This window comes from Streptococcus sp. 27098_8_113 (assembly GCF_041432545.1).
Classification (GTDB): domain Bacteria; phylum Bacillota; class Bacilli; order Lactobacillales; family Streptococcaceae; genus Streptococcus.
Genome location: NZ_JAPVZU010000001.1, coordinates 1 through 57,164 on the forward strand (window position 1 = coordinate 1; position 57,164 = coordinate 57,164).

The following is a 57,164-nucleotide window of genomic DNA, read 5'->3' on the forward strand; positions in this document are numbered from 1 at the left end:
CTTTTGTCCCAGCCTCTTTTTGAAAGCAGAAAGAGGAAAAAATGTATCAAACAATTTTATTTGACCTAGACGGTACCTTGACCAATTCAGAACTAGGGATTACCAACTCAGTGGCCTATGCCTTAGGAAAATATGGGATTCAAGTACCAGACAAGAAAGCCTTAAGAGTCTTCATCGGTCCTCCCTTGCAGGATTCTTTTGAGCGCTTTTATGGATTTTCTAAGGAAGAATGTTTAAAGGCCATTGACTACTATCATGAGTACTTTTCTGAAAAAGGCCTTTATGAAAATGAGGTCTATCTAGGCGTTCCTGACTTGCTGGCTTCTCTCAAGCAGGCTGGCAAACAGTTGATTGTAGCTACGTCAAAACCTGAAGAATTTTCCATTCAGATTCTCAAGCATTTTGGTTTGTATGACTATTTTGACTTTGTCGCTGGTGCGACCATGGATAGAAAACGTAGTAAAAAAAGCGATGTTATACAGTATGCCTTAGAGCAAAATCAGATCACAGATTTGGCGCATACCATCATGATTGGAGACAGGGAGCACGATGTGCTTGGGGCTCAAGCGCAAAAGCTTGATTCTATCGGTGTCCTTTATGGCTTTGGTAGCAAGGAAGAATTGGAAGAAGCTGGCGCCACCTATATTGTCCAAGAGGTTGGAGAAATTGCTAAAATTATCAATACTCAAAAAGCTTAAGCTTTATTTAAGATAGGCCAGCTATACTAGAAGCATAAACAAAGACCTCCTAACTTTGTTTAAACCTCCTAAACTTTTTCATAATAATCTCCCATAAGAGTCGCCCAATCGGCGGCTTTTTTGTGAGTCCTAAGCTGCCTATGGTATAATGAACAAAGAAACTAAAAGGAAGAGGGAAGAGATGGACTACACGATAGAGGAAAAAGAAATGTTTATGAGGGAGGCTCTGAAGGAGGCAGAGATTGCCCTCGCCAATGATGAAATACCGATTGGTTGTGTCTTGGTCAAGGATGGTCAGATTATCGGACGCGGGCATAATGCGCGTGAGGAGCTGCAGCGGGCGGTCATGCATGCGGAAATCATGGCGATTGAAGAGGCCAATCAGCGTGAAAATAGCTGGCGCCTGCTGGATACGACGCTTTTTGTCACCATTGAGCCCTGTGTCATGTGTAGCGGGGCTATCGGTCTGGCTCGGATTCCAAAGGTGATCTATGGAGCGAAAAACCAGAAATTCGGGGCTGGGGGCAGTCTCTACGATATCCTGACGGATGAGCGCTTGAATCACCGCGTAGAGGTTGAAAGCGGCCTTTTAGAAGAAGAATGTGCGGCGATTATGCAGAACTTTTTCAGAAATCGCAGGAAAAAGTAGAGAAAATTAGCCAAAAAAGAAAGTTTGTGTTATACTAATTAGTGGAGCAACAGTTCTGCGTGAAGCGGGTCAGGGGAGGAATCCAGCAGCCCTAAGCGATTTGAACTGTGTGCTCTTTTTCTATGCCTCTTAACAAATCAACTCCGAAGGAGGAAGATGAGTTTAGAGACATTGACGCAGTTTGAGCAAAGTGAGAACTAGGTTCCGATATTTAAGAATCAAGCCTGTGTAAGGCGCAGATGAATATTGGAGCAGTGAATCTAGTTTGAACGGACCTGAAATGAATTCAGCTGACATCCAATCTTAAGAAGCATATTGGTTTTCTTGTCAATCAAAACTGTTCTTCTCAATAGGCCTAAGATTTGTTGACTTGCGCAAACGATTGCTCTCAGTTATGCCCTAGGGTTAGCTTATTTAGAAAAATAGTATAGAATAAAAATGTAAACGTTTTAAAATAGTAAAAGTACTTGCTTATTTTTTCTTAAAGCGTTATCATAAAAGAAAAGAACAATTGGAGGATAAACATGACACATATTAAATTTGACTATTCAAAGGTACTGGATAAGTTTGTAGCACCACATGAATTAGATTATATGCAGCCTCAAGTGACTGCAGCAGATAATGCTCTACGAAACGGAACAGGTCCTGGAGCAGAAATGACAGGCTGGTTGAATTTGCCTGAAGAATATGATAAAGATGAATTTGCTCGTATTCAAAAGGTGGCTGCTAAAATCCAATCTGATAGTGAAGTGTTAATCGTCATCGGTATTGGAGGATCTTATTTAGGGGCACGTGCAGCGATTGATTTCTTGAATAATTCTTTTGTAAATCTACAAAGCAAGGAAGAACGTAAGGCACCTCAAATCCTCTATGCTGGTAATTCTATCTCTTCAAGCTATTTGGCTGATTTGATAGATTATGTATCAGACAAAGATTTCTCTGTCAACGTTATTTCTAAGTCAGGAACAACTACAGAGCCTGCTATTGCTTTCCGTGTCTTCAAAGAACTCTTGGTTAAGAAGTATGGTCAGGAAGAAGCAAATAAACGGATTTATGCAACTACAGACCGCGCTAAAGGTGCAGTTAAGGTTGAAGCAGATGCTAATGGCTGGGATACTTTTGTAGTGCCTGATAGTGTTGGTGGTCGTTTTACAGTATTGACAGCAGTGGGACTCTTGCCAATCGCAGCTGCAGGGGCTGATATCAGCAAGTTGATGGAAGGAGCAAATGCTGCTCGCAAGGCTTATGCTTCTGATAAGTTGGCTGAAAATGAAGCATATCAATATGCAGTTGTACGCAATATCTTGTACCGTAAAGGTTATCTGACAGAAGTTCTAGCTAACTACGAACCATCTTTGCAATACTTCTCAGAATGGTGGAAGCAACTGGCTGGTGAGTCAGAAGGTAAAGACCAAAAAGGTATCTACCCAACTTCAGCCAACTTCTCAACAGACCTGCACTCTTTGGGGCAATTTATTCAAGAAGGAACTCGTATCCTCTTTGAAACAGTTATTCGTGTAGATAAGCCTCGCAAAAATGTGTTGATTCCTGAATTAGCAGAAGACTTGGATGGCCTTGGTTATCTGCAAGGAAAAGATGTTGACTTTGTCAATAAGAAAGCAACAGATGGAGTGCTGTTAGCTCACACAGACGGCGGAGTGCCAAATATGTTTGTGACCCTGCCTGAGCAAGATGAGTTCACTTTGGGCTATACTATTTACTTCTTTGAGTTAGCTATTGCTCTTTCTGGCTACCTGAATGGTATCAATCCATTTGATCAGCCTGGAGTTGAGGCTTATAAGAAAAACATGTTTGCTCTTCTTGGGAAACCAGGCTTTGAAGAGCTGGGTGCTGAGTTGAATGCACGCCTTTGATTCTCATATGCTTTGAGTTCATTCAGGATATAAAAAGATCCACAGGTTCATTTCTTGTGGATTTTTTAGTACAAGCCTCTTAATTAGTTTATTATTTTTTTGAACAGTGTAAAAAAGAGTGTCTTAATTCTTTTATGAAAGCGCTGTATAATTGCCTTGTAAATAAAATTTGAGAGGTATCAAAATGAATGATTGGTTAGACATTAAAGGCAAAACAGTTCTTGTGACGGGTGCGTCATCTGGGATTGGTAAGGCAATCGTCGAAGAATTGTTGGAATTAGGAGTCAATGTAGCGAATTTTGATCTTAGCGACAACGATTTACGTCACCCGAATCTATTATTTGTAAAAGTTGATGTAACTTCTCGCTCTGAAGTAGAAGAGGGTGTTGCCAAAATAGTTGAAAGATTTGGCAATATTGATGCGGTAGTCAATAATGCAGGGATTAATGTTCCTAGATTATTAATTGATGCAGAAAATCCTAAAGGTCCTTACGAGTTAGACGATGAAACGTTTGAAAAAGTAACAATGATTAACCAAAAAGGTCTGTATTTGGTTAGTCAGGCAGTAGGCCGGATTCTGGTTCAAAACGGAAAAGGTGTAATTGTGAATATGGCTTCAGAAGCAGGCTTGGAAGGTTCTGAAGGACAAAGTGCCTATGCTGCAACGAAAGCGGCAGTCTATAGTTACACTCGTTCATGGGCGAAAGAGCTTGGTAAACATGGTGTACGTGTGGTTGGAATTGCTCCAGGAATTATGGAAGCTACGGGACTTCGAACTCTTTCTTATGAGGAAGCTCTTGCTTATACTCGTGGAAAGACGGTAGAAGATATTCGAGCTGGTTATGCTTCAACTTCAACGACTCCATTGGGACGGAGTGGGAAACTACGGGAAGTAGCTGATCTTGTAGCGTTCTATATTTCAGACCGTTCTAGCTATATAACAGGTGTCACTACAAATATTGCCGGAGGTAAAACTCGCGGTTAAAACAATGAAGGTGGGGAAGAGAGTTGACCTTAGTAAATCGGTGGTATAATATTTTAGATAAAATGGTCTCGCAGCCAACTTATTCCTTGGTAGATATGCGCTCAGAACTGGATATTAGCTTGCAAACCTTGCAAAAGAGTATCCAACAATTAAATGATGTTTTGGCTCCTAATATCCAGATTATCACACAAGATGATCAGTTAATGTTAGAAGTGTATGACTATACAGAGTTGGAAAGGATTTTATCTGGTAGTTTAAAACAGGAGAGTGACTTCAATTCTTCCAGTAAAAGAATTGCCTATTTGCTAAAACGTTTAATTGAGTCAACCTCCCCTCTTCTTATTGACGACTTGGCTGAGGAAGTAGGTGTTAGTAGAAGTACCCTTAATAAGGATTTGAAACAAGTAAAATCTTTGGCAGAGAGTTACTCTATCACTATTTCAGGAAAGCCCAACCGTGGGCTGGAGGTCTTGGGGAGCGAGCTGAATTTGCGCTTACTCTATATTCACCAAGTGGCTCCTTACTTTGAAGGAAGGACACTCACTGAGGCAACATCTTCTTTTCTGGAGACGCTAGTTCAGGACTATAAAATCCCTAAAGAAACACAGGAACTCCTTCGAAAGACCATTTCAATTATGGTGGAGCGTATTCATACATCTAGAGTGTTGAATTGTCCTATTCCTTACTATAGGAATGATTTAACAGAGACACATTTGGCTGAGAAATTAATCTATCATATTGAGATGACTTATAAGATTTCCCTCAGTCAGTTTGAGATAGACTTTTTGTGTTTTCCGTTTAATGTCCGTTTTATTGACACTTTAAGCAAGCCGTCTTATCAATCTGAACAGCTTTCAAACATTTTTCAAGGGATTGTCAAGAAAGTCAAAGAAACAATGTTGGTTCACTTTGATGATGAAGAGTTATTTGAAGAAATCAAATCTCATCTAGGCCCCTTAATCAATCGACTGATTTTCCATGTGCAAGCTAATGATATATTTCATGGCGAGGTTCAAACTCAATATCCTTTTGCTTTTGAAATGGCAAAAATAGCTGGAGAAGAACTATCTGTAATTTTTGGTTCTGAATTGGAATTATCTGAAATCGGATATCTGGCTTTGTATTTTGAAATGATTTTAAGAAAGCAAAATTCTGCTGTTAAGGGTTCTCGCAAGCAGATAGCTGTAGTTTGCACAACAGGAAGAGGAACTGCTGCGATGATTATTCAGCAACTCAGGCGAGTCCTTGGAAATGATATAGACATTACCCAACATTCTGAAGAGGATTTTAATGTAGAGCTGAACCAGGAATATTTTGCAATTTTTACGACGGTGCCTCTGAAATATAAAAATTCCAAATCTCCAGTCATTCAAGTTAATCATCTTTTTGATGATCAATGGCTGCAGGAAGAATGGCAGAGGGCCAATGCTTTTCATCAAAAAAATCTAGAAACAGTCAGCTTACGCTTTCTTCGGTTGAGCCCCCAAAAAACCTATCAGCAATACTTGCTAAATATGGTTGCAGAGTTAGAGAAACTTCAGATGATTGATGAAGGGTTTAGAAATCGGATAATTGATAGGGAGAAAAAGCAATCAACCATTTTTGGTGGAGGAATTGCCTTCCCCCATACAATTAACCAGGGTTATGCAAAGACTATTTTAATGTTCGGAAAACTAGAAGAGCCTTATCAAAAAGAAGATGAATGGATTGAATTTATCTTTCTAGTCGCCATTCCCTCAGAAATTGAAAGAAAAATGGAAAGTGAATTGCTGGAATTGTATGACGACATTTTTCGAATTGCAGGAGAGCCTTCTCTAAAAGAAGCATTGAGGGCTGTAGAAACAGAGACAGAGTTTCTATCATTTTCTAAGAGTAAAGGAGTATTTTAATGAGTTCGCTAATAATTTTCGCTGTATTTGTCATGGCAGCTTATGTATTTCAAATGTTCCTCGGCTGGCAGCAACTTAAAGACTTCAATAAGACCTATACGATGCTCCGAAAACTGGGGCGCGTAGCGATTGGCAGGGAGTCCGGAAGAATCAAATCCGGTACGATTGTCATGTTCGCGGTTGATGAAAACGGTCGGGTTCTTAAAGCTAGCAAAATGCAAGGAGTCACAATCTTAGCACGTTTTCAAAATATGGACGATTATGTTGGAGAAGACATCCATTATTTTGACAAGTATAATCCTCTTGTGAGAAAAGAAAATAAGTTGATGCAATCAGCCATAGAAGATGCTAGAAAAGTCTATCTTTGGCATGAGGCAGGTATTGAGAAAGAGACAGGTTCATCTGATTCTTTTCTGGGATTCGGCTTTTATGCGAATTACTTACAATTATCTATTAAACAGTTATTTAAAAAAAATAAGAAAGGGAGTTCCTTATGAATCACATTACAAATTTTGCAGAGAGTTTTATGAAACTCTTCCAATTAGGTGGAGAAACCTTTATTAGCTGGATGACAAATATTGTGCCGCTTGTCTTAATGCTATTGATTGCAATGAATACACTTATCGCTTTCTTGGGAGAAGAGAAGGTCAATTCTCTGGCTAAGATTTCTGCCAAAAATCCTATTAGCCGGTATATGATTTTACCTTTCATTTCAGCCTTTATGCTGGGGAATCCGATGGCAATCAGTATGGGACGTTTCTTACCAGAATATTATAAACCTAGTTTTGTAGCAGCTCAGATGCAGTTCTGCCACACTTCAAATGGTGTATTTCCGCATATCAATCCTGGGGAATTGTTTGTATGGATGGGAATTGCAACAGGAATTCAAACTTTAGGTTTAAGTCAAATGGACTTAGCCATTCGTTACATGCTTGTTGGGCTTGTCATGAACTTTGTAGGCGGTTGGGTGACCGATTTTACAACTGCTTATGTAGCAAAACAGCAAGGTGTTACCTTGAGTAAAACATTTGATTGATAGAAAGAGTGAAATTATGTCATATAAGAGTATAAAAGTTGTTAAAGGAAATGGCGGCTTCGGAGGACCTTTGGTCATTACACCTAGTGAGGCTAAGCACAAATTTATCTATATCACTGGCGGCGGAGAAAAGCCAGATATTGTAGATAAAATTGCTGATTTGACCGGTATGGAAGCTGTTAACGGGTTTAAAACTTCTATCCCTGATGAGGAAATTGCTTTAGCAATCGTGGATTGTGGCGGTACTCTTCGCTGCGGTATTTATCCTAAAAAGGGGATCCCTACAATCAATATTGTCGCTACAGGGAAAAGTGGCCCTCTAGCTCAATATATCACTGAGGAAATCTATGTGTCAGCAGTTGGCCTTAATCAAATTTCTGCTGCTAATGAAGATGAAAAAGAGACAACTGTGGTAACAGAAAAGCCAACTTACGATACTACTAAAAAAATTACAGAGCAAAAAGCTGAAACAAGTATTGTAGCACGAATTGGGATGGGCGCTGGGAAGGTCGTTGCGACTTTCAACCAGGCTGCTCGTGAAGCCATCCAAACAATGCTCAACACAATCATTCCTTTCATGGCCTTTGTTTCCTTGCTGATTGGGGTTATTCAAGGTTCCGGTGTTGGAAATTGGCTGGCAAAATTAATGGTTCCCCTAGCAGGGAACATCTGGGGACTCATTTTGATTGGCTTTATCTGTTCCTTGCCATTCCTTTCTCCTTTGTTAGGCCCCGGAGCTGTTATCAGTCAGATTATTGGAACCTTAATTGGAGTTGAAATCGGCAAAGGGAATATTCCGCCCCAAATGGCTCTGCCAGCTATATTTGCTATCAACACTCAAAACGGTTGTGATTTCATTCCTGTAGCACTCGGTCTATCTGAAGCCAAGTCTGAAACAGTTGAGGTTGGTGTCCCTTCTGTGCTTTATTCACGCTTCCTCAATGGTGTTCCGCGGGTGCTAGTAGCTTGGATAGCTAGTATTGGTCTTTATCAGTAGACCTTTGATAGATGCACGTAAACATAGCAACTATTATGTTAAACTTATCTATAAGCATAAGTTTATGACAGATTTGAGAAAGGATGAATAGGAATTAGATGAAGAAAATTTTTGAAGCTAAAGTAATTCAAGTGGGGCCTGAAGCTCAGAATATGATTCAAGATGCCAATATGCTCATTTTGTTTGGAGAAGAAGCTCCGGAAGACTTAGCAGAGTATTGTTTTAAAATCGATAACAAAAATCTTCTAGGTGCAATACTAGAAGGTGGAAAGCTAGTCGTAGATAGTCAGGAATATTCGATTACTGCCGTAGGAAATGTAGTAGAAAAAAATCTAACTGGACTGGGCCATATCACGATTTCTTTTGATGGTTCAAAAGAGGGCAGCCTGCCGGGCACTCTCCATGTTGCAGCAGACCAAGCAGTAGTAATTGAAAAGAGCTCTACCATTCAGATTTTCGAAACTGCTTGACCATAATAAAATTTCAAATCAAGCAATTTAGAAAAATAAAAGTCTAAAACTAGGTACAACCTCCCTTCTAGGAGGTTTTTTGCTATTTTAAAAAATAGATTTTATCATGTTTTGTTAGTTAGCTCGCTATCTAGCTTGTCTTTTACTTACTTATCTATTCAGCTCTATTCAGCAGCAGTTTTCCTTTCCCTGATTATATGTTACAGTCAGAGAAGATGCAGGAGCAATGGGATAGGCTTTTATCCAGAAAGTTGAGCTGGCTGCTATTTGGACGGTTCTAGAAAAGCAGAGGACCAAGATCGGAAAGGAGTTCGGATGAAGTTATTTTTGGCTGAAAAAGTGAAACAAAAATAGTCATATATAGTTGGTTTTGTGGGCACGGAAGAGAGTTCGTGCCTTTTTGCTTGTGTGCTTTCAAGCTAAGCCAGTTCAAAATATGATATACTGGAATAAAGTTATATTAGCATGACAAGTTTCACGCTAGGCTACTGTCTTCAAATAGTTATTTTATAAAAGGTAGCCATCCTGACAGTTTGTGCAGCTATTTGACCGGTATGGTTATAGAAAATAGAATAGCAGTATTCAGCGAGCAAGAATTGTTAACTATTAGACGAATCGTCTTTTCAATGATAGAAGAGCCAATAGAGGAGGAGTTATGGGAAAGAGAAATCTGGAAGCTTTGAGGCAGAAGCATCAATCGAAATTCAAGAAGTCTCAAACGAAAAAGCCAGCAAATAGCCAACCATTCTTTCTATCTAAATGGAAAACCAAGGGAGACCAACATATCAAATCATCTACTGGATTGCAAGAAGCGCAGGGGAGCCCGGAAGAAAATCAAGCTCGTCCTTCCGTTTCGTCTCCATCAAAAGTGGCATTTCCAATAGAGAGCTCAAGCAATGAGCCGTCTGCCGTCTCTTCGATAGAGGACAAAAACGGCTATGGGGCTAAAACAAGTTCTCAAGACCAGCCGGTGTTTTCTGAGCAGTTAGAAGGAGTTCAGCAGGTAAAGGAGCCTCTGTCGCTTCTATCACAGAATTTGTTGGAATTAAAGCAGAGGGAGCTGAAGCGTCTCATTTCTAGTTTAGAATCACTGAAAGCTAAAAAACAAAATCAAGTTTTTCGTGGAAATCAAGTTAGCCAGTCGATGTCAGGCCTTATAACTGAAGCAAAACAGACCAAGCTTTCTCCGCGAATATCTTCTAATGAGCTTGCTAGAGAGATAGATAAAGTAGAGTTTAAGAAGAAAAAACTAGGAATCTTTTCTAAGATATGGATGGTGATACTTTTCGTTTTAGGGATTATAGCCTCAATGTATAGCATAGTAGAGCAGTGGAAAAAGAATGCTGATTTAAAACGCATGGAAGAAGCCGCAGCTATTTCTCGTATGTTAGACTCATATGGAAAGGATCAAGATTTAAAATCTGATAATCGTCCAGAATGGATTGCTAAGAAAGAGGAGTACCAGTTTCATATCACCTATGATGATATCACTTCTTTATTCTCAGACTTCACTTCATCGGTTCCAAATCTGACAAAGGTCGACGAGGTGGTTGCAAAGTTAGGGAAAGCTGAGTCTGGTAGGGAAACGAACCAAGATAATCTAATCAAGACAATAGATTTAAACTATTCACAAGCAGGGACAGAGGCGAAAGTTAAGCTCTCTTTTAAGAGCTATCTTGGTCCTTCTGAAACTCTTAAGTTGGAATCCCTAAAATGTACGCATCTCAGTAGTGCGCAACTGCCTAACCGAAATGCTCAGCTCACTCGTCAAGATCTTTCTGGTATAGAGAAAGGAAAGACCTATCAAGAGATTGTCAGTCAGTTGGGACTTCCAGAGCGCCTCGATTGGCATGGGGGAATCTTGAGCTATACGACTTTATCGATTTCTTATCGTTTGGAGGATGGTCAAGAGGTTAGTTTTTCTTTTGAAAAAGATGACACTCAAAGCTATCGACTGAAAGACAGCTCAGGTTTGGCAAGCGAAGCAGGAGAAGCAAGTGCTCAGTAGTGCTTGCCTAGCAGGAAAATCAGCCGTTTGTAGAAAGGGAATGAGCAATCAAGTTTTTAGTTGATAGGTGAAAAGGTGAAAGATAGAAATTTAGAAGCATTGAGGCGGGAGCATAAATCCAAGTTTAAAGCCAGAAACACTTCGTCGGTCAAGAATCAGCGGGAACGAGGAGTCACCCTCGAACAGACAAAGGAAGAAGAAAGGAAAGAAAAGCAGCGAACAGAGTCAGCAGGCAATCCTAATGGCCAGCTTTTAGCAAAGTCTGTGCTATCTCGTTATGCCTCACTTTTAGTGATTGCCGCAGGTCTAGTGGGACTGATTAGCTTCTTGATGATGTATATGCGACCAACTTTTAAGTCAGAAGGAAATCAATCAGCTATATCGTCTGTTAATACTGTTCCGACAGAATCAGAAAATAAGATTGAGATCCTGACGGAGGGGAATTCAGCTTTTATTGAAAAGAATCGAGAGGTCGATTTTCAATTCGAAGAGATATTCGAGTTGATTAAAACCATGAACCAACCTAATGTGTCTCCAGAGGATATCGTTAAGAAGTATGGAAAAGCCAGTTCTGGGAGTGAGGAGAATAGCGTGAAGGGCAGTAAATTGATGACACTTTCCTACAATTTGGTAGGAAGAAAAGGAGTTGTTGATATGCACCTTAGGAATGCTGGAGGGGGAATGGAGCTTTCTACAGTATCAGCTACTTTCTTCCAGAATGCTGGGGAATCGATTACGAAGACAGTTGATGATTATCGGTCGCTCATTCCTCAAAGTAAGCGAGAAGGGATGGAAATCAAGCAAGCTATTGCAGAACTGGGGACGCCGAAGAGTATTTATGCTCATAAAACGCTCAAAAAGCAAGTTGATTTTTTTAGTATTAGCTATCTAACGAAGGAAAAGATGTCCGTTTCTTTGCATTTTAGCGAAGTGAATGGAACTTACCGCCTCACCAGTATGATGACAAGTACCGTCTGAGAGCCTAGACTGGAGAGCGTGGAATTTTTTCTTAAACAGACAAGGATAGAAAGATGGGAAAAAGAGATAAGGAAGGCCAATTTCATCTGAATAAACTCCAAGAGCCTAAATAGCATACTAGCTGCTAATAAAGTCACAACTGCATAGCCGAATTGTGTTATAATAGAGAAATAAAAGGGATAGGAGAGGGACTTTCCTCTCCCAACAAAGAATAGAAAGAACAAAGAGGTGACACCATGTCTGCTACGAAAATGAATGCTCAAGAAATTATCAAGTTCATCGCTGATGCCAAGAAAAAAACTCCTGTCAAGGTAACTTTTGATGGAGAATTACACGGTTCGATTCCTTGGTCTGTTGTGAAGTTAGGCAATGTTCTTTTTGGAGACTGGGAAGAAATCAAGCCACTCCTAGTGAACTTAGAGGAAAATAAGACCTATGTCGTGGAGCAGGATGCCCGCAACTCAGCGGTTCCGCTTTTGGACAAGCGCGACATCAATGCCCGTATTGAGCCGGGTGCTATTATCCGTGACCAAGTTGAAATTGGTGATAATGCTGTCATCATGATGGGAGCAGTCATCAATATTGGTGCAGAGATTGGCGCTGGAACTATGATTGATATGGGTGCCATTTTAGGTGGCCGAGCTATTGTCGGCAAAAATAGCCACGTCGGTGCTGGTGCGGTTCTGGCGGGAGTTATTGAGCCAGCTAGTGCTGAGCCAGTTCGGGTTGGAGACAATGTGCTGATTGGTGCCAATGCGGTTGTGATCGAAGGTGTACAAATTGGCAGTGGTTCCGTTGTTGCGGCCGGTGCGGTTGTGACCCAGGATGTTCCGGAAAACGTAGTAGTTGCTGGTGTTCCAGCTCGAGTTATCAAGACCATTGACGAAAAGACCCAGCAGAAGACAGCCCTGGAAGATGCTCTGCGTACGCTCTAATTTTGGTTAACAGGATACTGCCGCCCTTGAATTACATCGGGGGCGGTCTGACTCTTTGTTTGCTCTGACAGGATTTTAAAGGAAAGAAACAATGCTTGATTATCTGAACATTCGCCGTGATTTACACCAGATACCAGAAATCGGTCTGGAAGAATACAAGACTCATGCCTACCTGATGCAGGTCATTGATGGACTGACAGCAGGTCTAGACTTTGTGGAAATCCGAACTTGGCGGACGGGTATTTTGGTCTTTATCAAGGGAAGTTCACCCGATAAGACGATTGGTTGGCGGACGGATATCGATGGTCTTCCGATTGTCGAGGAGACAGGTTTGGACTTTGCTAGTACCCATGAAGGTCGGATGCATGCCTGTGGACACGATATGCACATGACGGTCGCTCTAGGCTTGCTGGAACAAGCTGTGAGCGCTCAGCCTACCCACAATCTGCTCTTTCTCTTTCAGCCTGCTGAGGAAAATGAAGCTGGCGGTATGCTCATGTACGAAGACGGTGCTTTTGGCGACTGGCTGCCAGATGAATTTTACGGCCTCCATGTGCGGCCGGACCTCAAGGTCGGCGATATTGCCACTAACAGAGGAACGCTTTTTGCTGGTACCTGTGAAGTCAAGCTGACCTTTAAGGGGAAAGGAGGTCATGCGGCCTTTCCTCATGAAACCAACGATGCTTTGGTGGCGGCTAGCTACTTTATCACCCAGGTGCAAACAATTGTCAGCCGCAATGTCGATCCGATCGAGGGGGCAGTTGTGACCTTTGGCTCGCTCCATGCTGGCACGACCAACAATGTCATCGCAGAAACAGCCTTTTTGCATGGCACCATTCGGACTCTGAGTCAGGAGATGAATCTCTTGACTCAGAAGCGCTTGCGGGAAATAGCAGAGGGCATAGCCCAAAGCTTTGGTCTGGAATTGGACTTGGAACTCAAGCAAGGTGGTTATCTGCCTGTGGAAAATGATCCTGACCTAGCAGACGAATTGATGGACTTCTTCCACAAGGAAGAAGGAGTGCAGCTGATTGATATTGCGCCGGCTATGACAGGCGAGGACTTTGGCTATCTGCTCAGCAAGGTCAAGGGCGTCATGTTCTGGCTGGGAGTGGACAGCCCCTATGCTCTCCATCATCCCAAGATGACACCGGACGAGGCAGCACTGCCCTTTGCTATTGAAAAGATTGGGAAATTCCTAGATTATAAAATCAACGAAAGATAAAAAAGGTGGGGTGAGCCGTATGAAAAAAGAGCTGAGACAAACTGTACTAAAGCAAATGAAGAAACTGTCGGGAAAAGAAAAAGAGCTGGCAGATAGCTGGCTGACCCAGCACTTGCTCAGTTCAGCAGCTTATCAAGAAGCTCAGGTTATTGCTACCTATCTTTCTATGCCGCATGAAGTCTCTATCGCAGCCTTTATCAAGCAGGCTCAGTTGGATGGTAAGCGGGTTTTAGTGCCTAAGACCTATGGCCAGGGTCGGATGATATTTGTGGACTATGATGAAAGTCGCCTGCAAAAAAGCTCTTTTGGTCTGCTGGAGCCAATAAGTGAAGAGGCTGTTGATAAGACAGAAATTGATCTGATTCATGTGCCGGGTGTGGTCTTCAATTCTCAAGGCTTTCGGATTGGTTACGGAGGCGGCTACTATGACCGCTATCTGGCTGATTTTGCAGGAGCATCCATCAGCACTATTTATGCAGTCCAACAGGCAGAATTTACACCAGCCCAACATGATGTTGCGGTAAAGGAGTTACTTATTTATGAAGCAAATCTTTGATAGAGACTATCCTGTGACAAGCATCCTGCTTATCCTGACGAGCCTTGTTTTTGTCTTGATGTTTCTTTCTTACGGTTTTCAATACAGCAGTTCCGAAGCCTTGTATCACTTTGGAGCCGTGCACGGTTATACGATTCAAGCGCTGCCGGAGCAGTTTTGGCGGGTTTTTGCTGCTATTTTTATCCATATTGGTTTGGAGCATTTTGTGGTCAACATGCTGACGCTCTACTTTCTTGGTCGACAGATTGAGGCTATCTTTGGCTCTTGGAAATTCTTGATACTCTACCTGATGTCAGGCGTGATGGGGAATTTATTTGTTGTCTATTTTTCACCCAATAGCTTGGCAGCTGGGGCTTCTACTGCTCTTTTCGGCCTTTTTGCTTCCGTTGTCGTGCTTCGTTATGCTACGCGAAACTACTATCTGCAGCAGCTGGGCCAATCTTATATGAGTCTACTAGCTGTCAATCTGATCATGAGTTTTTTACCGGGGATTAGCCTTGCAGGTCACTTAGGTGGTCTAGTTGGCGGAGCTTTAGGAGCTGTGATCTTACCAGTATCGGGAGAGCGCTACGCTTTTAGCAAGACTCAACGATTTTTAGCACTGGCAGCCTACCTTGGAGTAGCAGCTATTTTGATTTTTCTGACTTTTCAACGACCAATTTTTTAAGAAATGAATTCAAATACCGCCTTAAAAAGCGGTATTCTTTTTATAAATATGATTTTTATAAAGCAAGGAATTTTACTTTAAAGTGGCATAATATGGATAAATCAGGAATAAACTAGTAATATTTTTATCTCTACTTTTTCATCAATGTATGTTTTCTCTGTTTTCTATCTGTAAAAGGTATAAAAAAACATTTTTGTAAGCGCTTGCAAAAAGATCTAAAAAGGACTATACTAGAACTATAAACATCAGGGGTATCCCCCAAAAATAAAAAGGAGTTCATAATGAAGAAGACAATCTTTAAAATTGCCATTTCATTAATGGCAATTATGCTCTTACCTATCCAAGCTGTGCAAGCCTGTTGTGGCTTCATTATTGGTCGGCATTTGACTAAGGATGGATCAACACTTTTTGGTCGTACAGAAGACTATCCTTACTACCCGAATGGTGGCAAGCACAACAAAAATTATGTTGTTGTGGAAGCTAAGAAATATAAGGAAGGCGACCAGATTGTGGATGAGTCCAACGGTTTCACCTATCCACGTGCAGCCAGTGAAATGAAATATACTGCAACCTATGATTCTGCGCGTGGTGATGGTAGTAACGGTGCTTTTGGAGAACATGGCTTTAATGAAGCAGGTGTTTCTATGTCGTCCACAGTCACAGCAATTCCAAATAAAAAGGTTCTTGAGAAAGATCCTCTGAAAGCAGATGGCTTGGCAGAAGCTGCGATGTTAGATGTGGTTTTGCCTCGTGCCAAAACAGCTCGTGAAGCAATCGAATTGCTTGGAAAAGTCATTCAAGAAAAGGGCTCTGCTGAAGGAAATACAGTGGTGGTTGCCGATCAAAAAGAGACTTGGTACATGGAAATCTTGTCTGGTCACCAATACGTAGCCGTGAAAGTGCCTGAAGATAAGTACGCAGTATTTGCTAATACTTATTATCTTGGCCATGTAGATTTGAAGGACAAAGAAAATGTTATTGCTTCTGAAGATGTAGAGAAAGTAGCCAAAGAAGCAGGAAACTACAAGACAGATAAAGATGGTAATTTCCACATTGCTAAATCATATGGACCTGAAAAATACGCAGAAGGCGACCGTTCTCGTACGTATGCAGGAATCACACTGCTTGATCCAAAATCTAAAATTACTTACGAGGATGAGGAGTACGAACTTTTCCGCTCTCCAACAGATCCAAACAAGAAATTCACTCTTGAAGATGCCTTTGCTATGCAACGGAACCGCTTTGAACATTTAAATGGTCGTTTCGTACCGGATGATCAAATTGGCGTTAAGAAACAAGGTGATGATGGGGCAAATGATGCCGTTCGTAAAGATCAGTACAAATACGCTTTAGGTAATGAAAATGTTATTGATGCCCATGTCTACCAAATTGATCCGAAACTGCCAAAATCTTTCGGTGGTAAAGTTTGGCTCGGTTTGGGACCATCACGCAATACACCATATGTGCCTTTCTATGGTAACGTTCAGGATACTTACAAGGCCTTCAAACCACAGACAGCTACTTATGATCCAAACTCATGGTACTGGACAGTATGGCACATTGACCAAATGGCTATCAAGAACCAAGATATCTTTGGCAAGAGTGTTCAAGACCATTGGAAGATGATGGAAAAACAATTTATCGCTGATCAAGAGAAAAAAGATATTGAGAACTATTCACTGAAAGATCAACCAGATGCTGCGAAGGCTGCTGAAGGTAAAGTGACTAAAGATTCTCTTGAAATGTCAGATCGACTTTTCCAACACTTCAAGGACTATGAAAAGATGATGGAAAAACGTTTAGAAGCTGCTGGACGTAAGTCTGATCCTTATCGTGCTTCACAACCAGACGATAAACAAGATCCATCAACACCTGAAAAACCGGATACTCCGAAGCCACCACAAACTACGGATGATGCAAATAAAACTATCATTCCAGCACCAGATTATACTGCTGCTCCTCCGACACATGATATTCCTGCCAATGCAGAAGGCAATCCAAACAATCGCTTTGGATATGCAGCTAAAGCAAATGTGCAAGTTTTTGGACAACCAGCTGTTCGTACTGAAGTGCCTCAAGTACAAAGCCCGACTCCTCAAGTACCAAGTCAGGCTACACAAATAACAGTTGCGAATGCAGAAGGCAATCCAAATAATCGTTTTGGATATACGGCTAATTCTGATAATGGCAAAAATTTCAAGAATGTGGAAACTTTTGTTAATACCAAATGATTTCCCAATCAAAACAACAAGTGAAAAACACCTAGTAAATCTAGGTGTTTTTCTGTATAGTGTTAAAAGCTGATGCATCAGCTAATCTATTGCTTGTGCACTTCTATTATTTTTTCGTTTTCTTATCTAATTTTTTGCCTAAATCAATAATGTATTGCTTCAAATCATCCTTAACCTGAGGGTGTTTGAGGGCATAATCGATAGAAGTTTTCATGAAGCCAAACTTGTCGCCGACATCATAGCGGTCGCCTTTGAATTCACGGGCAAAAACGCGCTGAGTCTTGTTGAGGGTATCGATAGCATCAGTCAGCTGAATTTCATTACCAGCGCCGGGAGTTTGTTTTTCCAAGATCTCAAAAATTTCTGGCGTGAGCAGGTAGCGACCGATAATAGCCAAATCACTTGGTGCATCTTCTGGTGTTGGTTTTTCAACAAATTTTTCAACGCTGTAGCGACCATTGACGCCTTCGCCTTGCGGTGCAATAACGCCATAAGCAGAGACTTCTTCGTGAGGAACCTGCATAACTGCAATGGTAGACGCGTGGGTTGCTGCGTAGTCATCCATGAGTTGCTTGGTGAGTGGCACTGCCTTGTCATTGGTAATGTCCATCAAATCATCACCCAGCATGACCACAAAAGGTTCATTTCCGACAAAGGCTTTAGCTTGTAAAACAGCATCCCCTAGTCCACGTGGATGACTCTGACGGATAAAATGCAAGCCAATACCAGTGGTTTCATCCACCAACTTGAGCAGGTCGTTCTTGCCCTTTTCTTTGAGGTTATATTCTAGCTCAAAGTTGGAGTCAAAGTGGTCCTCGATGGAGCGTTTTGACTTCCCTGTGACAACTAGAATGTCTTTGATTCCAGATTTGAGAGCTTCCTCGACGATAAACTGAATAGTTGGTTTGTCAACGATCGGCAGCATTTCTTTGGCCAGTGCCTTAGTGGCTGGCAAGAAGCGGGTTCCGAGACCGGCTGCAGGGATGACTGCTTTTCTGACTTTTGGCATAAATTTCTCCTTTATAAAAAATACTATGAATTAAGACCACTCATTTTCAGCTTTGAATTCGTTATTCATCATATCATGAATAGCATCTTTGATATCATGGCCGTCATAGATGACCTTGTAAATAGCTTGGGTAATTGGCATGTAGACACCGAGCTCCTGAGCTAGTTCGTAGGCTGCCTTGGTGGTAGAGATTCCTTCGATAACCATGCCCATATTAGCTTCAATATCAGCCAGTTTTTCGCCGCGCCCCAGCGCATCTCCAGCCCGCCAGTTGCGAGAGTGGATAGAGGTTCCTGTGACAATCAAGTCGCCGACACCAGAAAGACCGCTGTAAGTCAGAGGGCTAGCTCCAAGTTTGACACCCAGTCGGGTAATTTCAGCCAGACCGCGTGTGATGATGGCAGCTTTGGCATTGTCACCATAGCCCAGTCCGTGGAGAGCTCCAGCTCCGACTGCAATGATGTTTTTGAGAGCACCTGCTGTTTCTACTCCGACGACATCGGTATTGGTGTAGAGGCGGAAGTAGTGGTTGCTGAAGAGCTCCTGCACATATTTAGCGGTTTCGAGGTCCTTAGATGCTGCGGTAATCAGGGTAATATCGCGGACGATGGTTTCCTCAGCGTGGCTAGGGCCTGAGACAACGACAATCTCGCTGCGCAGCTCTGCAGGGATTTCCTCTTCCAGAATAGTCGAAATCCGTTGGTGGCTGTTAGGTTCCAGTCCCTTGGACGCATGCATGATTTTTACCTTGTGATCCAAGGTTTGCGCAACTTGTTTGGCTACCAGACGGGTCACCTTGGTCGGCACGACAAAAAGTACAGCATCTACGTTTTCTAGAGCATCTTTCAAGTTATGATAAGCCTTGATTTCTTCGCTTAGAACAACATCTTTGAAATAGCGTTTGTTTGTATGCTGGTTATTGATCTCGTCAATCTGCTCTGAAATATTGCCCCAAATCCGGACTTCATGGCCATTATCATTGAGGACTTGCGATAGAGCCGTTCCCCAAGAACCGGGGCCAATCACAGCAATTCGTTGTTTATCCATCTTTTCTCCTTGTACGAGACCCACAAAAGGTCTCACTTGCTTTTAGAGTTATTTATTATATTGTACCATATAATAACTGAAATTTCTTACTTGACATTGTTTTTATGTGTGATATAGTAAGGAAGCTAAACAAAGTTAAAAATCTACGAGGAGGAATTATGTTCAGAAAAGCTTTATCAGCCTATAAATTATTTATCTTTTTATCTCTTCTGATGACATCGCTGATGCTGGCTAGCTCGCTGTTGCAGCCCCTGTATCTCAAAGATGTCTTGAATGCTCTTTTGGCAGGAAATCGGCAAGAAATCTATCGTTTGGGGGCCTGGTTGCTGGGCTTTGGTCTGGTTGGCCTGCTTGCTGGCGGGGCAAATGTGACCCTTGCAGCCTATATTGCGCAAGGTGTATCGTCAGATTTACGGGAAAAAACCTTTCGGAAAATCCAGACTTTCTCTTATGCCAATATTGAACAGTTCAATGCGGGGAATCTAGTCGTCCGCATGACCAACGACATCAACCAAGTACAAAATTTGGTCATGATGATGTTTCAGATTTTATTCCGCCTGCCTATTCTATTTTTAGGTTCCTTTATTTTGGCGGTGGTGACCATTCCCTCCCTGTGGTGGGTCATTGTCCTGATGGTCTTTTTGGTCTTCTTTTTGACAGGAGTGATGATGGGCTTGATGGGTCCACGCTTTGCCAAATTCCAAGTTCTCTTAGAAAAGATCAATTCGATTGCCAAAGAAAATCTGCGTGGCGTCCGTGTCGTCAAATCTTTCGTGCAGGAGAGAGAGCAGTATCAGAAGTTCACGCAAGTTTCAGATGAACTTTTGGAGCAAAATCTTTTTATTGGTTATGCTTTTTCGATCGTTCAACCGATGATGATGATCGTCGGCTACGGGGCTGTCTATCTGACCATGTGGCTCTTGTCTAGCATGATACAGATGGATCCAGGCTTGGTTAGCTCAATTGTCTCTTTCATTTCTTACTTGAATCAAATCATGTTTACTATCATCATGGTTGGCTTTTTGGGCAATACCGTTACGCGTGCAATGGTATCGATTCGGCGGATCAAGGAGGTCTTGGTTACAGAGCCAGCGATGACCTTCAAGAATGAAGCTGAAGAAGATTTAGAAGGTAGTCTGGTCTTTGACCATGTGACCTTTACCTATCCGACAGATACAGAGCCCATGCTCAAAGATATTAGCTTTGAAGTCAAGCCGGGAGAAATGGTTGGTGTTGTCGGAGCGACGGGAGCAGGGAAATCAACTCTGGCTCAGCTCATTCCACGCCTTTTTGATCCTCAGGAAGGTTCTATCAAGATTGGTGGCAAGGACTTGCGCGACATTAATGAAGCTTCGCTGAGAAAAAATGTCTCCATCGTTCTGCAAAAAGCTATTTTATTTAAGGGGACGATTGAGGACAATCTGCGTCAAGGAAAGCAAAATGCTAGTCTGCCAGAGTTAGAACAGGCGGCGCGAATTGCTCAGGCAAGCGAGTTTATCAATCGTATGGAAGACACCTACAACAGCCAAGTCGAAGAACGGGGAAATAATTTCTCTGGCGGACAAAAGCAGAGAATGTCCATCGCGCGTGGTGTCGTCAGCAATCCTAATATTCTTATCCTAGATGACTCGACTTCAGCTCTGGATGCCAAGTCCGAAAAGCTGGTCCAAGAGGCGCTGAACAAGGATTTGAAGGGAACCACAACCATCATCATTGCTCAGAAGATTAGCTCTGTGGTTCATGCGGACAAGATTTTGGTGCTAGATCAAGGGCGCTTGATTGGCCAAGGTAGACACGCAGACTTGGTTGCTACAAATGATGTCTACCGAGAAATTTATGAGACTCAAAAAGGAAAGGAGGACTAAGATGAAGACAGCAAAATTTTTCTGGCAATATTTCAAACAGTATAAACTGGCCTTTTTGGTCGTCATGATTATGATTGTCATCTCGACGGTTTTACAGGTTCTTTTTCCGATTTTTACAGGTCTAGCCATCAGTGAGCTGGTGGAGTTAGGCAGTGCCTTTGCGAGTGGCAAGCTTGCTTCAGGTGATGTTTCAGCCTTTGCCGCTTTCCAAGGAATCATGTGGAATTTAGCGCTGGCTTTCATCTTCCTTTCGCTATCTAGCTTGATCTACATGCTATTGATGAGTCGGATCATTTCCTACTCAACCAATGAAATGCGTAAGGGTCTCTTTGGAAAATTGGCTCGCTTGACCATTTCCTTCTTTGACCGCCATCAAGATGGGGATATCTTGTCGCGTTTTACCAGTGATTTGGATAATATCTTGCAGGCTTTCAACGAGAGTCTAGTCCAAGTGATGAGCAATATCGCTCTCTACATCGGCCTGATTATCATCATGTTTATGCGGCATGCGACCTTGGCTTGGGTGACGATTGCCAGTACGCCAGTAGCCATCATTGTTTTGGTGTCTATCGTCAAGCTGGCTCGCAAGTACACAGACTTGCAGCAAAAAGAAGTCGGTCAGCTCAATGCTTATATGGATGAGACGATTTCCGGCCAGAAGGTAGTCATTGTGCAGGGAATGCAAGAAGAAGTCATCAAAGGCTTTGTCCAGCAAAATGATAAGGTTCGGTCAGCTACTTTCAAAGGACGCGCTTTTGCTGGCTTGCTCTTTCCTGTCATGAACGGAATGAGCCTGATCAATACGGCTATCGTGATTTTTGTAGGTTCAGCCATTATGCTCAATGATCCTAATGTGAAGACCTCGGTAGCCATTGGTCTGATTTCAACCTTTACACAGTTTTCTCAACAATACTATCAGCCTATCATTCAGGTTGCGGCAAGCTGGGGAAGTCTGCAGCTGGCTTTCACTGGTGCGGATCGGATTCAGGAAATGTTTGATGCGCCTGAGGAAGTGCGTCCGCAGAATGCACCAGCCTTTACCGAGCTGAGAGAAGGCGTCGAGATAAAGCATGTGGATTTCTCTTATGTCGAAGGTAAGTCGATTTTGAAGGATGTTTCCATCTCAGCGCCAAAAGACAAGATGATAGCTGTTGTAGGACCGACAGGATCGGGCAAGACGACCATTATGAACCTGATCAATCGTTTTTACGATGTGGATAAGGGCAGTATCGAATTTGACGGGCGCGATATCCGAGACTATGACTTGGATAGCTTGCGCAGTCATGTAGGTATCGTTTTGCAAGATTCTGTCTTGTTCAGCGGAACCATTCGAGACAATATCCGATTTGGAGTACCGGATGCAAGTCAGGAGATGGTTGAAATCGCTGCGCGTGCTACTCATATTCATGAGTATATTGAAAGCTTGCCTGATAAATACGACACAATAGTAGATGATGATCAAAACATCTTTTCAACAGGTCAAAAGCAATTGATTTCGATCGCTCGAACCCTTTTGACGGATCCTCAAGTGCTGATCTTGGATGAGGCCACCTCCAATGTTGATACGGTAACCGAGAGCAAGATCCAGAGTGCAATGGAGGCCATTGTGGCAGGACGGACCAGCTTTGTCATCGCTCACCGCTTAAAGACCATATTGAATGCAGACCAGATTATTGTCTTAAAAGATGGGGAAGTCATTGAAAGAGGCAATCATCATGAATTGCTGCATCTAGGCGGCTTCTATTCTGAGCTTTACCACAATCAATTTGTATTTGAATAAATATATACAGAAGCGGAGGTATTTCATGAAGATGCCTTCGTTTTTGTTTTTGATATTCATTTATCTTGCCCTAAAAATTAGAAGCTAAAAAAGTCTGTCGTTTAGTCTCTGATTTATTAGGATTCAAGAAACGTTTTGCTTTTTCGCTTGATTATAATATAATAAACGTAAGTGAACTGTTAATAAGTATAGGTGACTAGGAGATGGGAATGGGATCAAGTAAGGGGAAAAAGAGGATTCAGACTTGCCAGAAATGTGCTCTCTGGTCTATTTTTGTGCTGGTAATCTGTTGCCTTACTTTTATTTATTCCAAGGCTAGTATGCCCGACAGCAATCAAATGAAAATCGGGGCGACCTATATGACCATGAACAATGATTTTTATCAAACCTTGAATGCTGAATTGGAGAAAAAAACCAATCAACAAGGGAGTCGGCTCTATGTTCGTGATTCGGAATTGGATGAGAAAAAGCAAAGCCAGCAAATTGCTTATTTTATCAAAGAGAAAGTGGATGTCATCGTCATCAATCCAGTAAAGAGTGACAGCCCGGATATCATCAGTGCTCTGAATGAAGCTAAAAAAGCTGGCATCCGCATTATCGTGGTAGATGCGCCAATGAGTAAGCAAGTAGCCGTTGACACGACGATCGTGTCGGATAACTATCAAGCAGGAGTTTTGATCGCTAAAGATATGATGGGGCGGCTTTCCGAGGCAGATATTCTCTTGCTTGAACACCAGAATGCCATCTCAGCTATGGATCGGCTACAGGGCTTTCTGGATACTATCAAGGGACATCCCAGCTATAGAATCGTTTCTCAGCTGGAGACTTTGGGACAGACCGAAGAAAGCATGCCCCAGGTCAAAAATGTCTTGGATAATGGCTTGGAATTTAATGTCGTCATGGCTCTCAATGACCGTGCAGCAATCGGTGCCTTGGCAGCAATCAAAGATCAAGGTGTCGCAGAAAAAATTTATATCTATGGGGTTGACGGCTCTCCAGATATTAAGAATTTTTTAGCCAATACGAATGACATTCAAGGAACGGTGGCCCAGTCGCCTATTCAGATGGGACGAAAGGTGGCAGAAGTGATTGAGCTGCTGCGGGAAAAGAAGTCCTGTGATAGACAGTATTTGATACCAGTCCGCTTGATAAACAAGGACAATATCAGCGAGTATACAGTTACAGGGTGGCAGTAATGAAACCAAACAAAAGCATTTTTTACAGTAAAATAGCTCTGATGGTCATCAATTTTATAGCCATTGTCTATAATGCTTCGATTTACCTTTTCGCAACTAATTATGTCGTAACAAGAGGCTTCAGTCACTCGCTTTTGGAACGCTTAGATGCCATTCCAGGATCTCCCAGTTTCATTTTTCTGATTTCCATTATCTTTTATGCTTGTCTATTGCTGGTGATGTACTATCGGGAAAAGCACCCTAATCAGCTATCCGTTTATGATAAGGTGACCATGATTGAGATTTTACTGATGCTGGTCATCTTTACTGCTTTGCATTCGTCCTACAATGGACTGATTCTTCTCGTTTTTGCAGATATTTTCTATGGATCTAAGGAGTTCAATGCCTCCAAGGATAAAAAATATTGGTTTTCCTTTATTATCTTGAGTTTCAGTATGTTACTATTGTCAAACTATGACCTGCTGTCGCTCTTTGTTAAATTGCCTTCATTGGATACCTATATTCGTTTTTATCCAGAATCTATACGTTTGCTGCTGCTTTTTGGTAAGAACTTTCTTTTCTCCCTCAATATTGTAGTCTTTATGATTTCCTTGCTCTTTTATATCATGTCGGCGATTACAGAGCGGCACCGGATTGAGGAGGAACTCCGCATGGCTTCCCAAGCCAATCGGGAGCTGAATAGCTATCTAGCCTTATCAGAAAAAATTGCTGAAGACCGAGAAAGAAAGCGGATTGCCAGAGAGATTCATGATACACTGGGTCATGCCCTGACGGGGATCTCAGCGGGAATTGATGCCATCAAGGTATTAGTAGATATTGATACCGAGCGGGCCAAGGAGCAGCTCAACAATGTCTCGGTCGTCGTTCGCGACGGGATTCGGGATGTTCGAGGTTCGCTCAATAAAATGCGGCCGGGAACTTTGGAGAATAATAGTTTGAAAGAGGCTTTGCTAAAGATCATCCGAGAGTATGAAGCCATTTCCAACTTGGATATCCATTTTCTTTATGAATGGGATACGATCGATTTAGATATTGCCAAAGAAGATATTGTGTTTCGCATCGTGCAGGAATCAATTACCAATTCTGTGCGTCACGGGCACGCCAAGACCGTTTGGATTGAGTTGTTAGAAAAAGAAAATTATATTATGACCATTCGAGATGATGGTGTAGGTTTTGATGAATTGCATTATGGCTATGGCTTGAAGCAAATGCAGGAACGGTTGGCTATTATCGGTGGGAAGGTTCATTTTGAAAATCGAGATGGCTTTTATACCTACATTGAAATCCCCAAAATAGGAGGTTGGAATGATTAAAGTTTTAATTGCAGACGATCAGGCCTTGATTCGTGAGTCTCTGCAAATCATCCTGTCCGCTCATGCTGACATCGAGGTAGTCGGGACAGTTGGAGATGGCAAGGAAGTTTTGGAAAAGCTTCATCGGGTACGTCCAGATGTAATTTTGATGGATATCCGCATGCCGATCATGGACGGTGTACTCTGTACCAAGGCTGTCAAGGAACAGTATCCGGATGTTAAGATTATCATTCTGACGACCTTTGACGACGATGAATTTATCTTCTCTGCTCTCAAATACGGTGCGTCTGGTTATATTCTCAAAGGGGTTTCGACAGAAGAGCTTCACGAAGCCATTCAGACAGTCTATCGGGGTGGAGCTATGATTAATCCTAATATTGCCACCAAGGTCTTCAAAATCTTTTCACAGATGGCCCAGTCCAACTTTGCTATCACGGTGTCAGAGGAAAATGTAGAGGATATGAGCCGGACGGAGTGGAAGATTATCCAGCAGATTGGCTTTGGGATTTCTAATAAGGAGATTGCAGCCAAGCTTTATCTGTCGGAAGGGACCGTGCGCAACTACTTATCAGGGATTCTATCTAAACTGAATCTGCGCGACCGGACTCAGCTGGCTATCTGGGCCGTGCAGACCGGAGTCACCCAGCGAGACTTTAGCAAGGGAAGTGATAAATGAAGTGGCGACTTAGACATTTGGTTGTTCTTGTTTTGGTTCTTGTTTCAGGCATTTTAAGCTTTGCTCTCTGGTCGTCTAGTCATGAAAAAGTCCTACGCATCGGTGTCTATGCGGGCTCTAGCTGGGATGTTCCAAATAGTCGTGAAAACAAGGCCTTGGACAGCCTGATTAAAAAATTTGAAAAGACACATCCCCATGTCAAGGTCGTCTACGAAAGCGGGATTCCCAAGAAGGATTATGCCGACTGGCTGGCAGAGCAAGTCTTAAAGGGCGAACAGCCGGATCTTTTCATGGTACCGGAAAACGACTTTAGCATGTTGGCCTCGGCTGGTGCCCTCAAATCCTTGGATACCCTCCTAACGGATGATGAACGGACAGCCTTTTATCCCGTCGCTTATAAAGCTGGACAATATCAGGGAGTCAGCTATGCTCTTCCAGTCGAGAGCAATCCTATCATGATGTGTGTCAATAAAGACCTGCTTGAAAAAGAAGGAATTAGCATTCCTGAGTCAGGTTGGACACTGGCGGATTTCTATGAGATTTGCAAGAAAGTAACCAAGGATACCAATGGCGATGGCGTGGTGGACCAGTACGGTATAACAGATTACACTTGGCAACAAGCTCTGGTAGCTTACGGCGGCCATCTGACCGATAAATCCGGTATCAATGTAGACAGCTCAGAGATGCACCAAGCCTTGGCCTTTATGAGCAAGCTAGACATGCTCAGCCAGCACTATAAGGTGACTTCTCATGACTTTGATGAGGGACGGGTGGCCTTCTATCCCATGAGTCTGGCCCAGTATCGGACCTACAAGCCTTATCCTTATCATGTTGCCAAATATTCTAGCTTTTCTTGGACCTGTATCCCGATGCCGACAGCCAATAGCAAGGTGATGGGAACGCAGGTCAAGACTTCCCTCTTTGGCATGTCTTCCAACACTAAGCAAGAAAAGCTGGCTTGGGAATTTATGCTCTTGCTGTCACAAGACAAAGAAAGTCAGCAGACCTTGTTTGAAAAATCGCAGGGGACCTCAGTTTTACCATCTGTGGTGAAAAGTCAACAGGTTAGAGAAATCTTACAAGCTGATGATTTTGGCTTGGATTCCTTGACTTCTGAGAGGCTAGATAGTATGATGGAGCGTTCTATCATAGATATTGGACAAGAAGTTGATCGGCAGACCTTGGAAAGGCTTGATTATTTGATTAAGGAAGCTCTGGGCAATCAAGAAATTGACAGTGCCCTTCCAAGTATTCAAAAAGAAATTGAAAGCAGATAAGTGTCTGCTTTTTTTATTTCTAATTAAGTCAGAAAGAGAGCCGCGGATGACTAGACCAATATGACATTTGTCACATCTAAACTCACATTTGTCATCTTTTCAAAGTGACATTTGACAATAGGGAAGCGATTTCATTTTGTGTACAATAGAATCAAGAAAATAAGGAGGCAGGAAAAATGAAATATCTTGTACTGGTCAGTCATGGGGGGCTAGCTGAAGGCGTACAAAGCTCCTTGAAGATGTTTGCTGGCGATAAAACAGACCAAATTATCGCTGTGGGTCTGAAAGAGGGAAAATCAGTTGATGATTTTGCTTTTGATTTCCGTCAAGCCTTGGCAGGTTTGGAAGCAGATGATTCTGTCTTGGTTTTAGCAGATATTGTGGGAGGAAGTCCTCTGACAACAGCGGCTAGTGTCCTAGCGGAATTGGGCAAATTAGATTCGGCAGTCATTCTTGGAGGGCTGAATCTGACGATGGGGCTCACTGGCCTTGTGATGAAGGACATGCTGGAAGGCAAAGACCTTGCACAGACGATTCTTTCAGAAGCGACGGCAGCCTTGCAGGAGTTTGAAGTCTCATCAGACGATGATGATGAGGACGACGATATTTAAAAAGTTATTCATTTACTAAATTAGATAGGAGATTCAAAATGGTAGTAACATTTGTACGGATTGACGACCGCATGATCCACGGTCAAACTGTCACTCGTTGGGCTAAGGAATATCCTTGCGATGGCTTGATTGCAGTCAATGATGCGGCAGCCAGCAACAAAGTTTTGATTCAAGCCTACAAAGGGGCTTCTGACAAGAAAACTTTCGTTTGGACCAAGGAAGCCTTCAAGGAAAAATCTGGCAAGGTAACCGAGTCTGATAGCCGGTATTTCTTGATTACTAAAAACCCGATTGATATGAAAGAAATCTTGGTGGACCAAGGCTATGTGCCGGGCAATGTCAAAGAAATCATCGTTGGTCCTGCCAATGACCGTCCGGGATCTGTTAAGCTGGGCAACAATCAATCCATCACACAAGAAGAAGCTGAAGCGATTGAAGCGATTGAAAAAGCAGGCTACAAGGTAAAATTCCAGCTGCTTCCAGACGTTTCCATCGGCTACTGGAGTGATTTCAAATCTAAATTTGGTTTTTAAACAGGAGCAGAAGTTAAGCAGTGCAAAGTTTTGGACTTTCGATAGCCTTGCCAGGCAAGGTCTGTTTGAGGGATTTGGAACCGAGCTCCTGCTACTGCTCGATCTTACTTAAAGGAGAAAGATTATGACAATTTCTTGGTTGCAAGCCGCAATCCTCGGTATCTTTGCTAGTTTGTCTTCTATGCCGGGTATGGGTGGCTCAAGTATTGGTAACTATACACTTGGACGTCCGCTTGTCGGAGGACTCGTCTGTGGTTTAATTTTAGGAGATGTGAGCCTCGGGATTATCTGTGGGGTAGCCATGCAGTTGGTGTATATCGCACTGGTAACCCCTGGCGGTACTGTTTCTGCCGATGTCCGTGCAGTTTCTTATATCGGTATTCCTTTGGCAATGGTTGCGATCAAATCACAAGGGATTTCAGATGCTCAGCAGGCTGCTGACTTTGCAAAATCAATGGGTGTGCTGGTTGGTACACTAGGAACCGTTCTCTTCTACGGAACAGCAACGATGAACTTGGTATGGCAACACATGGGCTGGAAAGCAGTCGAACAGGGAGAATACAAAAAATTGTATGCAGTTGACTGGTATCTGCCATGGGTTTCCCACTTCCTCTTCTCTTTCTTGCCAACACTGATTCTTTGCCGTTACGGTGCTGATGCCGTTACAGCTCTGAAAGATGCCCTCCCAATGGATGGTCTACCAATGAAAACCCTCTTCACAGTAGGTTCTCTCCTCCCATGTGTCGGTATTGCGATTCTCTTGAAACAAATCGTTGAAAAGGTGACAGACTTTGTCCCATTCTTCGTTGGCTTTACCTTGGCTGCCTCACTTGGCCTCAACCTTGTGTCTAGTGCAGTTGTATCACTGATCTTTGCCCTGCTCTTCTATGAAGTACAGATGGCGAAAAATGTCAAAGCTAGTGCTGTGGCAGTAGGTGATTTTGACGATGATGACGAGGAGGATATCTAAAATGGCAACTAAAAAAATATCTAAAAAAACACTGACCAAATCATTCCACCACTGGTACTATGGTCACTTGACCTGCTTCTCTCAAGAGCACATGCAGACTTTTGGTTACTTGACTTCTATGCTGCCAATCGTGGAAGAATTGTACGATACGAAAGAAGAGCAAGCGCGTTCTATGCACACTTATACAGCCTTCTTCAACACGGAACCTCAGCTGGGTACTTTGGTCGTTGGGATCACAGCTGGTTTGGAAGAAGCGCGTGCCAATGGTGCAGAAGCAGTAAATGATGAAACCATCAACGGACTTCGGGCTGGCTTGATGGGGCCGGTTGCCGGTATTGGTGACTCTCTGATCGTTGGAACCTTGATTCCAGTTATTTTGGGGATCTCAATGGGGCTTTCAAATGGAGGCTCACCTGTCGGTGCTATCTTCTATATCCTAGTTTGGAATCTGCTGGCTTATTTCGGTATGCGTTTCGCTTACTTTAAAGGCTATGAATTGGGAGACAAGGCCGTTGAATTTCTAGTAGGAGAACAAGGGCAAGCTATCCGTAAATCTGTTGGGATTGTCGGTGGAATGGTTATCGGTGCTGTTGCAGCAACTTGGGTACCTATCAAAACTGCCTTCCAATTGACCAATCCGGGTGAAAAAGAGCCTTACCTTGTCCTGCAAGACAAATTAGACGGTGTTTATCCAGGCCTCTTGACAGCTGTCTTTATCGTATTTTGCTGGTGGCTCATGGCCAAGAAGAACCTTTCTCCAATCAAAGTGATGCTCATTCTAGTTGTTATCGCCTTCCTTGGAGTACTGGCTGGCTTCTTTAACCCAGGTCTCCAATATTAAGAAAAGAGGGAAAATCATGACAGAACAAGAATTGATTCAAGGCTATGAAACAGAAATTCAATACCAGAAGCATATGATTGAAAATCTCGGACGCTGGTTTAGTCTTTTCTTTACCATTGCCAGTATCGGTTTTGTCCTGATCTATCTCTTCCATCGAACCAATCTGCTTCTGTTCATCGTAGGAGTCATCTTAGCTATTTTGGGAATTCTTGTCATGCTGGTCTTTGGCTATGGCATCTACAAGGGTAGACTAAATTTGCAAAAGGTTATTGATGATTTTGAAGAGAAACTGAAGTTAGCTCAATAATATTTCCAATTAATTTCCCCCAAAAACTTTGTCATTCGGCAAAGTTTTTTCTTGACTATTTCTGACCAAGTGATACAATATTAACTATAGATTAGCACTCGATGTCATAGAGTGCTAAAATTCAATCTTTGGAGGAAAAAGATGTTAAAACCATTAGGTGACCGTGTGGTCTTAAAAGTAGAAGAAAAAGAACAGAAAGTTGGTGGCTTTGTCATTGCTGGTGCAGGACAGGACGCGACAAAAGAAGCAAAAGTTATCGCAGTCGGCCAAGGGATCCGTACGTTGAACGGAGAGCTGGTTGCACCAAGTGTCAAGCCAGGTGATAAGGTTTTAGTTGAAAGCCATGCTGGCATTGAAGTCAAAGATCAGGATGAGAAATTCTTGGTTGTTGGAGAAGCAAGCATTCTTGCAATTGTGGAGTAAAAATCTAAGAAAGAGGTTTAAAAATGGCAAAAGATATTAAATTTTCATCAGATGCACGCAGTGCAATGGTTCGTGGTGTGGATATTCTAGCAGATACTGTCAAAGTAACCTTGGGCCCTAAAGGTCGCAATGTCGTTTTGGAAAAATCTTTTGGTTCACCCCTCATCACCAATGACGGTGTGACCATTGCCAAGGAAATCGAACTGGAAGACCATTTCGAAAATATGGGCGCTAAGCTGGTGTCAGAAGTTGCTTCAAAAACCAACGATATCGCTGGAGATGGAACAACGACTGCTACTGTATTGACCCAAGCTATCGTTCGTGAAGGAATCAAAAATGTGACTGCGGGTGCCAACCCAATCGGTATCCGCCGCGGAATTGAAGCAGCAGTTGCGACTGCTGTCAGCGCTCTGAAAGAAACTGCGATTCCAGTTTCTAACAAGGAAGCAATTGCTCAGGTTGCTGCCGTTTCTTCTCGTAGCGAAAAAGTCGGCGAGTACATCTCTGAAGCTATGGAAAAAGTTGGCAACGATGGCGTTATCACTATCGAAGAGTCCAAAGGGATGGAAACAGAGCTGGATGTCGTAGAAGGAATGCAGTTTGACCGTGGCTACCTGTCTCAATACATGGTGACGGATAGTGAAAAAATGGTGGCTGATCTGGACAACCCTTATATCTTGATTACAGATAAGAAAATTTCTAACATTCAAGAGATTCTGCCATTGTTGGAAAGTATTTTGAAAACCAACCGTCCGCTCTTGATTATTGCGGATGATGTAGATGGTGAAGCTCTGCCAACACTGGTTCTTAACAAGATTCGTGGTACCTTTAATGTAGTGGCTGTTAAAGCACCAGGTTTCGGTGACCGTCGTAAGGCTATGCTGGAAGATATTGCCATCTTGACTGGTGGTACAGTGATTACAGAAGATCTTGGTCTGGAGCTCAAAGATGCGACTATTGAAGCGCTCGGACAAGCTTCTAAAGTCACTGTTGACAAGGATAGCACTGTAATTGTGGAAGGCTCTGGCAATCCAGAAGCTATTGCCAATCGTGTGGCCGTTATCAAATCTCAAATCGAAAGCACAACTTCTGAGTTTGATAAAGAAAAACTGCAAGAACGTCTGGCTAAATTGTCCGGTGGTGTGGCGGTGATTAAGGTCGGTGCTGCAACCGAAACCGAACTTAAAGAAATGAAACTCCGCATTGAAGATGCCCTTAATGCGACTCGTGCCGCAGTAGAAGAAGGAATCGTGTCAGGTGGTGGTACAGCCTTTGTTAGCGTATTGGATGCAGTAGCTGCTCTCGAATTAACAGGTGATGAAGCAACAGGTCGTAACATCGTCCTCCGTGCCTTGGAAGAGCCTGTCCGTCAAATCGCTTTGAATGCAGGATTTGAAGGCTCTATCATCATTGACCGCCTGAAAAACTCTGAAGCTGGTACAGGCTTTAATGCTGCGACTGGCGAATGGGTCAACATGATTGAAGCTGGAATCATTGACCCAGTTAAGGTGACGCGCTCAGCCTTGCAAAATGCCGCTTCTGTAGCTAGCTTGATTTTGACAACAGAAGCTGTTGTAGCCAATAAACCAGAACCTGCGCCAGCAGCACCAGCTATGGACCCAAGCATGATGGGCGGCATGATGTAAGATACATCGAAGAAAGTACAACTTTTTTGAAATCAATAAAGTAAAAAAGACTTCAAACTATTGATCAAAAACAATGGTTTGAAGCCTTTTTGTTGTGCGGATAATGAAATGAAAAAGCCTTGGATTCCAAGGCTTTTTAGTCATACTTTCTATGCCCCCTGCATGAATTTGTAAGAACTTTTCATATTGAAAATAAACAAAAATGTTGAAATATAGCTGATTTTAGGGAAATACTTTTAGGTATTTTCAATGTCAGGATTTAAAAATGGGGCAAAAGTGGGGCAAAAACAAATTAACGAAAAAAATATCGAGTTCGTGCATCAAGTAAATGATAAATTGCAAGAATAAGTGCAACATTTACTCGAACTCATCCTCTAGAGCTTCACTAGCAGTTCTGTAAGCTAAACATTTTCGTGGTCGGTGATTGATATCATATAAAGCCTTGGTTCCCAAAGCTTTTTTATGTTATAAACTCATTAAAAGAACCCCCAGTTAGATTTGGAATATTTTTTATTCTGTGTCACATAAAAATAAATAAAATGACTGGCTATAGCTAGAGCAAAAATGGTTGTTATACTCACTACTATTATAGGATTAGAAGCAAAGATTAAAGAAAGAATCAAGGCAGCCAGATAGAGTGTCGCTTGGACACAGTAGTAACTTTTCGAATAGCTAAGATAGTGTTTGTTATAGGGTCCATTTACTAGGACAGCAGCTTGAAAGAGGCCAAATCCGATATAAAAGAAGCTGGTTGCAAAGAGAAGATTAGCTTCAGGATTCAGAAGAAAACTCATCGAAACGGTCATCATAATAAGTCCAATGAAAATAGGATAGTGACTGTAAATTAGAAATAGTCCCTTTTGATTAGATTTTTCATCAATAGCATGGTCGAATTGACCAAAATAAAACAAGAACAGAGAAAGCATAATAATGAAATAAAGAACCGAATAAATCGAGAAATTCTCGATTGTAAAGAAGTTAGCTAGCTCCATAATCATCTCTCCAAACGTAATAATGACAAGAAGGGAGATGCGCTCGATTAAATGGGGGAGATTTACCTGGTAATGCTTATCTTTACTAAGCAAGATAATTGGCATAATAAATGTTAGCAGAATACTAGCAAATAAGACAGAGACTCCAACGTAAATAGGAAGAAGAGCTGCTAGATAGACTCCTAAACTTCCTAGACCTGTTATCCATAGAAAACCTTTGATACTTTCCCGTTCAACATTATCGGTTGATTTTCTAAAAAATTCAACCAGATATTGTAAAAATAAGGTAAAGGTTAATGTACCAACAGCCCAACAAAGATAATGAAAATATTGTTGCCAATCAGGTCCAATCATATTGGCTATAAAGAGTAAAAGTCCCATTTTGATAAACATGATTACCATGTTAAATAAAGAGTTCTTTCCATAGCGATTGGTATAAACGGTTTGAATCATCCATGAATCAGTGAGAACCAAGACAGCCATGAAAAAATCAAGGAAAGAATTCCAAGTCAAAATACCGTTATGAAGATGCTCAATTAAAGTAGTTACTTTTGAAATTGCAAAACAAAAACTAAGTCATAAAAAAGTTCTGAAAATTCTACACGTTTATGTTTAATAAGAGTTGTCATCTTAAGACCTTTCTATTTTAGAAGTACAATTTATTATAACAGAAAATGGTAATAAAAAAAAAGGAGATGCTTAAATAACTTCATGTGACGCGAATTGTCAAAACCTTGGAGCACATTTACCTCATGTACCAACTCACAGGCAGAGTGTTTGATGATTGATAATGAAGAATAAGATTTTACAATAGAAAAGCGAGGATATCCTCGCTTTTTTTATTTAATCTAATAGCTCCTTATTTTCAATTAAGAGCTCTAGTGGAGATTTATCTCTTGCTTCAATAAAACCAGGTTCATATTGGGTATGAAGTGTTCTTTTCTGAGAAGTTGGATCAATATACAACTCTTTTCCATCTTCTGTGTATAGTTGGTTGCCTCTTGTTAGGTAAAGTAAATCCTCTAAGTACTGTCCATCAGTATGTAGGAAATGCTCGATGTATTTGACAGCTTTTAAGATTTCACTTACTTTATCAGAGTATTCATTAGATTCAAGAACACTCTTTTCTAACTCAATCTCTTTACTCGTTCCAAAGAGTTGGGTTGGAGTTGCATTAAAATATTCTGCTATCTTATCCAAATTTGCAAAGGTAGGATAGCTTTTTTGTTTTTCGTAATCAGAGATGGACTGTTTACCGATTCCTAAATCTTCAGCTAGTTGAGTTTGGCTTACCCCTTTTTCTATGCGTAGTCGTGCCAAATTGGGTCCAAAATTTTGAATAATAAAGGTCATGGGAAACTCCTATTTTTATTTTTAACTTATTTTATCACCTAAAAACTTACAAATCAAGTTTTTAGTTGACTTGCCCAAATATTTTTTATAAAATATATTTATAACTTAGAAATAAGTTATAAATGATAAAAAATAGTTCATAAGTTTAGGGACAGTGAGTGAGGAGGAAGTTGAGGACGAGACTATGACTTATGACTATTCGAAGCCTTGGAGCTAGAAATTGTGTGGACAAGGACAAGGGACGAGCCTGACGGGAAGTCAGGCGAAGTCCTGCAGACTGCCGTCCAGACAATTTCTAGCCAAGCAAAAGCTGGCTATTCTAACAGCCAGCAAAAAGGGACACTTAGGGCAACGCCCAAAGAACGACGGAACGAGCAATCGTTGATTTGACGGTGTTTCTGAAACCTAAAAAATCTAAAAGAAGGGGGGACAATTTTGTTGGTTTCTATACAAGATTTAAGAAGTATTCAAGAACGATGTGATGTAGGAGAATTAGTACAGCGGTTAGATGTCAGTATTGATAGATTAACGGTTATCTGGGATACAGACATTGGTTCCCTAAGACAAATTTTTAAAAATCTGAAACAGGCAATAAGTACAAGAGTTGATTCATTTGAAATACATGATAACGTACGAGATGATGTATTTACTTTAGCTAAAGATTTTAATGAGTATGATTCAATCAATATTATATTTTTTCAATTATCCACTTATGGAAATGAACAATTGATTCGAATTGATTTCAATCCTAATACTTTAAAAGAATTTGATGGAATGAAAGTATGGAGGCAATTAATGTACTTTGCTAGATTGAATTCATTGACAGTACGTTTGTCTCGTTTTGATTTGGCATTTGACATTTTCAATAGGCCTGAAATCGTTAATTTGCAACATATTAAAGGTGGTGTTACACATAAGGTCTTCTATGGTAGAGGGGGTGAATTAGAGACGAAATATTGGGGTTCTAGCGGTAGTAATGTACAAGTTAGGTTATATGATAAGAATAAAGAAATCATTGCTCACAAGCGCGATGAGAAGCTAGATTTGGCTGTAAATCCGTTTTGGTGGAGACTGGAATTCCAACTTAGAACCAAAGCGATTGGTGAGGAGATGGTCCAAGATGTTATGAATCGACTTGATAATTTCGGATTTTATAAGCTAGAACATATTCGAGTGGAGCAAAGAGCATTTACAATTATCTTTCTCAACAATCCTGAACTGTTATCATTGGCTTTTCCAAATTTAAAATCAGACAGCATCAAAAAGAAAAAAACAAGAGTCCGCAAACTATTGAGAGAAGAAACGAACCAATTTGCGGAAGAATTAAAAGAAGTATTAATACAGAATCTCCCTAAATTAAATGCAGAATTACAACTACTTGTAGGCGAGTTTCTGAATTTAGAAAATAAATAAGGAGGATAACTATGGACAATAATTTAATTAGTAACAAAGAATTAATTGAAATGGGCTATCGCCCTCATACAGCAAATGATATCATTCATCAGGCAAGAGAATTACTTGTCTCACGAGGCTATACATTTTATAATCGCAAACGTTTGATGGTTGTTCCAAAAAGTGTTGTAAATGAGATTCTAGGAACTGAGGTGGCGTAATATGGCAAGTGTTCGTTATCGAAAGCGAGGAGATAGTAATTTATGGACCTATGAAATTCGTAGCGAAGGGAAAACTGTTGTTCATAATAGCGGTTTTAAAACAAAAAAACTTGCAGAGTCAGAAGCTGAACCGATTCTGCAAGAACTTCGTTTAGGAAAAAGAATTTCTAGAGATATTTCTCTTGTAGATCTGTATCAAGAATGGCTTGAACTAAAAATTCTACCGAGTAGTAGGTCGGAAGAGACAAAGAAAAAATATCTTCTCCGTAAAAACACAATTGAAAGATTATTTGGAAATAAAAAAGTCACTCAAATTCGTGCGAGTGAATACCAAAGAATTATGAATAAGTATGGACAAACAGTTGGTAGAAATTTTCTTGGTAGATTGAATACTGGGATTCATCAGAGCATCGCAATTGCAGACAAAGTTCTAATAGATGATTTTACACAACATGTCGAGTTATTTTCATCCAAAGAACAACAGATGACAGAAGAGAAATATTTACATACAGAAAAGGACTATCTGGATTTACTTTTAGCAGTAAAGAGAAAATTTGATTACCAACGTTCAATTGTTCCTTATATTGTCTATTTTCTATTAAAAACAGGCATGAGGTTTGGAGAGTTAATAGCGTTAACTTGGAATGAAGTTGACTTTGACAGAGGACTGCTAAAAACATATAGGAGGTTTAATACCCTTTCTCATAAATTTGTCCCTCCAAAAAATAAAACGTCTATTCGGATGGTACCGATAGACGAAGAATGTATTAAGATATTACAAGTCCTAAAAATTGAACAGGAGAAGGCTAATAAAGAGCTAGGAATCAAGAATAGGTATAAAATGATTTTTCAGCATTATGGATATATTCACTTGGTACCAGATATTGCAAGTGTCAATAAAGCTTTGAGTGTTCTCTTAAATGAGTTGAACATTTATCCAATTATCACGACAAAAGGCTAGCTCTCTATGCTCCAAAGATGTTGACCTTGGAGTTATCGCAAAAATTTTAGGGAATCGAGATATTTCAAGGTTAGTGGAAGTATAGGCTCATACTTTAGAGGAGAAAATTTTCAAATCAGAGATGTTCGCAAAGATTGCTCATAAAAAATGTGGGGCAAATGATGGGGCAGAATGATTTCAGAGCAAGTAAAAAAGCCTACAGAATAGGCTTTCTTAGTCATACTTTCTATGCCCCCTGCAGGGCTCGAACCTGCGACCCATAGATTAAGAGTCTACTGCTCTACCAACTGAGCTAAGGAGGCAAGAGAAAAAGCTGTATTGGTGCCGGACCTTCACGATTTGTATTGAACCCGCGCAATTAAGCAGGTGGGCAACTCGCTCTAACTGAAGCTGCTTCCGCGTGACACGGCTTGCACGCTGTTAGAAGTCTTTTGTTTCCCTAATAATACAAAAAATAGTCGGTCAACACTTAAGTGTGAAGTCGTACACCACAGCGTTTCTATAATTATAATACCATAAATTTTGAAAAATTCAAGAGAAAAATGTGATTTTTTGCAAACGATGCCATCATTTTTTTAAGTCATCGATCTTATTCTTGGTCAATCCAAGGGCTCGCTCGTATTTGCCATTTTCATTGGGAGTGAAATAATCGGCATCTTTTATCTTGTCAGGTAGATAGTCCTGCTTGACCCAATTGCCAGGATAGGAGTGAGGGTAGAGATAGTCCTTTGCATTGCCCAATTCCTTGCTGCCGGCATAGTGGCCGTCGCGTAAGTGGCGGGGAATAGGCAGGTTTCCATTCTTTCGTAAGTCAGCTAAGGCCTTGTCCATGGCCACATAGGCTGAATTGGACTTGGGAGATAGAGCCAGATCAATAACAATATTGGCAATGAGGATACGGGCTTCAGGAAAGCCGATCCGTTGGGCAGCTTCCAAAGCTGTAACGGTATGGACTTGTGCGTCAGGATTTGCCAGGCCAATATCCTCGTAAGCAATAACGGTCAAGCGTCGAGCTAGGCTAGGCAAGTCTCCTGCCTCAACGAGGCGAGCTGCGTAGTGGAGACTGGCATTGACATCGGAGCCACGGATGGACTTCTGCAGGGCAGAGAGGACATCGTAATGGCCGTCCCCGTCCTTATCCATGGTGATATAGCTCTTTTGCAGGCTGTTTTCCATGACATCGAGCGTGATGTGACGGATGCCCTTGCTATCTTCTGGTGTAGAAAGCACGGCTAGATCCAGCGAATTATAGGCGGAGCGTAGGTCTCCGTTGGTAGAGATAGCAATGAAATCCAGAGCTTCATCGTCTAGCTCCACTGGGAAATCAAATCCTCGCTCCTTATCCGTCAAGGCTAGCTGAATGGCTGTCCGGATGTCGTCGTTGCTGAGGGGCTCAAGCTCAAATATCTGAACCCGGCTGCGAATAGCGGGAGTGACAGAAAAGAAAGGATTTTCCGTCGTCGCCCCAATCATGATGACCAAACCGCTTTCTAATAGCGGCAGCAGGAAGTCTTGCTTGGTCTTGTCCAAGCGGTGAATTTCATCCAGCAGGAGTACCAGTCCACCGGAAAATTTCGCTTCTTCAGCGATTTCCTGCAGGCGCTTCTTGCTATCTACGGTGGCGTTAAAGGTCCGAAAGGCAAACTTGGTTGTGCCGGCAATAGCTGAGGCGATGGAGGTTTTGCCGATGCCGGGTGGCCCGTAGAGAATCATCGAGGACAGGCGGTTGGCTTCAACCATGCGGCGGATGATTTTCCTGGGTCCGACCAGATGCTGTTGGCCGATGATCTGATCAATGCTGGTCGGTCTCATGCGTAGGGCGAGGTTTTCTGGCATAAGATTTCCTTTCTGCAAGTGTTTTTCTTAGCTTTTTGTGTTACTATTATAGATAGTAATATTTTATCACAATGAAAAGAGGAAATCATGGCTAAGTACGGTTTTTTAGATATATTAGATGAAGAAGTGGAGAAGAACTTTCCTTTTGACTATGAGATTAACTGGGACAAGAAGAACCACGTAGTAGAAGTGGCCTTTCTCCTTGAGGTGCAAAATCCAGGCGCGATTGAGACGGTTGATGCTGAGGGCAATGCCTCGGCTGAGGATATTTACTTTGAGGAAGCTGTGCTTTTCTACAATCCGGCCAAGTCTCATTTTGAGGCTGAGGACTATCTGGCAGTCCTGCCCTATGAGCCTAAGAAGGGGCTGTCACGGGAGTTTCTGGCTTATTTCGTGGATTTCCTAACCCAAACAGCTGAGTTTGGCCTAGATGCACTCATGGACTTCTTAGCAGATCCAGAGGCAGCAGAGTTTGAGATAGCTTGGAATGCTGAGGCTTTTGAAAATGGCAGAGCTGACTTGGCTGAAACGGAGTTTTATCCTTATCCGAGGTATTAGAGAATGACGGATTGTAGATTAGGAAGTATTAATGCGACATTGCTTGTGATAGATATAGAGAAATCACGTTTTTTTTATGAGAGCTTATTAAACTTAAAAGTTCAACATGAATTTCATGATGGTAGATTCATATGTTATAGCTGGGGGAATTCTGATGAGGTTATTCTAAGAATTAGTCAAGTAGAGGACGAAGAACTAGCATCCTTACCGAAACCTTTAGGAACAGGGGTAGAATTTATTTTAAATGTTGGTAGGGGTTACCAGTATGCTCCTGGTCCATTTGAAAAGCATGGTTATCCTTTTATCTGGGATGGTTGTCTTGTGGCTTATGATCCTGATGGATACAAATGGATGTTAGCAGGCTGATTCATAACCTAAATAACTAATCCAAATGTACAAAAGGAGAAGAAATGAAGAATCTATTGAGTCGAAGTTTCGAGTTTTCTGGCTGCAAGATTGCTTTGCTCTGTGATGATACGTTGCTCACCATCTGACGTGATGACAAGGAAAATATCCCGTGGCCCAATATGTGGGAACTGCCAGGTGGTGGAAAGAGTGTCAGGGAAAATCTGATATAGTTTTGCTTTACAAGAATATCCTTTCAAGGGTATTCTTTTTATTTTGTCCCAAAATAATTGATTTTGTCCCAAAAATATAGTATTATTTGTGTAAGGAGGAATGAATCATGAAAAAATCAGATGTTCTTGATTTAATAAAGTATCATTATGAGGGCAGAGAGACAGAATTTAGAAATCAATCTATAGCAATTGCTCGGAACTTCAATAAACATGGTGATACTCAATTAGCACAATATATTATGGGGTTAATGTCTCAAAGTGATAGATTCATGCCACAAATAGAAAATCCTAGTGAGTATTTGACTCCTGCTAAACTAGATATTGGTCCTCTCCCATTACCTCTTTCAATTATGAATGATTTAAAAGGAATAATAAACGCTGTCAATCATCATATTGGAATAAATAAATTTTTATTTGTGGGATCTCCAGGTACTGGAAAAACTGAAAGTGTAAAGCAGGTGGCTAGACTTATTGGCAAGGAATTACTTGTAGTAGATTTCAGTCACTTAGTAGATAGTAAGCTAGGGCAAACAGTCAAAAACTTAGCAACTCTTTTTAATGAAATCAATAATCTTCCTTTCAAGCAAAATTATATCATCCTATTTGATGAAATTGATTCCATAGTGTTGGATAGGGTTAATCAGAATGATTTAAGAGAAATGGGACGAGTGACTTCTGCCTTTTTAAAGGAGTTGGATAGGCTGTCACCAGAAATTGTATTAATTGCAACAACAAATCTTTTTGAAAATCTTGATAAAGCAGTAACGAGAAGATTCGATGCCATAATTGACTTTGACCGTTATACTGATGAAGATAAAGTAGAAGTAGCTACTATTATTTTAAATGAGTTATTAAAGCAATTTAAGAATGTAGCTAGAGATTTAAAATTATTTAAAAAAATTATCAATAGTGCCAATGTAATACCGAATCCTGGTGATTTGAGAAACTCAATAAGAACGTCATTGGCATTTAGTGATCCATCAGATCCGCATGATTATCAAAAACGCCTGCTAAGAAGTTTGCATAATGGTAGAAATTTATCTATTTCTAAATTATCGAAGCTAGGTTTTACTGTTAGAGAAATTGAGATTTTGACAGGTGTTTCTAAGAGTAGTGTATCACGAGAGTTAAGCGAGGATTAAAATGAATACATTATTGACATTACGAGGTAAAAGTTTTACACCAAAGTCAGCAAAGGGGAGAGGACCGATAACGATTCCCGCAGATTCTATTGTTACGCTAAACCATTTAAATGAACTTTATACATCTCTTGAACGAGTAAAAGAATATTGGTCTAATAACACAATCATTGATGGAGTACTTGTTAGTGTGTATTATAATCGTGTCCTAGCTAAGAGCAATCGTATCGATGGTTTTTTTAATGTGGGTGGCGGAAATGCAATTCCAAATGAAACGATTGTGGGTGCAAAATTTAGTAATGATAAGAGTAGGCATATTATTACACACTACATTTCAAAGGAAGTGTTAGATAAGACAATTGAGCATACTAAAAAAGTTATAACAATATTCAAAGATTATTTTGCTAGTGCTCCCATGACGAGTATGGTGTTCTCCGACTCTTCAAAATTTAATCAAATTGATTATTCTAAGTATGGTCTGTCGAAATCAAAATTCAAACAATACTTAAGAGACGCTTGTTTTGTCAAAGGATTTGGTGTTGAACAAGCAGATATGTCTACTGTACGTAATTCTATTGTAACAATCTACGATGTAAAAACTAATCTCTTAACATTACTTAAACAACTTGATATTGATGTTTCAGAAGCTAACATCATGGACCAGACCACTGTTTTACTTGACGAAAAAAATATTGAGTTACTACTGCTAAAAGCACCTTATTTAGTATCAATGATAGTAGAAGATTTTTCTACCCTGTCACCAGAGAATTTTTATAATGATGAGAACACTTTTTATAATAATCTCCCTTTTCCAACTAATGAACCTATTATTGGTGTCATCGATACGTTGTTTGATGATAGAGTTTATTTCAATGAGTGGGTAGAGTATCATGATTTGATTTCACCAGATATTAGCAAAGGAAGTCAAGACTATAAGCATGGTACAGCAGTCTCCTCGTTAATAGTAGATGGAGCTAGTTTGAATCCAAAACTAGATGACGGATGTGGAAGATTTAGAGTCAGACATTTTGGGATATCTTTACAGAGTGGTTTCAACTCCTTCACAATTATCAAACAGATTAGAGAGATTGTGTCTCAAAATACTGATATTAAGGTTTGGAACCTTTCGCTTGGATCAAATGATGAAATTAGGGAAAACTTTATTTCTGTAGAGGGTTCGTTGTTAGATGAGATTCAATTTGATAACGATGTAATTTTTATTATTGCAGGCACTAATGGAATAGCCCCTGATGGACAACGAAAAAAGATTGGAGCACCAGCAGATTCACTCAATTCAATTATTGTAAATTCTGTTGATTTTAGCAATCAAGTCGTTTCTTATTCACGCGAAGGAGTTGTCCTGTCTTTCTTTATCAAACCTGATGTTTCATACTATGGCGGGGGAAACGGAGACTTCATAAATGTTTGTGAACCACTAGGGCTGGCTCGAGTAGCTGGGACCAGTTTTGCGGCTCCATTTATTGCTAGAAAAATGGCTTACCTCATTCATATTATGGGATTAAGTCGTGAAGAAGCAAAGGCTTTATTAATTGATTCAGCGATACCATGGAATGATAAAAAAACATTCGCAGATATTTCTTTACTTGGATATGGGATTGTGCCAATCAAAATAGAAGATATTTTGTCTACACCTGATGATGAAATTAAATTTATAGTCTCAGATGTTTCTAGAGCATATGAAACTTATAATTATGATTTCCCAGTTCCAATTTCTAAAGAACACTATCCATATGTAGCAAAGGCAACTATGTGCTATTTCCCAAAGTGTTCTAGAAATCAAGGAGTTGACTATACTAATACGGAAATGCAACTTAGTTTGGGAGTTTTAGATAAGAAAGGCATCAAAACAATTAATAACGACAATCAATATTCTGAAAATGCACCAGGATATGTGAGAGAAAGGTCGGCACGAAATATTTTTAGGAAATGGGATAATGTCAAACATTTAGGAGAAAAATTTTCTTCTCGTAAAAAAGCTAAGCCGATTCTGAATCCTTCTAATCCTCAATGGGGAATGAGTGTAAAAACAATTGAACGGTTAAAAATTGGTGATGGTTATGGTATTCGTTTTGGAGTAGTTGTTACTCTAAAGGAGTTGAATGGTGTCAATAGAATCGAAGATTTTATTCAACAAGCCGAATTACGAGGTTGGCTTGTTAATAGGTTACAAGTTGAAGCACAAGTTGAGCTGTATAATAGCTTAAATGAAGAAATTGAATTTGAATAGTGGGTATTTTATCCTTATCCTATATATCAGGATTACAAGGGAACTTAGATATGAATATTACATATATTGTTGGCAATGGATTAGATTTACAATATGGACTAAAAACGAGATATAGAGATTTTTATGATTATCAGAATAAACTTTATTCAGATAGAAAAGCAAAAGAAGGATATTTAAACTTTATATATGAATCACTTTTTGCTGACGAAGTCAATGAATATAAAAATTGGTCAGATTTTGAGTTATCTATTGGGAATTTAACAAAAGAGAATTCAGAAATTATTGTAAGTGAAGAAACAAAGAATAAATTTATTGATGATTTTACTGACGTAATTGATGACCTAATTGCTTATTTAAAAATGGTAGAGAAAAACTTTAATATTGAAAATTATAAAATTGATTTTGAAGGGACACTAAATCGAATTAGAGCTGATTTACCTCTATCAAATCAAGAAATTATTAGCAAAAAGTACAGTGACAAACCAGGTGAAAGTGATTATGTGAAAATTCTTAGTTTAAACTATACTGGTATACTTGATAAGTTATATGAATCATCAACAGTATCATTTAACAATAGTCAGCGGAATAATGCCTATAGTTTTCATATATCAGAACCAATCCATGTGCATGGTATTTTAGATGCTTGTACAATTTTAGGTGTAAGTGACGAGTCACAAATTTCAGATGCCTTTAGTGATGAGCAAAAGGGATTTCTTGTAAAAGAGTCTATGTTGAAAGAATATAGAGAAAATATGGACGTTAGGAATAGCGAAATAATTAAAAACTCAGACATAATTATTCTTTATGGAGTGTCTATAGGCTTTACTGATAAATATCTGTGGAATCAGATTGCTAAACGCTCAATTGATGATGAGGTTCCAGTAATTGTTTATCATTATGTTCCTAAATTTAATCGTGGAAATCCGATTAGAATGAGGCATCTATATGAAAAAGTGGAAGAGAAGTTTATAAAAATTAGTGGAATTGATTCAGAATTTGAAAAGAAGTTACGAGGAAATCTTATTCCTGTTATTGGGAAAAGTATTTTTGAACTGATAGAAAGATGAGAGATAAATAACATGGACACTTGGCAGGAATTAACGATTGAAGTGAAGCGTGAGGCGGAGGAAGCGGCCTCGAATATTCTGATTGAGCTGGGCAGTCAGGGGGTGGCTATCGATGACAGCGCAGATTATCTGGGGCAGGTCGACCAGTATGGTGAGCTTTTTCCAGAAGTTGAGCAGAGCGAGCGGGTTCGGATTACCGGCTACTACCCGGATTCGGTGGATATAGAGGCTATTGCAGCCAAGGCCAATGAGCGACTGGCTGAGCTGGATGGCTTCGGCTTGGAGACGGGCAATATTCAGCTGACTCGGCAGGAACTGGCTGAGGAAGACTGGGCTGACAATTGGAAGAAATACTTTGAGCCAGCTCGTATTACTCATGATTTGACCATTGTGCCATCATGGACGGAGTACGAGGCGACAGCTGGTGAAAAGATCATCAAGCTGGATCCTGGTATGGCCTTCGGTACGGGCACTCACCCGACGACCAAGATGAGCCTCTTTGCTTTGGAGCAGGTCTTACGGGGCGGAGAAACGGTGTTGGATGTAGGCACGGGCAGCGGCGTTCTCTCCATTGCCAGCTCTCTCTTGGGCGCCAAGGACATCTACGCCTATGATTTAGACGAGGTGGCAGTGCGCGTGGCTCAGGAAAATATTGAGCTCAACCCTGGTATGGAGAACATTCATGTAGCGCCAGGTGATCTTCTCCGAGGTGTAGAAATTGAGGCGGATGTCATTGTTGCCAATATTTTGGCCGATATTCTCATCCATCTGACAGAGGATGCCTACCGTCTGGCCAAGGATGAGGGCTATCTGATTATGAGTGGGATTATTTCTGAGAAGTGGGAAATGGTGCGCGAGTCAGCAGAAGCGGCAGGATTTTTCCTAGAAACACATATGATTCAGGGCGAATGGAATGCCTGTGTCTTTAAGAAAACGCAGGATATTTCAGGCGTGATAGGTGGTTAGATGCAGCAGTATTTTATAAAAGGAAGTCCTCAGTCCCCTCTGGTGGTCACGGATAAGGACACGGCCAAACATATGTTTTCAGTCATGCGACTCAAAGAGGGCGACCAAGTCACACTGGTCTTTGATGATGGCATGAAGCGACTGGCTCGGGTATTGGATCCTAGCCAGCAGAGCTTGGAAATTTTGGAGGAGCTGGCGGACAATACTGAGCTGCCTGTTCAAGTGACTATTGCTTCTGGTTTTCCCAAGGGTGATAAGTTAGAATTTATCACCCAGAAGGCAACAGAGTTGGGGGCGAATGCTATCTGGGCCTTTCCAGCTGACTGGTCGGTGGCCAAGTGGGATGGCAAAAAACTAGCTAAAAAGAGTGAAAAGCTGGAGAAAATTGCTCAGGGAGCAGCAGAGCAGAGCAAGCGCAATCTGATACCAGAGCTTCGGCTCTTTGATAAAAAGACAGACTTTCTAGCGACCTTAGCAGATTTTGACCGCATCATCGTGGCCTATGAAGAAGCAGCCAAGGAGGGCGAAGCTGCTGCTTTAGTGCAGGCTGTGAAAGGTTTGGTCAAGGGAGACAAACTGCTCTTTATCTTTGGACCAGAGGGCGGTCTATCGCCAGAGGAAATAGCAGCCTTTGGCCAAGCAGGCGCTGTGTCAGCAGGTCTAGGTCCACGTATCCTGCGGGCTGAAACCGCTCCGCTTTATGCCTTGACCGCAGTCAGTGTCATGCTTGAATTAGAAAAATGAAATCAGCGGACTTCTGCTGATTTTTTCTTGTCTGTCGCTACTAGATTCCTTTTTGTGGAAAACTGTTCTTGACATAAAAAATTTTTATGGCCAGCTTTAAAAAATACTATTGGACGACTGAGAGGTGGAATGGTAAGATATTCTATATCAAGTTAAGGAGGGATCATCTATGTGCAGAACAATTGTTGGAGTGTCGGCTAATCTTTGTCCAGTGGATCAGGCGGGCAAAAACATTCATTCATCTGTATCTTGCAAATTTGCCGAAAGCATCAAGCTAGTCGGCGGTCTGCCCATGGTGATTCCTGTTGGGGATAAAAGTCTGGTCAAGGACTATATAGAAACCATTGATAAGCTGATCCTATCAGGCGGTCAAAATGTTCATCCGCAGTTTTATGGGGAGGAAAAGGCCATCGATAGCGATGATTACAATCTGGCTCGCGATGAGTTTGAGCTAGCACTCTTAAAGGAGGCTATTCGTCAGGGTAAGCCAGTCTTGGCTATCTGCCGCGGTCTGCAGTTGGTCAATGTTGCTTTTGGTGGCACGCTTAATCAGCAAATTGACAATCATTGGCAGGGGCAACCGTTTGGGACTTCGCACTCCATTCGTACAGAGAAAGGCAGTGTTGTGGAGCGGTTATTTGGTCAAGCCAGCCAGATCAATTCTGTCCATCGCCAAAGCATCAAGGACTTAGCGCCTAATTTCCGAGCAACTGCCTTTGACCCAAGGGACAATACCGTCGAAGCAATTGAGGCTGTGGACGGCAGCCGTATCATCGGCCTTCAGTGGCATCCAGAGTTTTTGATCAACGAAGAAAAGGGCAATTTAGAGCTATTTCAATATCTTTTGCAAGAATTATAAAATCTAAAATTATTTTTAGCTAATTTTAAGATAAGCTTTATATAATATAACCATCAAATGAAGACCTCCTAACTTTATTTGATGAAATCCTAAAACTTTTCTTTTTCATAATAATCTCCCTATAAGAACCGCCCAATCGGCGGTTTTTTTGTTGGAAGGGCTGAGAAATCTGGATTTTCATCAATTTGATCATTTTTATGTTATAATGAGTCACAGCAGGCCGAGCGAATCGGTCGGTAGATGGAGGAGCAGAGATGTCACGAGCGGAGCGAGTTATTTTAACAAATATGTGTATGGTTTACGATGGGGACCGCATTTTAGTGCAAAATAAAGTAAATGATGATTGGACGGGACTATGCTTTCCAGGCGGCCATGTTGAACATCGTGAGTCCTTTGTCAAATCGGTGATACGGGAAATCAAGGAAGAAACGGGCCTGACCATCTATGAGCCTCGCTTGTGTGGTGTCAAGCAGTTTTACACTGAAAAAGATGAGCGCTATATCGTTTTTCTTTACAAGACCAATCGTTTTGAGGGAGAACTGGTCTCATCCGAAGAAGGAGAGGTATTCTGGATTGATCGCAAAGACCTTGACCGCTATTCGCTGGCCGTGAGCTTTAAGGAAATGTATCAGGTTTTCACGTCAGATTTGACGGAGCAGTTTACCTATTTAGAGGATGGAGAGGTCATCAAAGATTTATACTAAGGAGAACCGCCCAAACGGCGGTTCTTTTGCTTGTTTTTTGCGAATTTAGTATAATAGGGACAGCAAAAATAGAAAAGAGAACTGTATGAAAATTCGTGGATTCGAGCTGGTTTCCAGCTTTCCAAATGAAGATTTGTTGCCCAAGAGAGAGACGGCTCACGCAGCGGGCTATGACTTGAAAGTGGCAGAGCGCACCATCATTGCGCCAGGGGAGATTAAGCTAGTTCCGACTGGTGTCAAGGCCTATATGCAGCCCGGTGAGGTGCTTTACCTCTATGACCGCTCGTCCAATCCTCGTAAAAAAGGTCTGGTTTTGATTAACTCCGTTGGGGTTATTGACGGCGACTACTACGGCAATCCTGGAAATGAAGGGCATATCTTTGCTCAGATGCAGAACATCACAGACCAAGAGGTTGTACTGGAAGTGGGTGACCGCATTGTGCAGGCTGTCTTTGCACCATTTTTAATTGCGGATGGGGATGTAGCCGACGGTGTGCGGACAGGCGGATTTGGCTCTACTGGGCATTGAGATGAAAGTTATTTTTGTGCGCCATGGTGAGCCTGATTACCATGAGTTAGAGGAGCGTTCTTATACTGGCTTTGGTCTGGATTTGGCGCCTTTATCTGAGCAGGGAAGACGGCAGGCTCAGGAACTTTGCCAGCATCCTTTACTGCGTTCAGCTGATTTGCTGGTGTCTTCTGCAATGACGCGAGCTTTAGAAACGGCATCTTATGTGGCTTGTGCCACTGGCCTGCCTTTGAGAGTGGAGCCTTTGCTACACGAATGGCAGGTTTATCAAACGGGAAGAGGGAACTTTGAAAAAGCTCGAAGCCTGTTTTTAGAAAATAATGGTGCCTTGCTCCCCAGTAGTCCTATTCAGTATGAGACGGCTGAGGAGATGAAGGCTCGTTTTGTAGACTGTATGGCAAAGTATCGAGATTACCAGACAGTAGTCCTTGTAGCTCATCGCATGCTGATCCGTCAGTTTGTGCCAAATGAGCAAATTGATTTTTGCCAAGTGATTGAATGTGAGATAGAGATATAGAAAGAGGTTTATCATCGCTAAGAAAAAAACGACCTTTGTCTGTCAAAATTGTGAATATCATTCGCCCAAATACCTAGGCCGCTGTCCCAACTGCGGCTCTTGGTCTTCTTTTGTTGAGGAGGTAGAGGCCGCAGAAGTCAAGCATGCCCGTGTTTCCTTGACAGGCGAAAAGACCCGGCCCATGAAGCTGGCTGAGGTCACTTCGATTGATGTCAATCGGACTAAGACGGACATGGACGAGTTCAATCGTGTGTTGGGTGGAGGAGTCGTGCCTGGCAGTTTGGTCCTGATTGGCGGGGATCCAGGAATCGGGAAATCAACTCTTCTCCTACAAGTTTCAACCCAATTGTCTCAAGTGGGTACGGTTCTCTATGTCAGCGGGGAGGAATCAGCTGAGCAGATTAAGTTGCGGGCGGAACGCCTCGGTGATATTGACAGTGAATTTTATCTCTACGCCGAGACCAATATGCAAAATATCCGCACGGAGATTGAGAAAATCAAGCCAGATTTTCTGATTATCGACTCTATACAGACGGTGATGTCGCCGGAAATTTCTAGTGTTCAAGGCTCTGTTTCTCAGGTTCGCGAGGTGACAGCTGAGCTCATGCAGCTGGCCAAGACCAATAATATTGCGACCTTTATCGTTGGCCACATGACCAAGGAAGGAACCTTAGCTGGCCCCCGAACTTTGGAGCACATGGTGGACACCGTGCTTTATTTTGAGGGTGAACGTCAGCACACGTTCCGTATCTTGAGAGCAGTCAAGAACCGCTTTGGCTCTACCAATGAGATTGGTATTTTTGAGATGCAATCTGGCGGGCTAGTCGAGGTTGTCAATCCAAGTCAAGTCTTTCTGGAAGAACGGCTGGATGGTGCGACAGGCTCTTCCATCGTCGTGACCATGGAAGGAACGCGGCCGATTTTAGCTGAGGTGCAGGCTTTGGTGACACCAACCATGTTTGGCAATGCCAAGCGAACTACGACTGGACTGGACTTTAACCGAGCCAGCCTCATTATAGCGGTTCTAGAAAAACGGGCAGGGCTCCTCCTACAAAATCAGGATGCCTACCTCAAGTCAGCTGGTGGCGTCAAGCTAGATGAGCCAGCGATTGACTTGGCGGTAGCAGTAGCCATTGCTTCCAGCTACAAGGATCTGCCGACCAATCCTCAAGAGTGCTTTATCGGTGAAATCGGCCTGACTGGTGAAATCCGTCGGGTCAACCGCATCGAGCAGCGCATCAACGAAGCAGCGAAACTGGGCTTTACCAAGATTTATGCTCCCAAAAACTCTCTGAACGGGCTCAAAGTTCCAGACAATATCCAAGTCATCGGTGTGACAACAATTGGAGAAGTCTTGAAAAAAGTCTTTGCTGGATGATTTTCTTTGTTTTAGATTGCAAAAATATTTTATTATTGCTATAATTTTCTTAAAAAACAAGGAGGGAACTCTTATGCAATTTTCCATGGATAGCAACATGCAATTTCCACTCGTTGACCTCTACCTCAATCAAGGAGAGACAGTCTTTATCCAGCGTGGCAGTATGGTCTATCACACGCCTAATGTAACCTTGAACACTCAGCTCAATGCTAATGGTTCAGGTTTGGGACGCTTTGTTAAGGCAGTCGGCCGTTCCATGGTGTCTGGTGAAAGTACCTTCATCACCCAAGCTGTCGCCCAGTCCGATAACGGTTTCCTAGCTTTAGCACCAGAAGTTCCCGGCCAAGTTGTTCCACTTTATCTGGGAGAAAAGCAGTACCGGCTCAATGACGGTGCCTTTCTGGCTCTGGACGGTACAGCTTACTATACCATGGAGCGCCAATCTGTTGGCAAGGCGATATTTGGCGGTCAAGGTGGCCTCTTCGTCATGACGACTCAAGGTCAGGGCACTCTCTTGGCCAATGCTTACGGATCGATTAGGAAAATTGAACTAAATAACCAAGAAGTAACCATTGACAATGCTCATGTCGTAGCTTGGAGTCAGTCCTTGGATTATAATATCCATCTAGAAAATGGTTTCTGGCAGTCGATCGGAACAGGAGAAGGAGTTGTCAACACCTTCCGAGGTACCGGGGAAATCTATGTTCAAAGTCTCAATCTTCAAAGCTTTGCAGGCTCACTCAGTCGCTATATCGCAAAAGGTTCATAGAAAGGTGTGGATGAATTTCCGCACTTTTTTTGCATTTTTCTTTCATTTTTCTATAAAAAACGGACATTTTTGTTTTATATAGATCTGAAAACTGACAAAACGCCCAAAAGATGATAAGATGGTAGGAAATGGTTTGACTATCAAATAAATTCTAGTAAGGGGAAAGAATGTCCTATTTTGAAAATTTTATGAAGGCCAACCAAGCCTATGTGGACCTGCATGGAACCTCCCACCTGCCGATTAAGCCCAAGACCAAGGTAGCGATTGTGACTTGCATGGACTCTAGGCTACACGTGGCTCAGGCTCTGGGGCTGGCGCTGGGAGATGCTCATATCTTGCGCAACGCTGGCGGTCGGGTGACAGATGACATGATTCGCTCGCTGGTTATTTCACAGCAGCAGATGGGAACGCGGGAAATTGTAGTCTTGCACCATACGGATTGTGGCGCACAGACTTTCAAAAATGAAGAATTTACTGCTTTTCTCAATCAAGAGCTGGGCGTTAATGTTAGCGGTCAGGATTTCCTTCCTTTTACAGATGTGGAGGAAAGTGTGCGGGAAGACGTGGAGCTTCTCCGCCAATCCCCCCTAATCCCAGATGATGTAGAGATCTCAGGAGCAGTGTATGACGTTGCTACAGGGCGAATGACCGTCGTTCAGTAATTACCTAGGAAAGCCAATTTATCTGTCGGTATTTCGGCATTGAAATTGGCTGCTTTTTTGTGTTAAAATAGAATACGATTTTAATTTAGTTAGGACAATAAGATGATTCTTTCCATTATTTCACAAGGTCTGGTCTGGGCCATTTTAGGTCTGGGGATTTTCATGACTTTTCGGATTTTGAATTTTCCAGATATGACGACTGAAGGTTCCTTTCCTCTGGGTGGGGCGGTAGCCGTCACCTTGATTACCAAAGGGGTGAACCCTTTCTTGGCAACGGTAGCTGCAGTATTGGCGGGCTGTCTGGCAGGTTTGGCGACAGGCCTTCTCTATACCAAGGGCAAGATTCCGACCCTGCTGTCAGGAATTTTGGTCATGACCTCTTGTCATTCCATCATGCTCATGATCATGGGACGGGCTAACCTAGGTTTGCTGGGAACTCGACAGATTCAGGACTTTTTACCCTTCTCTGGGGAAATCAATAATCTCCTGACAGGCTTGATTTTTGTCAGTCTGGTTATTGTCGCTCTGCTCTTTTTCCTAGATACCAAGCTGGGGCAGGCCTACATCGCAACTGGGGACAATCCTGATATGGCGCGTAGTTTCGGTATCAATACTGGCCGCATGGAATTGATGGGCATGATCTTGTCTAATGGCGTCATTGCCTTGTCTGGTGCTCTGATTGCCCAGCAGGAAGGCTATGCTGATGTTTCCCGCGGGATTGGGGTTATCGTCGTCGGCTTGGCCAGTCTGATTATCGGGGAAGTCCTTTTTAGGAGCCTGACCTTGGCTGAACGTCTGATTACCATTGTAGTTGGTGCCATTGCCTACCAGTTTCTGATTTGGGGCGTCATCGCTCTTGGCTTTAACACGAGCTATCTCCGTCTTTATAGTGCGGTTATCTTGGCGGTCTGCCTCATGATTCCGACCTTGAAAAATAAATTCTTTAAAGGAGCTAAGTTAAGCAAATGACAGCGATTGTAGAATTAAAAAATGCCAGCAAGCGGGTCAATAACGGCTTTGATGAAGAAAAGGTCATCCTAAACGATGTGTCGCTGGAGATTCATGAGCACGATTTTATCACGATTTTGGGCGGCAATGGAGCAGGGAAGTCAACTCTTTTTAATGTGATTGCCGGCACGCTCTCTCTGAGCAGCGGTAGCATTTACATCTTGGGCGAAAATGTGACCAACTTTTCACCTGAAAAGAGAGCCAAATATCTATCGCGCGTCTTCCAAGATCCCAAGATGGGAACGGCTCCTCGGATGACAGTGGCGGAAAACCTGCTGATTGCCAAGTTTCGTGGCGAATCGCGCGGCCTAGTCCCTCGTCGGCTGAATAGCTATCGGCAGGAGTTTCAGGAGACTATTGATAAGATTGGCAATGGTTTGGAGAAACACTTGGATACGCCGATTGAGTTTCTCTCTGGTGGTCAGAGACAGGCTCTGAGTCTGCTCATGGCGACTCTCAAGCGTCCGGAACTGCTTCTCTTGGACGAGCATACAGCAGCGCTGGATCCCAAGACCAGTGTGGCTCTTATGGAGTTAACTGACGACTTTGTCCGCAGAGACCAGCTGACAGCCCTCATGATTACCCATCACATGGAGGATGCTCTCAAATACGGCAACCGGCTGATTGTCATGAAGGAGGGTCAGATCATCCAGGACCTTAAGCAAGAAGAAAAAGCCAAGATGACCATAGCGGATTATTATGGTTTGTTTGAGTAAAGTTGACCAGTTTTTTGTAAGGCTGACAAAGGGAATAAGCAGTGAATAGTTATTAAACGGATATAGTTCTGTTTTCCACAGGACTGTATCTTTTTTTAACATTTTCTCAAATAAATCAATAAAAACCGCTAGATTGCGGTTTTTTATCTTATGAAAATCTTGCTCACTCATCTATTCCAATAAACATCATGGCGTTAAGTAAGGATATTAACTCAACCGTATTAACGTTGTTGGAATAAATCAGCCTCTTGTTTTCAATCGGTGGGATAATAAAATTAGAAATGATGATGTCATAGGGTGATTCTTTTAAAGAATCGATTGATAATTCTAATTTATTCCAAACTTCAAGTTCAAAATTATTACTGCAATAATAAGAAAGTGTCTCTGCTACTGATCTTGCATGATACTGATCAAAATTACTCATGACTAAAACCTTTAATTTAGGCTGATTTTGTAAAAGATTCAGCACTAAATGTTTGCTGTGAGTGATAAAAGTATAAGATAGATGATTGACTTTCATTGAATTATTATCGATACCAAGAGTCTCTAGATAATGTTCAATTCCTTTTTTAATATCTGAAACAAATTGAGGGAAAATATTTTGAAAGTTCTTGATGGTATTCCCTTTTTGATCAAATAGGATAAACTCTGTAGATAGTTCCTGACGGTGCAGATGTGCTGTATTATGCAAATGCCAAATAAGATTATCATTATTGTCAATTTTAAGATTATATTTGCTTTCTATCTGAACAATTAAATCACTTAATAATTGATACGAATTTTTTACATAGCTGTCTGTTTTTGCGCAGCTCATAAATAAATTTTCATCAATGAAAAACATTTTTTGAAAATAGGAGACAAATAGTTGACCAATCACTTCTTTATTCAAAGAGATATGATATTCAGAATCAAAGCTCGCTATAATGTCTTCAATTCCTTCTGCCTGCATGAAAGATTCTAACAATTGATTGTTAAAAGAATTTTTCTCAACTTCCAAGAAATGGCCAAACTTTATTCGATATAAATTCGTAACGAGGAGCAATTTTAACATTCGTTGAGTTGCGAAATTGACAGGAAATACAGTTTCTTTGTATACCAGTGCTAACAGCTTACACAAAGGTCCTACTGAAAAATCTGTAAAGGGCCATTCAAGAAAATAATATTTTTCCGAAAAATATTGTGCAAAAAAATAACGGATATCAATCTCATCTCCAATGATTCGAGCAGGATTGAGACTAATTTTAAAATTATATTGCTTTTTTATGATTTTGTTAATATGACTGATTATACGATAGAGTGAGGAAGAGCTTATATAAAACTCTTTACAAATATTCTCAGTTTCATATCCTTCGTTAAAGAAGATGAATTCTAAAATTGAAAAATGAGTTGAATGCTTAAAGAAATGATGATAGACCATATCAATATCACTATCATCAGTATTAATGATACGTATGCCATTAGTGGACGAGTGAAAAATCAATTGGGGAAAAGAGGACTTAACATGGGATAAATCATCTTTTACTGAACGTTCTGTACAATTTAATAGTTCAGCCAGTTCAGAAATATGAAACCAGCGTTTGTTTTTAAATAGTAGTTCTAATAGTTCTAATTGCCTGTGACTCTTTTTAGACAGTAATTCTCGCATTAAAATAATATCTTTCTTTATATAGTGTTTTTATTATCAGGAAATTATACCATATTTTTATACATTTAATCTCGTTTAATAACTCTGAAATATATCTAAAAATGCTTATAAAAGCCTGTAGAACAAGGAATTCTTATCTTTTTGTATCTATAGTACAGATAAACGGTAAGAAAACCAAGCTGAATTATTATGTTTCCAATTTGGAAAATTATATAATTATATTAATCAAAAATAATATTAAATAATTTTGATTTAGAAAGGAGAATCACTATGTTGTGGTCAATTATTATCGGTGGGCTTATTGGTCTGGTTGCTGGATCAATAACAAAAAAAGGCGGTTCTATGGGAATTGTCGCCAACGTTGTTGCAGGTTTAGTTGGTTCAGCTGTTGGTCAGTCTCTTTTAGGAACTTGGGGACCTAGTTTGGCTGGCATGGCTTTGATTCCTTCTATCATTGGTGCGGTTATTGTAGTTGCAGTTGTATCGTTTTTTGTAGGAAAGAAAGCATAGAATTGCTTTTTGTACAAATATAATTTAATGATGAAAGGATTCAATATGTCAAAATCAAGAAAAATACTTTCCCTTATTTTCTGTATTTTAATCTTGACGATTTTGATTCCTGTTTTACTAGATTTTCATAAAGTTAGCGGTTTAGGCCTCCAGTTATTCACTTGGAAAAAGATTCCGTTTGTAGGATACTATCTATCTAGATATGTTTTCTGGGGGACACTGGTTTTAGCAAGCTTAATATTGTTGCTGATGTTAGTGATACTTTTTTATCCTAAGAGACGTTTGGAAATTCAGTTAGCTGATGCGGATGGTAAACTGATACTGAAAAATTCAGCGATAGAAGGATTTGTTCGTAGTCTGGTGACAGACCATGATTTTATTAAAGATCCTACAGTTTCCGTAAATAGCCGGAAAAACAAATGTATGGTTTCTGTTAAAGGAGCAATTGTTCCGTCAGAAAACATCATCAAAAGAAGTCAGTTGATTCAAGAAGAAATTGCTACTGGATTAACAGAATTCTTCGGTCTCAATCATGATGTCAAGCTTGAAATCTCTGTATCAGATTTCAAACCAAAATCGCAGGCTAAAAAAAATACTAGTCGTGTAAAGTAAGGAAGTACCAAAATGGAATGGTTTAAAAAATATCAATATCTAATCCTATCTGGATTAGCGGGCGGTGTTCTAGCCTGCTTTATCCTATCCTTTGGCTTCTTTAAGACACTATTTGTCTTGATTTGCGCTGCCATAGGAGCAGGAATCGGATATTATATACAACAAAAAAATATATTAAATAAATAATAAGGAGTTTCTTATGTCAAATACAAATAAAGATTTTAAAGATGTTGCTAAAAAGGAAGTTGCGCAAGCAACTCATGAAGTAAAAGGTGAATTGACTTACGAAGATAAAGTCATTCAAAAAATCATTGGTCTCTCTTTAGAGAAAGTTTCAGGTTTGCTAGCTGTTGATGGTGGCTTCTTCTCTAATTTAGCAGATAAATTGATTAATACTGATAACGTAACGAATGGTGTTAATGTTGAAGTTGGGAAAGAACAAGTGGCTGTTGATTTGAACGTAGTAGTGGAATATCAAAAGAATGTTCCTGCCTTGTACAAGGAAATT

The 57,164-nt window shown here is 41.3% G+C and carries 57 protein-coding genes, 1 tRNA gene, 2 other RNA genes and 3 pseudogenes (1 of these 63 running past the window's edge); 55 read left to right on the plus strand and 8 right to left on the minus strand.

Annotated elements, in window-relative coordinates:
• The first annotated feature begins 41 nt into the window (after nt 1-41).
• From O3644_RS00005 to abpB, 17 genes are all read left to right on the plus strand, one after another.
• On the plus strand, nt 42-698 hold the full coding sequence (locus O3644_RS00005; RefSeq protein ID WP_371594765.1) for an HAD family hydrolase: 657 nt from the start codon (nt 42-44) through the stop codon (nt 696-698).
• 181 nt (nt 699-879) lie between these two features.
• Nucleotides 880-1,347: a tRNA adenosine(34) deaminase TadA gene (gene tadA, locus O3644_RS00010; protein WP_185780822.1), complete on the plus strand. Its 468-nt coding sequence runs from the start codon at nt 880-882 to the stop codon at nt 1,345-1,347.
• A 38-nt stretch (nt 1,348-1,385) separates the two neighbouring features.
• An RNA gene (gene ffs / locus O3644_RS00015) (signal recognition particle sRNA small type) lies at nt 1,386-1,471 on the plus strand.
• Nucleotides 1,472-1,871: 400 nt separating this feature from the next.
• Complete coding sequence (locus O3644_RS00020; RefSeq protein WP_125382871.1) at nt 1,872-3,221, plus strand: glucose-6-phosphate isomerase; 1,350 nt, start codon at nt 1,872-1,874, stop codon at nt 3,219-3,221.
• Between the two features lie 184 nt (nt 3,222-3,405).
• On the plus strand, nt 3,406-4,206 hold the full coding sequence (locus tag O3644_RS00025) for an SDR family oxidoreductase (protein WP_048766056.1): 801 nt from the start codon (nt 3,406-3,408) through the stop codon (nt 4,204-4,206).
• A gap of 62 nt (nt 4,207-4,268) precedes the next feature.
• Nucleotides 4,269-6,095 carry a PTS sugar transporter subunit IIA gene (locus tag O3644_RS00030; protein WP_125383175.1) on the plus strand — a complete coding sequence of 609 codons (1,827 nt, stop codon included), beginning with the start codon at nt 4,269-4,271 and terminating at the stop codon, nt 6,093-6,095.
• Nucleotides 6,095-6,592 (plus strand): transcriptional regulator GutM, encoded by a 498-nt coding sequence (locus tag O3644_RS00035; protein WP_125382868.1) that lies wholly within the window; start codon nt 6,095-6,097, stop codon nt 6,590-6,592. Before O3644_RS00030 ends, O3644_RS00035 begins: the two co-directional genes overlap by 1 nt.
• Nucleotides 6,589-7,131, plus strand: coding sequence for a PTS glucitol/sorbitol transporter subunit IIC (locus tag O3644_RS00040; RefSeq protein ID WP_125382865.1), 543 nt, complete (start codon nt 6,589-6,591; stop codon nt 7,129-7,131). Before O3644_RS00035 ends, O3644_RS00040 begins: the two co-directional genes overlap by 4 nt.
• A gap of 16 nt (nt 7,132-7,147) precedes the next feature.
• A complete protein-coding gene (locus O3644_RS00045; protein ID WP_048766067.1) occupies nt 7,148-8,128 on the plus strand; it encodes a PTS glucitol/sorbitol transporter subunit IIB in 981 nt (326 codons plus the stop codon).
• A 98-nt stretch (nt 8,129-8,226) separates the two neighbouring features.
• Complete coding sequence (locus O3644_RS00050; RefSeq protein ID WP_048766068.1) at nt 8,227-8,598, plus strand: PTS glucitol/sorbitol transporter subunit IIA; 372 nt, start codon at nt 8,227-8,229, stop codon at nt 8,596-8,598.
• Nucleotides 8,599-9,400: 802 nt separating this feature from the next.
• Nucleotides 9,401-10,606, plus strand: coding sequence for a hypothetical protein (locus tag O3644_RS00055; RefSeq protein ID WP_247950987.1), 1,206 nt, complete (start codon nt 9,401-9,403; stop codon nt 10,604-10,606).
• Nucleotides 10,607-10,681: 75 nt separating this feature from the next.
• Nucleotides 10,682-11,584, plus strand: coding sequence for a hypothetical protein (locus tag O3644_RS00060; RefSeq protein ID WP_371594767.1), 903 nt, complete (start codon nt 10,682-10,684; stop codon nt 11,582-11,584).
• Nucleotides 11,585-11,820: 236 nt separating this feature from the next.
• Nucleotides 11,821-12,519, plus strand: a complete 699-nt coding sequence (gene dapD / locus O3644_RS00065) for a 2,3,4,5-tetrahydropyridine-2,6-dicarboxylate N-acetyltransferase (RefSeq protein ID WP_048766071.1) — start codon at nt 11,821-11,823, stop codon at nt 12,517-12,519.
• Between the two features lie 91 nt (nt 12,520-12,610).
• Nucleotides 12,611-13,744: an N-acetyldiaminopimelate deacetylase gene (locus O3644_RS00070; RefSeq protein WP_371594768.1), complete on the plus strand. Its 1,134-nt coding sequence runs from the start codon at nt 12,611-12,613 to the stop codon at nt 13,742-13,744.
• Nucleotides 13,745-13,763: 19 nt separating this feature from the next.
• The gene (locus tag O3644_RS00075) at nt 13,764-14,300 is read left to right on the plus strand and encodes a 5-formyltetrahydrofolate cyclo-ligase (RefSeq protein WP_371594769.1); all 537 of its coding nucleotides are present in this window, start codon (nt 13,764-13,766) and stop codon (nt 14,298-14,300) included.
• Nucleotides 14,284-14,967, plus strand: coding sequence for a rhomboid family intramembrane serine protease (locus tag O3644_RS00080; RefSeq protein WP_048766079.1), 684 nt, complete (start codon nt 14,284-14,286; stop codon nt 14,965-14,967). The genes O3644_RS00075 and O3644_RS00080 overlap by 17 nt, the downstream gene beginning before the upstream one ends.
• A 281-nt stretch (nt 14,968-15,248) precedes the next feature.
• The gene (gene abpB, locus O3644_RS00085) at nt 15,249-17,198 is read left to right on the plus strand and encodes a C69 family dipeptidase AbpB (RefSeq protein WP_048766081.1); all 1,950 of its coding nucleotides are present in this window, start codon (nt 15,249-15,251) and stop codon (nt 17,196-17,198) included.
• Between the two features lie 106 nt (nt 17,199-17,304).
• Here the strand turns inward: abpB and galU are convergent, their stop codons facing one another.
• Both galU and O3644_RS00095 read right to left on the minus strand, forming a co-directional pair.
• The gene (gene galU, locus O3644_RS00090) at nt 17,305-18,207 is read right to left on the minus strand and encodes a UTP--glucose-1-phosphate uridylyltransferase GalU (RefSeq protein ID WP_371594770.1); all 903 of its coding nucleotides are present in this window, start codon (nt 18,205-18,207) and stop codon (nt 17,305-17,307) included.
• A 30-nt stretch (nt 18,208-18,237) separates the two neighbouring features.
• The gene (locus O3644_RS00095) at nt 18,238-19,254 is read right to left on the minus strand and encodes an NAD(P)H-dependent glycerol-3-phosphate dehydrogenase (RefSeq protein WP_048766085.1); all 1,017 of its coding nucleotides are present in this window, start codon (nt 19,252-19,254) and stop codon (nt 18,238-18,240) included.
• A 158-nt stretch (nt 19,255-19,412) separates the two neighbouring features.
• Between O3644_RS00095 and O3644_RS00100 the strand changes: the two genes are divergently transcribed.
• From O3644_RS00100 to groL, 13 genes are all read left to right on the plus strand, one after another.
• Complete coding sequence (locus tag O3644_RS00100; RefSeq protein ID WP_048766087.1) at nt 19,413-21,119, plus strand: ABC transporter ATP-binding protein; 1,707 nt, start codon at nt 19,413-19,415, stop codon at nt 21,117-21,119.
• A gap of 1 nt (nt 21,120) precedes the next feature.
• On the plus strand, nt 21,121-22,899 hold the full coding sequence (locus tag O3644_RS00105; protein ID WP_048766090.1) for an ABC transporter ATP-binding protein: 1,779 nt from the start codon (nt 21,121-21,123) through the stop codon (nt 22,897-22,899).
• A 209-nt stretch (nt 22,900-23,108) separates the two neighbouring features.
• Nucleotides 23,109-24,095: a substrate-binding domain-containing protein gene (locus O3644_RS00110; protein WP_048766092.1), complete on the plus strand. Its 987-nt coding sequence runs from the start codon at nt 23,109-23,111 to the stop codon at nt 24,093-24,095.
• A complete protein-coding gene (locus tag O3644_RS00115; RefSeq protein WP_048766093.1) occupies nt 24,095-25,408 on the plus strand; it encodes a sensor histidine kinase in 1,314 nt (437 codons plus the stop codon). The genes O3644_RS00110 and O3644_RS00115 overlap by 1 nt, the downstream gene beginning before the upstream one ends.
• On the plus strand, nt 25,401-26,084 hold the full coding sequence (locus O3644_RS00120) for a response regulator transcription factor (RefSeq protein ID WP_045500388.1): 684 nt from the start codon (nt 25,401-25,403) through the stop codon (nt 26,082-26,084). The genes O3644_RS00115 and O3644_RS00120 overlap by 8 nt, the downstream gene beginning before the upstream one ends.
• Complete coding sequence (locus O3644_RS00125; RefSeq protein WP_048766095.1) at nt 26,081-27,361, plus strand: ABC transporter substrate-binding protein; 1,281 nt, start codon at nt 26,081-26,083, stop codon at nt 27,359-27,361. The genes O3644_RS00120 and O3644_RS00125 overlap by 4 nt, the downstream gene beginning before the upstream one ends.
• Before the next feature lie 176 nt (nt 27,362-27,537).
• On the plus strand, nt 27,538-27,972 hold the full coding sequence (locus O3644_RS00130) for a PTS sugar transporter subunit IIA (RefSeq protein WP_048766098.1): 435 nt from the start codon (nt 27,538-27,540) through the stop codon (nt 27,970-27,972).
• Between the two features lie 38 nt (nt 27,973-28,010).
• Entirely contained in the window at nt 28,011-28,505 is a 495-nt protein-coding gene (locus tag O3644_RS00135; RefSeq protein ID WP_048766100.1) for a PTS sugar transporter subunit IIB, read from the plus strand.
• 124 nt (nt 28,506-28,629) lie between these two features.
• Nucleotides 28,630-29,475 (plus strand): PTS sugar transporter subunit IIC, encoded by an 846-nt coding sequence (locus tag O3644_RS00140; RefSeq protein ID WP_005591586.1) that lies wholly within the window; start codon nt 28,630-28,632, stop codon nt 29,473-29,475.
• 1 nt (nt 29,476) lies between these two features.
• Nucleotides 29,477-30,316, plus strand: a complete 840-nt coding sequence (locus O3644_RS00145) for a PTS system mannose/fructose/sorbose family transporter subunit IID (RefSeq protein ID WP_039975565.1) — start codon at nt 29,477-29,479, stop codon at nt 30,314-30,316.
• Between the two features lie 16 nt (nt 30,317-30,332).
• Entirely contained in the window at nt 30,333-30,623 is a 291-nt protein-coding gene (locus O3644_RS00150; RefSeq protein ID WP_005591588.1) for a hypothetical protein, read from the plus strand.
• Between the two features lie 141 nt (nt 30,624-30,764).
• Nucleotides 30,765-31,046: a co-chaperone GroES gene (groES, locus tag O3644_RS00155; RefSeq protein WP_048766103.1), complete on the plus strand. Its 282-nt coding sequence runs from the start codon at nt 30,765-30,767 to the stop codon at nt 31,044-31,046.
• A gap of 23 nt (nt 31,047-31,069) precedes the next feature.
• A complete protein-coding gene (groL, locus tag O3644_RS00160) occupies nt 31,070-32,692 on the plus strand; it encodes a chaperonin GroEL (protein WP_005591590.1) in 1,623 nt (540 codons plus the stop codon).
• A 476-nt stretch (nt 32,693-33,168) separates the two neighbouring features.
• On the opposite strand, the pseudogene O3644_RS00165 reads toward groL, so the two are convergent.
• A pseudogene (locus O3644_RS00165) lies at nt 33,169-34,313 on the minus strand (low temperature requirement protein A).
• A 214-nt stretch (nt 34,314-34,527) separates the two neighbouring features.
• A complete protein-coding gene (locus O3644_RS00170) occupies nt 34,528-35,037 on the minus strand; it encodes a helix-turn-helix domain-containing protein (protein ID WP_005591592.1) in 510 nt (169 codons plus the stop codon).
• 207 nt (nt 35,038-35,244) lie between these two features.
• Between O3644_RS00170 and O3644_RS00175 the strand changes: the two genes are divergently transcribed.
• From O3644_RS00175 to O3644_RS00190, 4 genes and pseudogenes are all read left to right on the plus strand, one after another.
• A complete protein-coding gene (locus O3644_RS00175) occupies nt 35,245-35,427 on the plus strand; it encodes a hypothetical protein (RefSeq protein WP_002916824.1) in 183 nt (60 codons plus the stop codon).
• A gap of 45 nt (nt 35,428-35,472) precedes the next feature.
• Nucleotides 35,473-36,450 (plus strand): hypothetical protein, encoded by a 978-nt coding sequence (locus tag O3644_RS00180; protein WP_002896713.1) that lies wholly within the window; start codon nt 35,473-35,475, stop codon nt 36,448-36,450.
• Nucleotides 36,451-36,461: 11 nt separating this feature from the next.
• Nucleotides 36,462-36,650, plus strand: a complete 189-nt coding sequence (locus tag O3644_RS00185; protein WP_000369785.1) for a DUF3173 domain-containing protein — start codon at nt 36,462-36,464, stop codon at nt 36,648-36,650.
• Between the two features lies 1 nt (nt 36,651).
• Nucleotides 36,652-37,696, plus strand: a pseudogene (locus O3644_RS00190) (tyrosine-type recombinase/integrase).
• 144 nt (nt 37,697-37,840) lie between these two features.
• On the opposite strand, the gene O3644_RS00195 reads toward O3644_RS00190, so the two are convergent.
• The 3 genes from O3644_RS00195 to O3644_RS00205 all read right to left on the minus strand — a co-directional run bounded on the left by O3644_RS00195 (nt 37,841) and on the right by O3644_RS00205 (nt 39,447).
• A tRNA-Lys gene (locus tag O3644_RS00195) sits at nt 37,841-37,913 on the minus strand.
• Between the two features lie 4 nt (nt 37,914-37,917).
• Nucleotides 37,918-38,111, minus strand: a non-coding RNA gene (ssrS, locus tag O3644_RS00200) — 6S RNA.
• Nucleotides 38,112-38,178: 67 nt separating this feature from the next.
• Complete coding sequence (locus tag O3644_RS00205; protein ID WP_288932141.1) at nt 38,179-39,447, minus strand: replication-associated recombination protein A; 1,269 nt, start codon at nt 39,445-39,447, stop codon at nt 38,179-38,181.
• Nucleotides 39,448-39,534: 87 nt separating this feature from the next.
• Here O3644_RS00205 and O3644_RS00210 point away from each other — a divergent pair, with 87 nt between their 5' ends.
• The 17 genes and pseudogenes from O3644_RS00210 (at nt 39,535) to O3644_RS00290 (ending at nt 53,889) form a co-directional block, all read left to right on the plus strand.
• Nucleotides 39,535-40,005 (plus strand): DUF3013 family protein, encoded by a 471-nt coding sequence (locus tag O3644_RS00210; RefSeq protein WP_371594771.1) that lies wholly within the window; start codon nt 39,535-39,537, stop codon nt 40,003-40,005.
• A gap of 3 nt (nt 40,006-40,008) precedes the next feature.
• Nucleotides 40,009-40,371, plus strand: coding sequence for a hypothetical protein (locus O3644_RS00215; protein ID WP_288931363.1), 363 nt, complete (start codon nt 40,009-40,011; stop codon nt 40,369-40,371).
• Nucleotides 40,372-40,415: 44 nt separating this feature from the next.
• Nucleotides 40,416-40,571 (plus strand): annotated as a pseudogene (locus O3644_RS00220) (DNA mismatch repair protein MutT); the annotation flags it as partial.
• A 119-nt stretch (nt 40,572-40,690) separates the two neighbouring features.
• Nucleotides 40,691-41,725 (plus strand): ATP-binding protein, encoded by a 1,035-nt coding sequence (locus O3644_RS00225; RefSeq protein WP_288931362.1) that lies wholly within the window; start codon nt 40,691-40,693, stop codon nt 41,723-41,725.
• Nucleotide 41,726: 1 nt separating this feature from the next.
• On the plus strand, nt 41,727-43,970 hold the full coding sequence (locus O3644_RS00230; protein WP_288931360.1) for a S8 family peptidase: 2,244 nt from the start codon (nt 41,727-41,729) through the stop codon (nt 43,968-43,970).
• 50 nt (nt 43,971-44,020) lie between these two features.
• Complete coding sequence (locus O3644_RS00235) at nt 44,021-45,037, plus strand: AbiH family protein (RefSeq protein ID WP_288931358.1); 1,017 nt, start codon at nt 44,021-44,023, stop codon at nt 45,035-45,037.
• Nucleotides 45,038-45,049: 12 nt separating this feature from the next.
• The gene (gene prmA, locus O3644_RS00240) at nt 45,050-46,003 is read left to right on the plus strand and encodes a 50S ribosomal protein L11 methyltransferase (RefSeq protein WP_288931356.1); all 954 of its coding nucleotides are present in this window, start codon (nt 45,050-45,052) and stop codon (nt 46,001-46,003) included.
• Complete coding sequence (locus O3644_RS00245; protein ID WP_371594772.1) at nt 46,004-46,747, plus strand: 16S rRNA (uracil(1498)-N(3))-methyltransferase; 744 nt, start codon at nt 46,004-46,006, stop codon at nt 46,745-46,747.
• Between the two features lie 169 nt (nt 46,748-46,916).
• Nucleotides 46,917-47,606: a gamma-glutamyl-gamma-aminobutyrate hydrolase family protein gene (locus O3644_RS00250; RefSeq protein WP_371594773.1), complete on the plus strand. Its 690-nt coding sequence runs from the start codon at nt 46,917-46,919 to the stop codon at nt 47,604-47,606.
• 254 nt (nt 47,607-47,860) lie between these two features.
• Nucleotides 47,861-48,310 (plus strand): 8-oxo-dGTP diphosphatase, encoded by a 450-nt coding sequence (locus O3644_RS00255; protein WP_371594774.1) that lies wholly within the window; start codon nt 47,861-47,863, stop codon nt 48,308-48,310.
• An 85-nt stretch (nt 48,311-48,395) separates the two neighbouring features.
• Entirely contained in the window at nt 48,396-48,839 is a 444-nt protein-coding gene (locus tag O3644_RS00260; RefSeq protein ID WP_005591604.1) for a dUTP diphosphatase, read from the plus strand.
• A gap of 1 nt (nt 48,840) precedes the next feature.
• Nucleotides 48,841-49,356, plus strand: coding sequence for a histidine phosphatase family protein (locus tag O3644_RS00265; protein WP_062123323.1), 516 nt, complete (start codon nt 48,841-48,843; stop codon nt 49,354-49,356).
• Nucleotides 49,357-49,366: 10 nt separating this feature from the next.
• Nucleotides 49,367-50,734: a DNA repair protein RadA gene (radA, locus tag O3644_RS00270; RefSeq protein ID WP_371594873.1), complete on the plus strand. Its 1,368-nt coding sequence runs from the start codon at nt 49,367-49,369 to the stop codon at nt 50,732-50,734.
• Nucleotides 50,735-50,807: 73 nt separating this feature from the next.
• A complete protein-coding gene (locus O3644_RS00275) occupies nt 50,808-51,503 on the plus strand; it encodes a TIGR00266 family protein (RefSeq protein ID WP_048766138.1) in 696 nt (231 codons plus the stop codon).
• A 167-nt stretch (nt 51,504-51,670) separates the two neighbouring features.
• Nucleotides 51,671-52,165 carry a carbonic anhydrase gene (locus O3644_RS00280; protein WP_048766140.1) on the plus strand — a complete coding sequence of 165 codons (495 nt, stop codon included), beginning with the start codon at nt 51,671-51,673 and terminating at the stop codon, nt 52,163-52,165.
• Between the two features lie 102 nt (nt 52,166-52,267).
• A complete protein-coding gene (locus tag O3644_RS00285) occupies nt 52,268-53,134 on the plus strand; it encodes an ABC transporter permease (protein ID WP_048766143.1) in 867 nt (288 codons plus the stop codon).
• A complete protein-coding gene (locus tag O3644_RS00290; RefSeq protein ID WP_005591610.1) occupies nt 53,131-53,889 on the plus strand; it encodes an ABC transporter ATP-binding protein in 759 nt (252 codons plus the stop codon). Before O3644_RS00285 ends, O3644_RS00290 begins: the two co-directional genes overlap by 4 nt.
• Before the next feature lie 163 nt (nt 53,890-54,052).
• On the opposite strand, the gene O3644_RS00295 is transcribed toward O3644_RS00290, so the two are convergent.
• Nucleotides 54,053-55,534 carry a M protein trans-acting positive regulator PRD domain-containing protein gene (locus O3644_RS00295; RefSeq protein ID WP_371594775.1) on the minus strand — a complete coding sequence of 494 codons (1,482 nt, stop codon included), beginning with the start codon at nt 55,532-55,534 and terminating at the stop codon, nt 54,053-54,055.
• 270 nt (nt 55,535-55,804) lie between these two features.
• On the opposite strand from O3644_RS00295, the gene O3644_RS00300 reads away from it, so the two are divergent.
• The 4 genes in view from O3644_RS00300 to O3644_RS00315 are tightly spaced (at most 45 nt apart) and all read left to right on the plus strand, a layout consistent with a single transcriptional unit that may run on beyond the window.
• On the plus strand, nt 55,805-56,044 hold the full coding sequence (locus O3644_RS00300; RefSeq protein ID WP_015605856.1) for a GlsB/YeaQ/YmgE family stress response membrane protein: 240 nt from the start codon (nt 55,805-55,807) through the stop codon (nt 56,042-56,044).
• A gap of 45 nt (nt 56,045-56,089) precedes the next feature.
• A complete protein-coding gene (gene amaP, locus O3644_RS00305) occupies nt 56,090-56,656 on the plus strand; it encodes an alkaline shock response membrane anchor protein AmaP (RefSeq protein WP_148877841.1) in 567 nt (188 codons plus the stop codon).
• 12 nt (nt 56,657-56,668) lie between these two features.
• The gene (locus O3644_RS00310; RefSeq protein WP_005591614.1) at nt 56,669-56,842 is read left to right on the plus strand and encodes a DUF2273 domain-containing protein; all 174 of its coding nucleotides are present in this window, start codon (nt 56,669-56,671) and stop codon (nt 56,840-56,842) included.
• Nucleotides 56,843-56,855: 13 nt separating this feature from the next.
• Nucleotides 56,856-57,164: the 5' portion of an Asp23/Gls24 family envelope stress response protein gene (locus tag O3644_RS00315; protein ID WP_005591615.1), read on the plus strand. Its footprint extends 291 nt past the window's final position; only the first 309 of its 600 coding nucleotides appear in the window; it begins with the start codon at nt 56,856-56,858; its stop codon lies beyond the right edge, outside the window.

What these genes read in the sequence shown, in the direction of transcription:
- O3644_RS00005 (WP_371594765.1), top strand. Translation starts at nt 42, where the DNA reads ATGTATCAAACAATTTTATTTGACCTAGACGGTACCTTGACCAATTCA.
- tadA (WP_185780822.1), top strand. Translation starts at nt 880, where the DNA reads ATGGACTACACGATAGAGGAAAAAGAAATGTTTATGAGGGAGGCTCTG.
- O3644_RS00020 (WP_125382871.1), top strand. Translation starts at nt 1,872, where the DNA reads ATGACACATATTAAATTTGACTATTCAAAGGTACTGGATAAGTTTGTA.
- O3644_RS00025 (WP_048766056.1), top strand. Translation starts at nt 3,406, where the DNA reads ATGAATGATTGGTTAGACATTAAAGGCAAAACAGTTCTTGTGACGGGT.
- O3644_RS00030 (WP_125383175.1), top strand. Translation starts at nt 4,269, where the DNA reads ATGGTCTCGCAGCCAACTTATTCCTTGGTAGATATGCGCTCAGAACTG.
- O3644_RS00035 (WP_125382868.1), top strand. Translation starts at nt 6,095, where the DNA reads ATGAGTTCGCTAATAATTTTCGCTGTATTTGTCATGGCAGCTTATGTA.
- O3644_RS00040 (WP_125382865.1), top strand. Translation starts at nt 6,589, where the DNA reads ATGAATCACATTACAAATTTTGCAGAGAGTTTTATGAAACTCTTCCAA.
- O3644_RS00045 (WP_048766067.1), top strand. Translation starts at nt 7,148, where the DNA reads ATGTCATATAAGAGTATAAAAGTTGTTAAAGGAAATGGCGGCTTCGGA.
- O3644_RS00050 (WP_048766068.1), top strand. Translation starts at nt 8,227, where the DNA reads ATGAAGAAAATTTTTGAAGCTAAAGTAATTCAAGTGGGGCCTGAAGCT.
- dapD (WP_048766071.1), top strand. Translation starts at nt 11,821, where the DNA reads ATGTCTGCTACGAAAATGAATGCTCAAGAAATTATCAAGTTCATCGCT.
- O3644_RS00070 (WP_371594768.1), top strand. Translation starts at nt 12,611, where the DNA reads ATGCTTGATTATCTGAACATTCGCCGTGATTTACACCAGATACCAGAA.
- O3644_RS00075 (WP_371594769.1), top strand. Translation starts at nt 13,764, where the DNA reads ATGAAAAAAGAGCTGAGACAAACTGTACTAAAGCAAATGAAGAAACTG.
- O3644_RS00080 (WP_048766079.1), top strand. Translation starts at nt 14,284, where the DNA reads ATGAAGCAAATCTTTGATAGAGACTATCCTGTGACAAGCATCCTGCTT.
- abpB (WP_048766081.1), top strand. Translation starts at nt 15,249, where the DNA reads ATGAAGAAGACAATCTTTAAAATTGCCATTTCATTAATGGCAATTATG.
- galU (WP_371594770.1), bottom strand. Translation starts at nt 18,207, where the DNA reads ATGCCAAAAGTCAGAAAAGCAGTCATCCCTGCAGCCGGTCTCGGAACC.
- O3644_RS00095 (WP_048766085.1), bottom strand. Translation starts at nt 19,254, where the DNA reads ATGGATAAACAACGAATTGCTGTGATTGGCCCCGGTTCTTGGGGAACG.
- O3644_RS00100 (WP_048766087.1), top strand. Translation starts at nt 19,413, where the DNA reads ATGTTCAGAAAAGCTTTATCAGCCTATAAATTATTTATCTTTTTATCT.
- O3644_RS00105 (WP_048766090.1), top strand. Translation starts at nt 21,121, where the DNA reads ATGAAGACAGCAAAATTTTTCTGGCAATATTTCAAACAGTATAAACTG.
- O3644_RS00110 (WP_048766092.1), top strand. Translation starts at nt 23,109, where the DNA reads ATGGGATCAAGTAAGGGGAAAAAGAGGATTCAGACTTGCCAGAAATGT.
- O3644_RS00115 (WP_048766093.1), top strand. Translation starts at nt 24,095, where the DNA reads ATGAAACCAAACAAAAGCATTTTTTACAGTAAAATAGCTCTGATGGTC.
- O3644_RS00120 (WP_045500388.1), top strand. Translation starts at nt 25,401, where the DNA reads ATGATTAAAGTTTTAATTGCAGACGATCAGGCCTTGATTCGTGAGTCT.
- O3644_RS00125 (WP_048766095.1), top strand. Translation starts at nt 26,081, where the DNA reads ATGAAGTGGCGACTTAGACATTTGGTTGTTCTTGTTTTGGTTCTTGTT.
- O3644_RS00130 (WP_048766098.1), top strand. Translation starts at nt 27,538, where the DNA reads ATGAAATATCTTGTACTGGTCAGTCATGGGGGGCTAGCTGAAGGCGTA.
- O3644_RS00135 (WP_048766100.1), top strand. Translation starts at nt 28,011, where the DNA reads ATGGTAGTAACATTTGTACGGATTGACGACCGCATGATCCACGGTCAA.
- O3644_RS00140 (WP_005591586.1), top strand. Translation starts at nt 28,630, where the DNA reads ATGACAATTTCTTGGTTGCAAGCCGCAATCCTCGGTATCTTTGCTAGT.
- O3644_RS00145 (WP_039975565.1), top strand. Translation starts at nt 29,477, where the DNA reads ATGGCAACTAAAAAAATATCTAAAAAAACACTGACCAAATCATTCCAC.
- O3644_RS00150 (WP_005591588.1), top strand. Translation starts at nt 30,333, where the DNA reads ATGACAGAACAAGAATTGATTCAAGGCTATGAAACAGAAATTCAATAC.
- groES (WP_048766103.1), top strand. Translation starts at nt 30,765, where the DNA reads ATGTTAAAACCATTAGGTGACCGTGTGGTCTTAAAAGTAGAAGAAAAA.
- groL (WP_005591590.1), top strand. Translation starts at nt 31,070, where the DNA reads ATGGCAAAAGATATTAAATTTTCATCAGATGCACGCAGTGCAATGGTT.
- O3644_RS00170 (WP_005591592.1), bottom strand. Translation starts at nt 35,037, where the DNA reads ATGACCTTTATTATTCAAAATTTTGGACCCAATTTGGCACGACTACGC.
- O3644_RS00185 (WP_000369785.1), top strand. Translation starts at nt 36,462, where the DNA reads ATGGACAATAATTTAATTAGTAACAAAGAATTAATTGAAATGGGCTAT.
- O3644_RS00205 (WP_288932141.1), bottom strand. Translation starts at nt 39,447, where the DNA reads ATGCCAGAAAACCTCGCCCTACGCATGAGACCGACCAGCATTGATCAG.
- O3644_RS00210 (WP_371594771.1), top strand. Translation starts at nt 39,535, where the DNA reads ATGGCTAAGTACGGTTTTTTAGATATATTAGATGAAGAAGTGGAGAAG.
- O3644_RS00215 (WP_288931363.1), top strand. Translation starts at nt 40,009, where the DNA reads ATGACGGATTGTAGATTAGGAAGTATTAATGCGACATTGCTTGTGATA.
- O3644_RS00225 (WP_288931362.1), top strand. Translation starts at nt 40,691, where the DNA reads ATGAAAAAATCAGATGTTCTTGATTTAATAAAGTATCATTATGAGGGC.
- O3644_RS00230 (WP_288931360.1), top strand. Translation starts at nt 41,727, where the DNA reads ATGAATACATTATTGACATTACGAGGTAAAAGTTTTACACCAAAGTCA.
- O3644_RS00235 (WP_288931358.1), top strand. Translation starts at nt 44,021, where the DNA reads ATGAATATTACATATATTGTTGGCAATGGATTAGATTTACAATATGGA.
- prmA (WP_288931356.1), top strand. Translation starts at nt 45,050, where the DNA reads ATGGACACTTGGCAGGAATTAACGATTGAAGTGAAGCGTGAGGCGGAG.
- O3644_RS00245 (WP_371594772.1), top strand. Translation starts at nt 46,004, where the DNA reads ATGCAGCAGTATTTTATAAAAGGAAGTCCTCAGTCCCCTCTGGTGGTC.
- O3644_RS00250 (WP_371594773.1), top strand. Translation starts at nt 46,917, where the DNA reads ATGTGCAGAACAATTGTTGGAGTGTCGGCTAATCTTTGTCCAGTGGAT.
- O3644_RS00255 (WP_371594774.1), top strand. Translation starts at nt 47,861, where the DNA reads ATGTCACGAGCGGAGCGAGTTATTTTAACAAATATGTGTATGGTTTAC.
- O3644_RS00260 (WP_005591604.1), top strand. Translation starts at nt 48,396, where the DNA reads ATGAAAATTCGTGGATTCGAGCTGGTTTCCAGCTTTCCAAATGAAGAT.
- O3644_RS00265 (WP_062123323.1), top strand. Translation starts at nt 48,841, where the DNA reads ATGAAAGTTATTTTTGTGCGCCATGGTGAGCCTGATTACCATGAGTTA.
- O3644_RS00275 (WP_048766138.1), top strand. Translation starts at nt 50,808, where the DNA reads ATGCAATTTTCCATGGATAGCAACATGCAATTTCCACTCGTTGACCTC.
- O3644_RS00280 (WP_048766140.1), top strand. Translation starts at nt 51,671, where the DNA reads ATGTCCTATTTTGAAAATTTTATGAAGGCCAACCAAGCCTATGTGGAC.
- O3644_RS00285 (WP_048766143.1), top strand. Translation starts at nt 52,268, where the DNA reads ATGATTCTTTCCATTATTTCACAAGGTCTGGTCTGGGCCATTTTAGGT.
- O3644_RS00290 (WP_005591610.1), top strand. Translation starts at nt 53,131, where the DNA reads ATGACAGCGATTGTAGAATTAAAAAATGCCAGCAAGCGGGTCAATAAC.
- O3644_RS00295 (WP_371594775.1), bottom strand. Translation starts at nt 55,534, where the DNA reads ATGCGAGAATTACTGTCTAAAAAGAGTCACAGGCAATTAGAACTATTA.
- O3644_RS00300 (WP_015605856.1), top strand. Translation starts at nt 55,805, where the DNA reads ATGTTGTGGTCAATTATTATCGGTGGGCTTATTGGTCTGGTTGCTGGA.
- amaP (WP_148877841.1), top strand. Translation starts at nt 56,090, where the DNA reads ATGTCAAAATCAAGAAAAATACTTTCCCTTATTTTCTGTATTTTAATC.
- O3644_RS00310 (WP_005591614.1), top strand. Translation starts at nt 56,669, where the DNA reads ATGGAATGGTTTAAAAAATATCAATATCTAATCCTATCTGGATTAGCG.